Origin of the sequence: Brevundimonas sp. UBA5866, from assembly GCF_002432125.1 — a bacterium.
In the GTDB taxonomy this organism is placed as follows: Bacteria; Pseudomonadota; Alphaproteobacteria; order Caulobacterales; family Caulobacteraceae; genus Brevundimonas.
Map to the genome: position 1 here is coordinate 1 of NZ_DJFS01000026.1, position 55,737 is coordinate 55,737.

At 62.2% G+C, this 55,737-nt stretch carries 59 protein-coding genes and 2 pseudogenes (1 of these 61 only partly in view); 21 read left to right on the forward strand and 40 right to left on the reverse strand.

All coding sequences use genetic code 11. The features are described from left to right. From B3H86_RS02360 to thiE, 3 genes are all read right to left on the reverse strand, one after another. Positions 1-233: hypothetical protein (locus B3H86_RS02360; protein ID WP_292050963.1), on the reverse strand; the 233-nt coding region annotated here is incomplete at its 3' end. A gap of 45 nt (positions 234-278) precedes the next feature. After that, on the reverse strand, positions 279-2,006 hold the full coding sequence (locus B3H86_RS02365; protein ID WP_292050964.1) for an ATP-binding protein: 1,728 nt from the start codon (positions 2,004-2,006) through the stop codon (positions 279-281). A gap of 89 nt (positions 2,007-2,095) precedes the next feature. Further along, positions 2,096-2,755 carry a thiamine phosphate synthase gene (gene thiE, locus B3H86_RS02370; RefSeq protein WP_292050965.1) on the reverse strand — a complete coding sequence of 220 codons (660 nt, stop codon included), beginning with the start codon at positions 2,753-2,755 and terminating at the stop codon, positions 2,096-2,098. A 134-nt stretch (positions 2,756-2,889) separates the two neighbouring features. Between thiE and B3H86_RS02375 the strand changes: the two genes are divergently transcribed. The 5 genes from B3H86_RS02375 (at position 2,890) to B3H86_RS02395 (ending at position 5,947) form a co-directional block, all read left to right on the forward strand. Then, a complete protein-coding gene (locus B3H86_RS02375) occupies positions 2,890-3,075 on the forward strand; it encodes a (2Fe-2S)-binding protein (RefSeq protein WP_292051070.1) in 186 nt (61 codons plus the stop codon). A gap of 172 nt (positions 3,076-3,247) precedes the next feature. Next, positions 3,248-3,736 carry a bacterioferritin gene (gene bfr, locus B3H86_RS02380; RefSeq protein WP_292050966.1) on the forward strand — a complete coding sequence of 163 codons (489 nt, stop codon included), beginning with the start codon at positions 3,248-3,250 and terminating at the stop codon, positions 3,734-3,736. Between the two features lie 75 nt (positions 3,737-3,811). After that, positions 3,812-4,306: a TspO protein gene (locus B3H86_RS02385; RefSeq protein WP_292050967.1), complete on the forward strand. Its 495-nt coding sequence runs from the start codon at positions 3,812-3,814 to the stop codon at positions 4,304-4,306. Between the two features lie 133 nt (positions 4,307-4,439). Beyond that, complete coding sequence (gene efp / locus B3H86_RS02390; RefSeq protein WP_292050968.1) at positions 4,440-5,006, forward strand: elongation factor P; 567 nt, start codon at positions 4,440-4,442, stop codon at positions 5,004-5,006. Between the two features lie 134 nt (positions 5,007-5,140). Then, positions 5,141-5,947, forward strand: a complete 807-nt coding sequence (locus B3H86_RS02395; RefSeq protein WP_292050969.1) for an inositol monophosphatase family protein — start codon at positions 5,141-5,143, stop codon at positions 5,945-5,947. A gap of 76 nt (positions 5,948-6,023) precedes the next feature. Here B3H86_RS02395 and B3H86_RS02400 read toward each other — a convergent pair whose 3' ends face one another. Together B3H86_RS02400 and B3H86_RS02405 are read right to left on the reverse strand one after the other, a co-directional pair. Further along, positions 6,024-7,445 carry a M16 family metallopeptidase gene (locus B3H86_RS02400; protein WP_292050970.1) on the reverse strand — a complete coding sequence of 474 codons (1,422 nt, stop codon included), beginning with the start codon at positions 7,443-7,445 and terminating at the stop codon, positions 6,024-6,026. Beyond that, positions 7,445-8,863, reverse strand: a complete 1,419-nt coding sequence (locus tag B3H86_RS02405; RefSeq protein WP_292050971.1) for a M16 family metallopeptidase — start codon at positions 8,861-8,863, stop codon at positions 7,445-7,447. Before B3H86_RS02405 ends, B3H86_RS02400 begins: the two co-directional genes overlap by 1 nt. A gap of 210 nt (positions 8,864-9,073) precedes the next feature. On the opposite strand from B3H86_RS02405, the gene B3H86_RS02410 reads away from it, so the two are divergent. After that, complete coding sequence (locus B3H86_RS02410) at positions 9,074-10,072, forward strand: glycerophosphodiester phosphodiesterase family protein (RefSeq protein ID WP_292050972.1); 999 nt, start codon at positions 9,074-9,076, stop codon at positions 10,070-10,072. Here B3H86_RS02410 and B3H86_RS02415 read toward each other — a convergent pair. Further along, positions 10,054-11,898, reverse strand: a complete 1,845-nt coding sequence (locus tag B3H86_RS02415; protein WP_292050973.1) for an ABC transporter transmembrane domain-containing protein — start codon at positions 11,896-11,898, stop codon at positions 10,054-10,056. The genes B3H86_RS02410 and B3H86_RS02415 overlap by 19 nt on opposite strands. 134 nt (positions 11,899-12,032) lie before the next feature. Between B3H86_RS02415 and rpmE the strand changes: the two genes are divergently transcribed. Next, positions 12,033-12,257: a 50S ribosomal protein L31 gene (gene rpmE / locus B3H86_RS02420; RefSeq protein WP_292050974.1), complete on the forward strand. Its 225-nt coding sequence runs from the start codon at positions 12,033-12,035 to the stop codon at positions 12,255-12,257. Positions 12,258-12,405: 148 nt separating this feature from the next. Further along, entirely contained in the window at positions 12,406-13,959 is a 1,554-nt protein-coding gene (locus B3H86_RS02425; protein WP_292050975.1) for a L,D-transpeptidase family protein, read from the forward strand. 69 nt (positions 13,960-14,028) lie between these two features. Here B3H86_RS02425 and B3H86_RS02430 read toward each other — a convergent pair whose 3' ends face one another. Continuing rightward, entirely contained in the window at positions 14,029-14,538 is a 510-nt protein-coding gene (locus tag B3H86_RS02430) for a DUF1465 family protein (protein WP_312820835.1), read from the reverse strand. A 113-nt stretch (positions 14,539-14,651) separates the two neighbouring features. After that, positions 14,652-14,852: a DUF1192 domain-containing protein gene (locus tag B3H86_RS02435; RefSeq protein WP_292050976.1), complete on the reverse strand. Its 201-nt coding sequence runs from the start codon at positions 14,850-14,852 to the stop codon at positions 14,652-14,654. A 116-nt stretch (positions 14,853-14,968) separates the two neighbouring features. On the opposite strand from B3H86_RS02435, the gene B3H86_RS02440 reads away from it, so the two are divergent. After that, on the forward strand, positions 14,969-15,940 hold the full coding sequence (locus B3H86_RS02440; protein WP_292050977.1) for an NAD(P)H-quinone oxidoreductase: 972 nt from the start codon (positions 14,969-14,971) through the stop codon (positions 15,938-15,940). 56 nt (positions 15,941-15,996) lie between these two features. On the opposite strand, the gene B3H86_RS02445 is transcribed toward B3H86_RS02440, so the two are convergent. Beyond that, positions 15,997-16,629 (reverse strand): beta/gamma crystallin-related protein, encoded by a 633-nt coding sequence (locus tag B3H86_RS02445; protein ID WP_292050978.1) that lies wholly within the window; start codon positions 16,627-16,629, stop codon positions 15,997-15,999. Positions 16,630-16,841: 212 nt separating this feature from the next. On the opposite strand from B3H86_RS02445, the gene B3H86_RS02450 reads away from it, so the two are divergent. Further along, a complete protein-coding gene (locus B3H86_RS02450) occupies positions 16,842-17,507 on the forward strand; it encodes a DUF1013 domain-containing protein (RefSeq protein WP_292050979.1) in 666 nt (221 codons plus the stop codon). Between the two features lie 68 nt (positions 17,508-17,575). Here B3H86_RS02450 and B3H86_RS02455 read toward each other — a convergent pair whose 3' ends face one another. Continuing rightward, the gene (locus B3H86_RS02455) at positions 17,576-17,749 is read right to left on the reverse strand and encodes a YdcH family protein (RefSeq protein WP_292050980.1); all 174 of its coding nucleotides are present in this window, start codon (positions 17,747-17,749) and stop codon (positions 17,576-17,578) included. A 137-nt stretch (positions 17,750-17,886) separates the two neighbouring features. On the opposite strand from B3H86_RS02455, the gene B3H86_RS02460 reads away from it, so the two are divergent. Genes B3H86_RS02460 through B3H86_RS02470 form a run of 3 tightly spaced genes read left to right on the forward strand, consistent with a single transcriptional unit; the run spans position 17,887 to position 19,218 of the window. Beyond that, the gene (locus B3H86_RS02460; protein WP_292050981.1) at positions 17,887-18,492 is read left to right on the forward strand and encodes a UbiX family flavin prenyltransferase; all 606 of its coding nucleotides are present in this window, start codon (positions 17,887-17,889) and stop codon (positions 18,490-18,492) included. After that, positions 18,489-18,953 carry a TIGR02444 family protein gene (locus B3H86_RS02465; RefSeq protein WP_292050982.1) on the forward strand — a complete coding sequence of 155 codons (465 nt, stop codon included), beginning with the start codon at positions 18,489-18,491 and terminating at the stop codon, positions 18,951-18,953. Before B3H86_RS02460 ends, B3H86_RS02465 begins: the two co-directional genes overlap by 4 nt. A 40-nt stretch (positions 18,954-18,993) precedes the next feature. Then, a complete protein-coding gene (locus B3H86_RS02470) occupies positions 18,994-19,218 on the forward strand; it encodes a YdcH family protein (protein WP_292050983.1) in 225 nt (74 codons plus the stop codon). Positions 19,219-19,224: 6 nt separating this feature from the next. Here the strand turns inward: B3H86_RS02470 and B3H86_RS02475 are convergent, their stop codons facing one another. Then, complete coding sequence (locus B3H86_RS02475; RefSeq protein ID WP_292050984.1) at positions 19,225-19,698, reverse strand: Lrp/AsnC ligand binding domain-containing protein; 474 nt, start codon at positions 19,696-19,698, stop codon at positions 19,225-19,227. Positions 19,699-19,767: 69 nt separating this feature from the next. Then, complete coding sequence (locus B3H86_RS02480) at positions 19,768-20,319, reverse strand: GGDEF domain-containing protein (protein WP_292050985.1); 552 nt, start codon at positions 20,317-20,319, stop codon at positions 19,768-19,770. Positions 20,320-20,482: 163 nt separating this feature from the next. On the opposite strand from B3H86_RS02480, the gene purE reads away from it, so the two are divergent. Beyond that, positions 20,483-20,974, forward strand: a complete 492-nt coding sequence (gene purE, locus B3H86_RS02485; protein WP_292050986.1) for a 5-(carboxyamino)imidazole ribonucleotide mutase — start codon at positions 20,483-20,485, stop codon at positions 20,972-20,974. A 7-nt stretch (positions 20,975-20,981) separates the two neighbouring features. After that, positions 20,982-22,067, forward strand: a complete 1,086-nt coding sequence (locus B3H86_RS02490; RefSeq protein WP_292050987.1) for a 5-(carboxyamino)imidazole ribonucleotide synthase — start codon at positions 20,982-20,984, stop codon at positions 22,065-22,067. Between the two features lie 37 nt (positions 22,068-22,104). On the opposite strand, the gene B3H86_RS02495 is transcribed toward B3H86_RS02490, so the two are convergent. Continuing rightward, positions 22,105-22,806, reverse strand: coding sequence for a COQ9 family protein (locus tag B3H86_RS02495; RefSeq protein WP_292050988.1), 702 nt, complete (start codon positions 22,804-22,806; stop codon positions 22,105-22,107). A gap of 193 nt (positions 22,807-22,999) precedes the next feature. Between B3H86_RS02495 and rpsU the strand changes: the two genes are divergently transcribed. Then, the gene (rpsU, locus tag B3H86_RS02500) at positions 23,000-23,233 is read left to right on the forward strand and encodes a 30S ribosomal protein S21 (RefSeq protein WP_087139870.1); all 234 of its coding nucleotides are present in this window, start codon (positions 23,000-23,002) and stop codon (positions 23,231-23,233) included. A 157-nt stretch (positions 23,234-23,390) separates the two neighbouring features. On the opposite strand, the gene B3H86_RS02505 is transcribed toward rpsU, so the two are convergent. The 6 genes and pseudogenes from B3H86_RS02505 to B3H86_RS02525 all read right to left on the reverse strand — a co-directional run bounded on the left by B3H86_RS02505 (position 23,391) and on the right by B3H86_RS02525 (position 30,458). Then, entirely contained in the window at positions 23,391-24,836 is a 1,446-nt protein-coding gene (locus tag B3H86_RS02505) for an ABC transporter permease (protein ID WP_292050989.1), read from the reverse strand. Continuing rightward, on the reverse strand, positions 24,833-25,804 hold the full coding sequence (locus B3H86_RS02510) for an ABC transporter ATP-binding protein (protein WP_292050990.1): 972 nt from the start codon (positions 25,802-25,804) through the stop codon (positions 24,833-24,835). Before B3H86_RS02510 ends, B3H86_RS02505 begins: the two co-directional genes overlap by 4 nt. A 124-nt stretch (positions 25,805-25,928) precedes the next feature. Continuing rightward, complete coding sequence (locus tag B3H86_RS02515; RefSeq protein WP_292050991.1) at positions 25,929-27,731, reverse strand: autotransporter domain-containing protein; 1,803 nt, start codon at positions 27,729-27,731, stop codon at positions 25,929-25,931. Positions 27,732-27,857: 126 nt separating this feature from the next. Then, complete coding sequence (gene serA / locus B3H86_RS13880; RefSeq protein ID WP_349679840.1) at positions 27,858-29,087, reverse strand: phosphoglycerate dehydrogenase; 1,230 nt, start codon at positions 29,085-29,087, stop codon at positions 27,858-27,860. 135 nt (positions 29,088-29,222) lie between these two features. Next, positions 29,223-29,762: pseudogene (locus B3H86_RS13885) on the reverse strand (HAD family hydrolase); the annotation flags it as partial. Between the two features lie 96 nt (positions 29,763-29,858). Further along, a complete protein-coding gene (locus tag B3H86_RS02525; protein WP_292050993.1) occupies positions 29,859-30,458 on the reverse strand; it encodes a hypothetical protein in 600 nt (199 codons plus the stop codon). 152 nt (positions 30,459-30,610) lie between these two features. On the opposite strand from B3H86_RS02525, the gene B3H86_RS02530 reads away from it, so the two are divergent. After that, positions 30,611-31,558, forward strand: a complete 948-nt coding sequence (locus tag B3H86_RS02530) for an Hsp33 family molecular chaperone (RefSeq protein WP_292050994.1) — start codon at positions 30,611-30,613, stop codon at positions 31,556-31,558. 67 nt (positions 31,559-31,625) lie between these two features. Here the strand turns inward: B3H86_RS02530 and phoB are convergent, their stop codons facing one another. The 6 genes from phoB to B3H86_RS02560 form a co-directional block, all read right to left on the reverse strand. After that, positions 31,626-32,315 carry a phosphate regulon transcriptional regulator PhoB gene (gene phoB / locus B3H86_RS02535; RefSeq protein ID WP_292050995.1) on the reverse strand — a complete coding sequence of 230 codons (690 nt, stop codon included), beginning with the start codon at positions 32,313-32,315 and terminating at the stop codon, positions 31,626-31,628. A 40-nt stretch (positions 32,316-32,355) separates the two neighbouring features. Then, the gene (gene phoU, locus B3H86_RS02540; protein WP_292050996.1) at positions 32,356-33,105 is read right to left on the reverse strand and encodes a phosphate signaling complex protein PhoU; all 750 of its coding nucleotides are present in this window, start codon (positions 33,103-33,105) and stop codon (positions 32,356-32,358) included. A 7-nt stretch (positions 33,106-33,112) separates the two neighbouring features. Continuing rightward, entirely contained in the window at positions 33,113-33,916 is an 804-nt protein-coding gene (gene pstB, locus B3H86_RS02545) for a phosphate ABC transporter ATP-binding protein PstB (RefSeq protein ID WP_292051072.1), read from the reverse strand. Positions 33,917-33,975: 59 nt separating this feature from the next. Further along, a complete protein-coding gene (gene pstA, locus B3H86_RS02550; RefSeq protein ID WP_292050997.1) occupies positions 33,976-35,271 on the reverse strand; it encodes a phosphate ABC transporter permease PstA in 1,296 nt (431 codons plus the stop codon). Beyond that, entirely contained in the window at positions 35,264-36,694 is a 1,431-nt protein-coding gene (gene pstC, locus B3H86_RS02555) for a phosphate ABC transporter permease subunit PstC (protein WP_292050998.1), read from the reverse strand. The genes pstA and pstC overlap by 8 nt, the downstream gene beginning before the upstream one ends. 175 nt (positions 36,695-36,869) lie before the next feature. Beyond that, positions 36,870-38,294, reverse strand: a complete 1,425-nt coding sequence (locus tag B3H86_RS02560) for an ATP-binding protein (RefSeq protein WP_409450223.1) — start codon at positions 38,292-38,294, stop codon at positions 36,870-36,872. A 296-nt stretch (positions 38,295-38,590) separates the two neighbouring features. Between B3H86_RS02560 and B3H86_RS02565 the strand changes: the two genes are divergently transcribed. Continuing rightward, positions 38,591-40,732: an ATP-binding protein gene (locus tag B3H86_RS02565; protein ID WP_292051000.1), complete on the forward strand. Its 2,142-nt coding sequence runs from the start codon at positions 38,591-38,593 to the stop codon at positions 40,730-40,732. A gap of 44 nt (positions 40,733-40,776) precedes the next feature. Here the strand turns inward: B3H86_RS02565 and B3H86_RS02570 are convergent, their stop codons facing one another. Further along, entirely contained in the window at positions 40,777-40,986 is a 210-nt protein-coding gene (locus tag B3H86_RS02570; RefSeq protein ID WP_292051001.1) for a hypothetical protein, read from the reverse strand. 57 nt (positions 40,987-41,043) lie between these two features. Further along, positions 41,044-42,342: an isocitrate lyase gene (gene aceA, locus B3H86_RS02575; RefSeq protein ID WP_409450224.1), complete on the reverse strand. Its 1,299-nt coding sequence runs from the start codon at positions 42,340-42,342 to the stop codon at positions 41,044-41,046. A 134-nt stretch (positions 42,343-42,476) separates the two neighbouring features. On the opposite strand from aceA, the pseudogene B3H86_RS02580 reads away from it, so the two are divergent. Then, positions 42,477-43,930, forward strand: a pseudogene (locus B3H86_RS02580) (helix-turn-helix domain-containing protein). On the opposite strand, the gene B3H86_RS02585 reads toward B3H86_RS02580, so the two are convergent. Both B3H86_RS02585 and B3H86_RS02590 read right to left on the reverse strand, forming a co-directional pair. Next, positions 43,922-45,268 (reverse strand): hypothetical protein, encoded by a 1,347-nt coding sequence (locus B3H86_RS02585; protein WP_292051003.1) that lies wholly within the window; start codon positions 45,266-45,268, stop codon positions 43,922-43,924. The pseudogene B3H86_RS02580 and the gene B3H86_RS02585 sit on opposite strands and share 9 nt — an antisense overlap. Before the next feature lie 187 nt (positions 45,269-45,455). Then, positions 45,456-46,433 carry a helix-turn-helix transcriptional regulator gene (locus tag B3H86_RS02590; protein WP_292051004.1) on the reverse strand — a complete coding sequence of 326 codons (978 nt, stop codon included), beginning with the start codon at positions 46,431-46,433 and terminating at the stop codon, positions 45,456-45,458. 101 nt (positions 46,434-46,534) lie between these two features. Here B3H86_RS02590 and B3H86_RS02595 point away from each other — a divergent pair, with 101 nt between their 5' ends. Next, positions 46,535-46,816 carry a hypothetical protein gene (locus tag B3H86_RS02595; RefSeq protein ID WP_292051005.1) on the forward strand — a complete coding sequence of 94 codons (282 nt, stop codon included), beginning with the start codon at positions 46,535-46,537 and terminating at the stop codon, positions 46,814-46,816. 13 nt (positions 46,817-46,829) lie between these two features. Here B3H86_RS02595 and B3H86_RS02600 read toward each other — a convergent pair whose 3' ends face one another. The 11 genes from B3H86_RS02600 to B3H86_RS02650 all read right to left on the reverse strand — a co-directional run bounded on the left by B3H86_RS02600 (position 46,830) and on the right by B3H86_RS02650 (position 54,125). Then, entirely contained in the window at positions 46,830-47,207 is a 378-nt protein-coding gene (locus B3H86_RS02600) for a cupin domain-containing protein (protein WP_292051006.1), read from the reverse strand. 48 nt (positions 47,208-47,255) lie between these two features. Continuing rightward, complete coding sequence (locus tag B3H86_RS02605) at positions 47,256-47,711, reverse strand: hypothetical protein (RefSeq protein ID WP_292051007.1); 456 nt, start codon at positions 47,709-47,711, stop codon at positions 47,256-47,258. Between the two features lie 51 nt (positions 47,712-47,762). Then, the gene (locus tag B3H86_RS02610; protein WP_292051008.1) at positions 47,763-49,181 is read right to left on the reverse strand and encodes an NAD(P)(+) transhydrogenase (Re/Si-specific) subunit beta; all 1,419 of its coding nucleotides are present in this window, start codon (positions 49,179-49,181) and stop codon (positions 47,763-47,765) included. A gap of 25 nt (positions 49,182-49,206) precedes the next feature. Further along, the gene (locus B3H86_RS02615) at positions 49,207-49,572 is read right to left on the reverse strand and encodes a hypothetical protein (protein WP_292051009.1); all 366 of its coding nucleotides are present in this window, start codon (positions 49,570-49,572) and stop codon (positions 49,207-49,209) included. Positions 49,573-49,591: 19 nt separating this feature from the next. Further along, on the reverse strand, positions 49,592-49,870 hold the full coding sequence (locus B3H86_RS02620) for a hypothetical protein (RefSeq protein WP_292051010.1): 279 nt from the start codon (positions 49,868-49,870) through the stop codon (positions 49,592-49,594). Next, complete coding sequence (locus B3H86_RS02625) at positions 49,867-50,154, reverse strand: hypothetical protein (protein ID WP_292051011.1); 288 nt, start codon at positions 50,152-50,154, stop codon at positions 49,867-49,869. The genes B3H86_RS02620 and B3H86_RS02625 overlap by 4 nt, the downstream gene beginning before the upstream one ends. A gap of 2 nt (positions 50,155-50,156) precedes the next feature. Further along, the gene (locus tag B3H86_RS02630; RefSeq protein WP_292051012.1) at positions 50,157-50,477 is read right to left on the reverse strand and encodes a proton-translocating transhydrogenase family protein; all 321 of its coding nucleotides are present in this window, start codon (positions 50,475-50,477) and stop codon (positions 50,157-50,159) included. Next, positions 50,477-50,728, reverse strand: a complete 252-nt coding sequence (locus B3H86_RS02635) for a hypothetical protein (RefSeq protein WP_292051013.1) — start codon at positions 50,726-50,728, stop codon at positions 50,477-50,479. The genes B3H86_RS02630 and B3H86_RS02635 overlap by 1 nt, the downstream gene beginning before the upstream one ends. Beyond that, positions 50,725-51,858: a Re/Si-specific NAD(P)(+) transhydrogenase subunit alpha gene (locus B3H86_RS02640; RefSeq protein ID WP_292051014.1), complete on the reverse strand. Its 1,134-nt coding sequence runs from the start codon at positions 51,856-51,858 to the stop codon at positions 50,725-50,727. The genes B3H86_RS02635 and B3H86_RS02640 overlap by 4 nt, the downstream gene beginning before the upstream one ends. A 141-nt stretch (positions 51,859-51,999) precedes the next feature. Next, positions 52,000-52,251, reverse strand: a complete 252-nt coding sequence (locus B3H86_RS02645; protein ID WP_292051015.1) for an aa3-type cytochrome c oxidase subunit IV — start codon at positions 52,249-52,251, stop codon at positions 52,000-52,002. An 83-nt stretch (positions 52,252-52,334) separates the two neighbouring features. Further along, positions 52,335-54,125, reverse strand: coding sequence for a M3 family oligoendopeptidase (locus B3H86_RS02650; RefSeq protein ID WP_292051016.1), 1,791 nt, complete (start codon positions 54,123-54,125; stop codon positions 52,335-52,337). 111 nt (positions 54,126-54,236) lie between these two features. On the opposite strand from B3H86_RS02650, the gene B3H86_RS02655 reads away from it, so the two are divergent. Next, positions 54,237-55,737: the 5' portion of a DUF4153 domain-containing protein gene (locus B3H86_RS02655; protein WP_292051017.1), read on the forward strand. It continues 257 nt past the right edge of the window; only the first 1,501 of its 1,758 coding nucleotides appear in the window; the start codon lies at positions 54,237-54,239; its stop codon lies off the right edge, out of view.

Below are 55,737 nucleotides of genomic sequence, written 5' to 3' on the forward strand. Positions count from 1 at the left end.
CCATTTTGCGGCTGCGGCTGGGCCTGAGCCCCGCCGGGCGGTCGCGAGTTCAGCGATCGCGTCAGTTCCTGTGCCGTTGGTCCCGACGCTGTAGCCGGCCGTGCAACCTGCCCCTGACGTTGGGCCGGAGCCTGCACTTGCGCTCCTGCGGTTTGGGCATAGGCCATATGCGAGGCCAGCATGCCCCCCAGAACCACCGATGTCGCCAATGGCGCGTATTTCGACTGTCTCAAAACCTGTCCCCTACAAAGGCTCACTTCGGTCAGCCTCTTATCAAGTCAATAAGCCTCGGGCAGTTCCACCCAGAACGACGCCCCCTTGCCGGCCTCGGAATCCACGCCGATTTCGCCGCCCTGCAGTTCCACCAGACGCTTGGAAAGAGCCAGACCGATACCGTGCCCCTCGATCGAAGAACGCTCCAACCCCAGACGGTTGAACGGCTCGAAGAGCTGGGCCTTCTTTTCCGGTGTCAGGCCGGGACCACCGTCATCCACCGCCAGCCGGATACGCCCCTCGCAAACCCGTCGCGCCGAGAAGCGGACATAGCCGCCCGCATGTCCGTATTTCACAGCATTGCTGCCAAGGTTGGACAGCACTTGCGCCAATCGCTGGGAATCCGCCAGAACCTTCAGACCCGGCTCTATATCCTCGACTTCGACACGAAGGCCCCTGGCTTCCGGCATCAGGCTCAATGTCTTGCCCACATCCGCCAGCGCACCGGAGACGTCGGTTGGACGCGGCTCGATACGCACCGCGCCGGACTCGGCCTGCGAAACGTCCAGAAGATCGTGTGACAGGGCCTCGATCTGTCGCCCCGTACGGACCATCATCTCGGCCATATCCTTCTGGGCGGGGCTCACCTCGCCCAGGTGGCCCGAGGCCCACATCTCGGCGATACCGATGATCCCGCCGACAGGACTTTTTATCTCGTGCGCCACATTGGCCAGCAGACGGGATTTGGCGGCGGAGGCCATTTCTGCCTTCTGACGACCCAGTCGGGCGCGTTCAGCCAATCCGTCACGCTCGTCCAGCAGGGCCGCCACGATCAAGGCCGGACCATAACCGAGCAACACCATGATCTGGATCATGCCGAGGGCCTGATCGACCGGCGCACCGACAAAAGGACCATAGCCTGCCATCGTGCCCTTGATGGCGATCATCGACATGATGAGAAGGCCCAGCGCCGTGCCCGCGACCCGGAAACGCACCGCGATCAGGATCATGATCGGCAGCAGCGCAAAATTCAGATCAAGCTGCGGCGGGCCGAACACCATCACCCCGCCAAAAACCAGAACACCGAAGACGAGCACCGCCTCGATCACCCGCCGGACCGGATGGGCGAACAGCATCACCGAGCGCTGGAATGCCAGGCCCGTCGCCAGCACCACCAGCAAGCCGAGGCCACGCCCCAGCCACCACATGCGCACACCGCCCAGATAGCCGTCGCTAGCGCCATGCTTCAGCAGTATGCCGCACAGCAGAGCCGACGGCATGACAGCCAATGCCGCCGTCGCCAGCAGCTTCATCTGTCCGCCAACGCTGTGTACATCCAGCTTGGGGAAGATGTGCCGCAGAATGGCCACGCACAGCACAATCTCCAGCATGTTGAGCGCCACAAAAACAATGGCTCGATGCGGTGGGTTACCGAGGATCAACTCGCCCGCCATCAGCGACATGAAGACCAACGCCCCGAAGGCCCAGTCATAGCGCGCGCCGCGCCCCGCCTTCAGCCACGTCAGGACAGCAACGCCACTGGTGACCCACAAGGTCGAAATAATGCCCGGCCCTGCCGCCATGAAGCGTACAGAGATCACGACCAGCAGGCATAGCGCACCGACCGTAGCGACCAGTGCAAAGGGACGCTGGAAGAAGCTCAGATTGGCCGGTGCGTGGCGATCATAGAGACGCGTTATACCTACACCCGAGGCGAGGCGGGTCCGCGCCGCAGCCGCGTGTTCAGAAATAGATCTGCGGACCTTTTGCGTCTCCGCATTCCCCACGCCCATTGCTCCCCCTCGCGCCACCCCGGCACGCCACGCTTTCAGACAGCCGCACCCTAGGACCGGCGGACTTAATAGGGTCTGAAACTATGGGATCAAAAAGCCTGAGCCAAGGCTTGGCTAAAGGCCCTGACGGCGGCGGCCTCGCCATCGGGATGGTTCCAGACGCCACCGCTGACCGCAATGAAATCGGCCCCCGCTCGGGCCACCTCGGCTGCGGTTTCCACCGTAATGCCGCCGATGGCTACGCAGGGAGTCTCCATCGTTTCCTGCCAGATGGTCAGGATTTCCAGCTCGGGCCTGTGGGTGGTTTCCTTGGTTTCGGTGGGGAAGAAGGCCCCGAAGGCCACGTAATCCGCGCTCGCTTCCGATGCCTCCATCGCCAGATGGCGGCTGTCATGGCAGGTGGCACCGATCATGGCGTTTTCGCCCAGCATACGGCGGGCATCCGCAACCGAGGCATCCTCCTGGCCGACATGGACGCCGTCACATCCTGTCGCCCGCGCCAGATCAGGGCGATCGTTCAGCAGAACCGGCACGCCATGAGCATGACAGACCGGCTTCAGCCTGGCGACGGCGGCCCTGATCTGGTCATCGCTGGCGGGCTTTAGGCGTATCTGCACAGCCGCAACCTCTCCCGCACCCAGCGCGGCATCAAGGCGCAGCGCAAAGGCATCCAGATCGTCAATCGACGACGGCGTGATCAGATACAGCTGACAAGCAGGACGGGGCGGGACTTGCGGTTCACGGGCCATATACCCGCCCTGCCCTCAAGCGCGCGTGACGTCAACGGCATAGCACCAATGTCGCACGTAAATGCGAATGAGTTGCACAGATGGATTTTCGTGCTATGGAGAACCATTCTCAGCAACGATCAAGGGCAGAAGCCTTGTACGTCTGTAACTGTAACGGCATCCGCGCTCGCGACGTCCAATGTGCCATTGACGCGGGCGCCACGCGCCCCAAGGACATTTTCACCTCGCAGGGCTGCAAGCCCCAGTGCGCGAAATGCGTCTGCGAAATGCGTGAAATGATCCAGGAATCGCAGACCGCCTTCGCAATGGCTGCCGAATAGGACACCGCGGTATATGCGAGTGAAAAACGCTCGCATTATCAATGTGGTGAAAGTAATTCTCAAATAAACTTTTAGCCGTTTTCGGTGTTATTCTGTCTGCAGACCGGACAAGGATGGCACCACGGCAAATCGCTGCGCGGCCATTCCTTCCAACTGCTAAGAAGGCATGACCATGAAGGGCGATCCCGCAATCATCCGCACGCTGAACGCCGTGCTCACCAACGAACTGACGGCGGTCAACCAGTATTTCCTGCATGCCCGCATGTTCGAAAGCTGGGGCCTGACCCACCTCGGCGACATCATCTACAAAGAATCCATCGGCGAGATGAAGCACGCCGACATGCTGATCAAGCGGGTGCTGTTCCTCGATGCCCTGCCGAATCTGCAGGACCTGCACAAGCTCAAGGTCGGGGAAGACCCCATTGAGTGCCTTCAGGCCGACCTGAAGCTGGAAATGGACAGCCGCATCGCCACCCGCGACGCCCTGACCGCGTGCGAGGAAGCCCGCGATTACGTCAGCCGCGAAATCCTGCAGCAGATCCTGACCGACACCGAGCACCACATCGACTTCCTCGAGAACCAGCTGAAACTGGTCGAGCTGATGGGCGCGCAGAACTATCTGCAGTCGGCCATGAAGGAGATCGTCGGCGAAGGTCACTGACCTTTTTTGACGCTTCATGGCGAACAAGTGTTCGGGCGGCGGGGAACATCCTCGCCGCCCTTTCATTTGGGCTGCATGGAAGAGATTGAAGACCTGATCGACACCGCCCGCGACAAGGCGGACGAGTTTCTCAATATCGGCAGCCGCGACTGGGGCCATGTGGCCACGGGTGCGCTGCTGACCGCCGGTTTTGCCCTGGCCGTGACCGTGCTGGCACGCGAGATCGCACCGGAACAGACGCCGCGCACATTCTCGCGGCGGATGAGAAACGAGGTAAAGGCCGGTAACTGGCTGATGCCTGCCGTCTTTTCAGCCAACTCGCTTTCGGCGCTGCGGGTCTGGAACTCCCCCGCCCAAAAAGGACGTGTGACAGCAATGGGCCTGTGGGCGCTGGCCCAGACCGCCAATGCCTGGTGGCTGGCGGCGCGTCCGCAAAAACGCTGGAGCCAGATTGGCGCCGCCATGCTCTCTGCCGGTCTGGCCGCAGCCTTTGCCTATGAAGCGCGCCGTCTCAGAGGCGTGAGTGCCGATGTGGACCCTGTGTCTGCGGCAACGAACTTCGTTAAATAAAGGCGCAAAAGTGTGCGGTGTTTGACGCCGCACCATTGCCCTTTTTGCCTCTTTCCTCTACGGCTCGCCTCGATTTGGCGCGCCCCAGTCGGTCGGCGCCCGCCTGCCCATCAACGAGCCCGATCGGTTCCTCATGAAAATCAACGCCAATACCATCAAGCCGGGTATGGTCCTGCAGCACAACGGTGGTCTGTGGGTCGTCACCAAGGTCAACCACGTCAAGCCCGGCAAGGGCGGCGCTTTCGCCAACGTGGAAGCCAAGAACCTGGAAACCGGCAACAAGCTGGCCGAGCGCTTCCGTTCGGAAGACCGCGTCGAACGCGTGACCCTCGAACAGCGCGATTACTCGTACCTGTTCGACAACGGCGACACCCTCGTCTTCATGGACGACGAAACCTACGAACAAACCGAACTGGCCAAGACCTGGGTCGGTGAAGACCGCATCGCCTACCTCGCGGAAGGCATGAAGGTCATCATCGAGTCGCACGAAGGCCGTCCGATCGGTCTGGAACTGCCGGATCAGGTCGTTCTGGAAGTGGTCGAGACCGAGCCGACCGTGAAGGGTCAGACCGCTTCTTCGTCGTACAAGCCTGCAATGGCTTCGAACGGCGTCCGCGTCATGATCCCGCCGTTCATGTCGGCCGGTGAAAAGATCATCGTGGATACCGCGACCGGTGAATACGTCCGCCGCGCGGACTAAAATTCGCCGATTTCCTCCTGCAAAGGTGGAAAATAAGTTCAGGGGTGCGGATGGTCCGCACCCCTTTTGACTTCTCCGTCCATCCGGGGTGATTTCGCCCTTTTGTAAGGATGCACGGACCAGGAGATCGACCAATGGCTCTCGCTTCCGCACTTCTTCAGGTCATGATGGACGCCGTCCGCAAGACCGCCCGCCCGATGCTCCGCGACTTCGGTGAAGTCTCGCAGCTTCAGGTCTCTCGCAAGGGCCCTGCCGATTTCGTCACTGCTGCCGATGTGAAGGCAGAGGACACCCTCTTCGAACTGCTGATGAAGGCCCGTCCGGGTTACAGCTTCCTCGGCGAAGAGCGCGGTCTGGTGCAAGGCACCGACAAGACCCACATGTGGATCGTCGATCCGATCGACGGCACCACCAACTTCATGCACGCCATGCCGCACTTTGCGATCACGGTCGGCCTGCAACGCACCCACCCCGATGGCACTTCGGAAATCGTCGCCGCCGTGACCTATAATCCGGTCATGAACGAGATGTTCTGGGCCGAAAAGGGCAAGGGCTGCTATCTGAACGACACCCGCATCCGTCTGGCCGGCCGCAAGGATCTGGCGGAATCGCTGGTGGCCACCGGCCTGCCCTTCATCGGCAAGACCGGCCACGCCCAGGCGATCAAGGACATCCACGCCGTAGGTCAGCGCGTCGCCGGCATCCGCCGTCTGGGTGCCGCCTCGCTGGACTTCGCATGGGTGGCGGCTGGCCGCTACGATGCCTTCTTCGAGCGCAACCTCAAGCCGTGGGACGTCGCTGCCGGCATCCTGCTGGTGACCGAGGCTGGCGGTGTTGTCACCACCATCGAACTGGATGGTGACGCCAAGTCGGGCAATACGATTGTCGCGGGCAACCCCGAAATCCAAGCCAAGCTGCGCAAGGTTCTGCAAGCCGCCTAAGGCCGACAGGACCGCAAAAATCAGGGGCGCTTCCCGATATGGGAAGCGCCCCTTTTTGTCTTCGGCTCCCCTGACCTTAGGGCTGGAACACCTCGAAGGTCACACCCTGAAGCTCGGGCAGGGCTTCGAGCTGCGGACGGACCGTTTCAAGGTCGCCCACGACCACCAGCGTCATCTTGCTGAGATCCAGCCCCTGCGCCGCACGCTGGATGTCCTGTGCCGTCACGGCCATCGCCGCGGGGACAAAAGCATCCAGATAGCTGCGCGGCAGGCCGTTCCGGTCAGCCCAGATCACCTTGCCGATAGCGCCCGATGTGCTGCCCAGACCCAGAGTATAGATGCCGGCATTGTAGTTCTGGGTGCCGGTCGTTTCGGCTGCTGTCGGTGCTTCTGATTGCAAACGACGGATTTCGCTGAAGATTTCCTTCAGTGCATCGCCCGTATTGGCCGCCGTGACGTCAGCATCATAGACCCAGTGCGAGGTCCTTTTATCAATGTTCTCGATGCTGCTGCCCGGAGAATAGGCATAGCCCTTGTCCTCGCGGATGTTGGTCGTGATACGCGAGTTGAAGGCACCGCCCAGCAGGCTGTCCATCACCTCGTATTTGATCGCATCGGGTGAGCCCAGTACAGGCACATCGACCGCCAGGCGGAAGGTCGACTGCACCGCATTGGGGCGGTTAACCAGAACGACCCGACGCGCCACCGGGGCCGTCGCAGGAGCGACTGCGGGCTGGTTATTGCCTCTCCAGCTACCAAACGCCCGCTCCAACGCCGCCTTGGTAGCCGCGTTGTTGAAGGTGCCGCCTACATAGATCTGCACCCCATTGGGACCGATGTGATCGCCATAGAATGCCTTGGCATCCTCTGCGGTAAAGCTGCCTACGACCGCCGGGTCGGCATACACCACGCCATAGGGGTGGTTCGGATACAGGGTCGCGGCATAAGCCTCCGACAGCTGGCCCGAAGCTTGGCTCTTGCCGATGGCGATGCTGCGCAGCATGCCCTGACGGATACGCTCCACCGGTTCTTGCGGCAGGGTCGGCTGACGCACGATCGTGCTCAGCAGATCGATCGCATCGGTCACGCGCTCCGACAGAACCGTCGTCTGGAAGTTTGTACGATCGTTGCCCACGCCAGAGCTCATCGCCCCGCCCATATCGGCAAAGGCCTCGGACAGTTGGGCACCGGACAGATTTCCTGCCCCTTCGCGCATCAGCGAAACGGTGAAGTCCGACAGCCAGGCCTTGTCGCCATCGGCATTACTGCCCGTCGGAATACCGACATAGACTATGGCCTTTGGCACCACCTCATAAGGAATGAAGGTGACTTTGATGCCGTTCGAGAGCTGGAAATCCTCCATCTGTGGCATGGCCACGGCTTTTGGACGGCCAACGGCAGGCATGGGAACAACCTGGGCCAGCACGGGCGTGGCGACGACAGAGGCCAGCGCAACCGACAGACCCAGTGCGGCAGCAGAAGACTTGAGACGGTTCATCATTGCTCTGCACCCCCTTGTTGTGCGGCACCCGGTTCAAGGATCAGGAGGGTGCGGTTGCCGTCACGCAGATATTCCCTGGCGACTTGCTGGATCAGTTCGGGGGTGACGGCGGCGAAACCGGCCTCGACCTCGTTGAACTTGGCGGGATTGTCATCGAACAGGGCGTAGGACGACAGGATTTCGGCAATGCCAAAGCGGGTTGCGCTGTCGATGTTGCTGTACAGCGAGGAGCGGATCTTGGTCTTGGCGCGCTGCAGCTCCTCTGCGGTAACCGGATTGTTCTGCAGATCGGCCACCACCTCATCGACCGCTGCGGTGATCTCGGCTTCGATCTTTGACGGGTCGTGGGTCAGGTTCACGATGAACTGCATCGGGCCGTTGTAGGTGAACTGGTTGCCCAGCATATTGATGCTGCCGCTGACACCACTGGTCAGTGATTTCTCACGCACCAGTTTGTTGTACAGGCGGCTGTCCGTGCCCTGCGCCATGATCTGGTTGATCAGGCCCATCGCGTACCATTCCGGCGTATTGCGTGCCGGGACATGCCAGCCAGCGGCCCATGCCGGACGTGGAGCCAGAGCGTCCTTGTGGACCACACGGCGCGGCTCGGTCTGGCGCGGTTCGGAGATGTCCGGCATCACCACCGGGGCCGTGGCCGGAATGGCACCGAAATACTGCTCGATCCAGCGGCGGGTCTGGGCCTCATCAAAGTCGCCCCCTACGAACAGAACAGAGTTGTTCGGACCATAGAAACGATCGTGGAAGGTCTTGGCGTCCTCGACGGAGGCAGCCTGGATTTCTGCCAGCTCACCATAGAAATTGTGCGCGTTGTACCAGTTGGTATTCGCCGCCATCGGCATCCACAGCCACGGATAGCCGCCGTAGGGCTGGTTCAGCACATTGACGCGGACTTCGTTGGAAACGACTTCCTGCTGGTTCTTCAGCACTTCCTCATTGATCACCGGACGGGCCATACGGTCGGCCTCGCCCCAGATCATGGCTTCCAGCGCGCCCGACGGCACAACCTGATAATAGTTGGTGTAGTCAAAGCGGGTGGAGCCGTTCATCGCCCCGCCCGAGTTGGTGACCAGATTGATGAACGCCCCCTTGGGCGCATTCTGCGAGCCCTGGAACAGCAGGTGCTCGAACAGGTGGGCAAAGCCCGTGCGATTCTGCGGCTCGATACGGAAGCCGATGCCATAATGCACCGCCACCGTGACGGTCGGTACACGGGCATCCTTCAGCAGGATGACCTTCAGGCCGTTCGGAAGCTTGTAATAGACGGGGGCGACCTGGAAACCGGCATCGGCGGCAGCGGGCATCGCCGCCGGACTGCTGGCCAATGCGGCAGGAGACAGCGCCAGGCTGGCCAGTACGGCCGCTGCGCTGACCCCAAGAAGTTTGAGTCGTTTCATAAAGTCCTCCCGAACAGCTCGCGCTATTCAGTGTGATGGAGTTTCACAGCCAAGTCAGCGAAACCTGGCGGTCACATTACATAAACACGATTTTGACAAGATGTGATCTTACGTTTCCGTTAGAAATCAAAATATTGATATTTATTGCCTTTTAAAAGCAAAGCTCAATATTTGATTTTATCTTTGAGAACCCAGGGTCACAATTCCGCCATGACACAGCCTGCCGTCATCGCCCATCGCGGATGCAGTGGGGAGCGCCCCGAACATACGCGCAGCGCCTATGAGCGGGCGATCGATCAGGGGGCCGACTATATCGAGCCGGATCTGGTGATGAGCCGTGATGGCCATCTGGTGGTTCGCCACGAAAACGAGATCGGCGAGACCACCGACGTCGCCAACCATCCGCATTTCACAGACCGGCGCCGCAAACAGGTCATCGACGGACGCACAGTCCAAGGCTGGTTCACCGAAGACTTTACTCTGGAAGAGCTGAAGTCCCTGCGCGCCCGCGAGCGCCTGCCGGAGCTACGCCCGCAATCCGCGGGATTTGACGGTCAGGACACCATTCTGACCTTTGCCGAAGTGGTAGAGATCGCAAGGGCGGGTGCGGCACGCACAGGCCGGTCCATCGGCGTTGCCCCCGAGTTGAAGCACCCCTCGCACCTTGCCGCCGCGGGGTTGGATATCGAGGCCGCCTTCTTACGCGAAATACACCGTCTGGAACTGGCACAGGCCGGGCGCGAACTGATCGTGCAATGTTTCGAGGTCGGGCCATTGCAACGGCTTGCCGGCAGAACAAACGCCCTGCTGCTCCAGCTTATGGACACTGCAGGAGGCCCCATAGACCGCCCCGACATCACCTATGCCGATATGGCCACACCACAAGGGCTAGCGGACATTGCCCGTTACGCGGGGATGATCGGTGTCAACACGCGCATGGTGGTGCCGTGGGACAATGCCGGCCACAGCATGGCGCCGACCTCCCTCGTTACCGATGCCCATGCCGCAGGTCTGGAGGTGGTTCTCTGGACCTTGCGGGCCGAGAACCATTTCCTTCCCGCAGAGAGACGCCGGGGCGACACGGCTGCCGCCCACGGCGATCTGGATGGCTATATCCGGGCACTCTACGCCCTGGGCGTCGATGCCGTATTCAGCGACTTTCCCGCCATAGCCGTACAGGCGCGAGCCTCTCAGTCCGCCTGGAATTGAAGCTTGGCCAGACGGGCATACAGGCCGCCCTTGGCGATGAGCTGGGCATGGGTGCCCTCCTCCACCACCTGACCGCTGTCGATCACCACAATGCGGTCGGCCCGCAGGACGGTGGCCAGACGGTGGGCGATAACCAATGTGGTCCGCGCCTCCATTGCCTGATCCAGTGCCGCCTGCACCAGTCGCTCGTTCTCGGCATCCAGTGCACTGGTCGCTTCGTCCAGTAGCAGGATCGGCGCATCGCGCACCAACGCACGGGCAATCGCCAGACGTTGGCGCTGGCCACCGGACAGGCTCTTGGCTCGCTCGCCAAGCGGTGTTTCAAAACCCTGTGGCAGCGCCTCGATAAAGCCCAGCGCCTGCGCTTCGCGCGCCGCATTGCGGGCATCGTCCAGCGAAGCATCGGCACGACCGAAGCGGATGTTTTCCAGCGGCGAGCCCGAGAACAGCGGCGCTTCCTGCGAAACCCACGCATAGCGGCTGCGCACCTCGACAGGATCGGCATTGCGCACGTCCACGCCATCGACCGTCACCACGCCTGCCTGCGGATCATAGAAGCGCAGCAGCAGCCGGAAGACGGTAGACTTGCCCGCACCGGAAGGGCCCACCAGAGCCACCGTCTCGCCCGGGCGCACCGTCAGGCTGAAGCCCTTCAGCGCCGTCAGATCAGGCCGGCCCGGATAGGCAAAGTCCACACCCGACATGGAGATTTCGCCACGCGGCGGAGAAGGCAGGGCCAAAGGCACCTGCGGTGCGGCGATGGAAGCCTCGGCACGCATCAGCTCGTCGATACGCTCCATAGCCCCCGCGGCTTTCTGCACATCGCCCCAGCTTTCACCCAGAGCCCCCACCGCACCGGCGGCGAACACCGACAGAAGCACGAACTGCAACAGCGACCCAGGCGTCATATTGCCCGCCACCACGTCCTGAGCCCCCAGCCAAAGCACCAGTGACACACCGCCGAACATCACGGTGATGATCATCGCCGTCATGACCGCACGGGCGCGCATGCGCAGGAGCGAAGCCGCAAACGCGTCTTCTACCGCCTCGGCAAAACGGGCCGTCGCGCTCTTTTCGCGGCCAAAGGCCTGAACAGTTTCCAGGGCGTCCACGCTTTCACCGGCAAAGCCCACGGCACCGGCAAAACGGTCCTGGGAGCGGACGGTCAGCTTGCGCACCTGACGACCGAAGACAAACAGCGGCACAATCAGGACCGGAACGATCAACAGCACCAGACCCGTCAGCTTCGGGCTGACGAAGAACAGAAGAATGGTCGCCCCGATGAGCGTCAGGAAGTTACGCAGCGCATAGCTGACCGAAGTCGTCAGCAGGGTATCGACCAGCTGGATATCGGTCGTCAGTCGGGACAGCACCTCGCCCGTACGGATATGGGCAAAGAAAACCGGGTCCAGCGTCAGAATGCGCCCGAACAGGCCCTGACGCAGATCTGCGATCACACGCTCGCCGGTTTTGGTGACGAAATAGTACCTGAGCGCCGTAACCAGCCCCAGCACCACCGCATTCACCGCCAGCAGGCTGAACCAGAAATTCAGTTGCGCACCGCCCTGATCGAAACCACGGTCGATTGCACCACGCGCCGTCGCGGTCAGCGCCAGCGAGGCGACGGTCGAAAAGACAAGGAACAGCGCAGACAGGGCCGCATGCCCCTTGTGCCGCGCCAGATAGGGCAGCAGCCGACCCAGCGCGCGCACATTTTTGCTGCGCTCGCGTTTGCCTGAGGCTTCGGACATCTGTTCTGCAAGCTGTGCCCCTGCGCCAGGGCGGCCTTGGGCCTGATATTCTTGACGCGCATCGGTATGAGTCATGCGCTAGCTCTTGCCCCGTAAAGCCCCTCGGTGTAAACGCCCGACCTCGCTCCCACCGTCAGACGCGGTGGGATTCTCAAATTTAAGCGCAGTGACGGTCGGAATCGTCGTCGCGCAGAGACGGAATTAACACGATGAAAGCCGACACCCATCCGGATTACCACTTCATCACTGTCGTGATGACCGATGGCACCACCTATCAGACCCGTTCGACCTACGGCAAAGAAGGTGACACTCTGAACCTGGATATCGACCCGACCTCGCACCCGGCCTGGACCGGCGGCAACGCCCAGCTGATGGACCGTGGCGGTCGCGTGTCGCGCTTCAACGGCAAGTTCGGCGGCTTCCTCAAGAAGTAAGCCTTCCGTCTTCCGGACAAAATCGGGCGTCGTTCCTCGGAACGGCGCCCTTTTTGTTTGGCGGGAACATCGCTAATCACAAGGCGTTCATTTTCTTCCTCTAGTATAACGCTGGAGGGCAGTTAGAGTCGGCTGAAACGGAACAGATATGAATCGTCGGGAACTGGGCTTTGGCGTTGCTTCGGCATCCTTGGCCCTGAGTGCAGGTAACCACGCTTTCGCTCAAAGCGAAGGAGCATCGGCTCCTGTGCCGGAGCAGCTCCAAGCGCAGATCGGCCGCCTGCCGCAGGCCATTCAGGCTGATGTCCGCAAAGTCTATGAACAGACGGGCGGTCGTCCCATCTGGAACGAGCAGAACCTGCGCGCCCTTCAGGAAGTGGCCGGTCGCTCCGACCGCCACGCCATCCACGCGGGTGACTATTTCGACTTCGTCGGCCTGGCCGCAGATAAACAGTCGGCAGAGGTCAAGGCCACGGCTTCCGCCCTCTCCTACGCCAAAATCCTGGCCCACGGTCGCGTCAAACCAGAAGACGTCGAAGAACTGTGGGAGATGCAGAAAAACTCCGTCGATGTCGCCCAGGGTCTGGTCGATGCGGTTCGTGGCAACAAGCTGTCGGACTGGTTCGACGGCCTGCCCCCGCAGGACATCGGCTATACCAATCTTTCGGCCGGATACATCCGCTATCGCCGCATTGCCCGTGATGGCGGCTGGCCTGCCTTTGCCCAGGGCGCACAGATCGAGCCGGGCAGCAGCGATCCGCGCGTGCCCGCTCTGGTCAAACGCCTCGCGGCCGAAGGCGATATGAGCGCCGCCGCCGCCAATGCGCACGGCAGCTCGACCGTCTATAGCGAAGCCGTCCAGCGTGCCGTGCGCAGCTTCCAGGCCCGCCACGGTCTGGGCGTCGATGGCCGCGTCGGACCGGCGACCCAGCGCTCTCTGGGGGCCTCTGCCGAGGATCGCGCCCGTCAGATCGCCCTGAACCTGGAACGCCGTCGCTGGCTGAAGCGTGAACTGCAGTCCGAACGGATCGAGGTGAACACCGCCGCAGCCATCATGGTCTATTGGAAAGACAACCAGCCGGTTCACTCGAACCGCGTTGTTGTCGGCTCCCTTGAAAACCAGACGCCCAGCCTTGAACGCCCGTTCGCCTCGGTCGTGGCCAATCCGCCGTGGACTGTACCGATGGGCATTGCCCGCCGTGAGATCCTGCCAAAGGGGCCGGGCTATCTCGCCGCCAACGACATGTACATCAACGACAACGGCTGGGTCGTGCAACGCGCCGGTCCGAAGTCGTCGCTGGGCTATGTGAAGTTCGAACTGCGCGACAGCTACGCCATCTTCCTGCACGACACCCCGAACAAGGGGGCCTTCAACCTGTCGATGCGCCAGCGCAGCCACGGCTGTGTCCGCGTTCACAATGCGGTTGAGTTCGCCCGACTGCTGCTGTCGCCGGATCCGACCAAACTGGCCGCCTTTGATACCGCACAGGCCGATCGCTCCACGACCCGCGTACAGACGGGCCGCCCCATCGGCGTGCGACTGCTGTACTGGACGGCCTTTGTGGACGGTCAGGGTCGCGTTGCCTTCCGTGAGGATTCCTATCGCCGCGACGCCAAGCTGGCGCGGGCTATGGGCATCGACGTCAACCTGCCTACGGTTGTCAGCGAAGCGCCAAAGGACAAGGACGACGATTGGATCTAAGGCTTTGCCCGACCGGACAAACGAAAAGGCGGCGGATACTTCCGCCGCCTTTCTGTTTTTCCGATCCGGTCAACCGAAGGCTGCGCGCAGCCGCTCCATCTGGTCCAGCACGCCGTTGACCGGCGTCTCTTCCTCGATCGTGACGTACATCTTCTGGTCCAGATAATAGACCCGGTCATATAGGCGCTCTGCCCGCAGGATCGCCTCGACCAAGGCGATAGGCAGATCGGCAGGCAGCGGCTCGGACACAGGCGAGCGTTCAGCCAGGCGGTAGCGCGGCTCGAACGCCACCGTGGCATCAATATTGCGCTCGTTGATGGCCCGCTGCACCAGCAACCAGGATGCGATCTGCATCAGTCGCGTCGTCAGCTTCATGCTCTCGCTGGCGTACACCAGACTGGCCGAGCGTGACAGCAGGCGCGATTCCATACGACCGTCACCGTCCAGATAGGCCGCCGTTTCTTCGACAAGCTCTATTCCCTCGCGGAACAACCGCTGGAAAAGCTCCGAGCCGGTAAATTTTAGCGCCTCGGCCGAACGGTCGACCTCGGCCCATTGCTGATCATTGATCAGGTTCACGTCTGCCCACCCCTGATGACGAAACCGGACGCTTGTTTAGCGTACTGCTACGCTTGATGACAGCACTGTTATTCCAATCGTCCACCGACTTGAAAGCCGGCACAACCAGCGGGTTAGAATTTGAACAGGGCATCGGCAGCACTGCGCTGCGAGGACTTAGCCTCGATGGCCGCCTTTACACGCACTATTTCGCCTTCCAGCGTTTCGATACGGGCCTTCAGGTCCGCCACCGAATATCCGTCCAGATCTTCGCGCACCAAGCCATGCAGATTGTCGCCAAGACTTTGACGCGGCTCTAGATCTTCAAAAGACATTTCTGCCTCCCTCGACCGGATGGAACACTGGAATATCGGATACGGATATGGCCGACATTCTCCTGACTGGGTAGAAGACGCCTTAATCCGTGTTTTTGCAAGTTCAGGAGGCGACAGTGCGCGTCATAGAAATCGCCGGAGGCAAGGGCCCGGCCTCCTCACTCACCCTGGCCGAACGTCCTGTGCCTCAGGTCGGGCCGGGTGAAATCCTGATCCGTGTCAGGGCCTGTGGCGTCAATCGTCCCGATATCGTCCAGCGCGAGGGTCGCTATCCGCCACCCCCGGGCGCATCGGACATACTGGGCTTGGAAGTCGCCGGTGAAGTCGAAGCGATTGGCGAAGGGGTGACGCGCTGGACAAAGGGTGACCGCGTCTGCGCCCTGCTGGGCGGAGGTGGCTATGCGGAGTACGCCGTCGTGGATGCCGACATCGCCCTGCCCATCCCTGCCGGTCTTGATTTCGAGCAGGCCGCAGCCCTGCCCGAGACCGCATTCACCGTCTTCACCAATGTTTTCGAGGGCGGTGCCCTGAAGGCGGGCGAGACACTGCTTGTCCACGGTGCCACCAGCGGTATCGGCGTCATGGCCATCCAGATGGCCAAGGCCGCAGGCGCCCGCGTTATCGCGACCAGCCGCACCAAGGCCAAGGCCGACGCGGCCCGCACACTGGGCGCAGACATCAGTCTGGACGCTTCATCCCAGGATCTGTCGGCCGAGATCAAGGCTGCCGGCGGGGCCGATGTGGTTCTTGATATGGTTGGCGCGGCCTATGCCGATCTGAACCTGAAGGCCCTGAACAACTTTGGCCGATGGGTCATCATCGCCAGCCTGACAGGGACAAAAGCCGAATTGGATCTCCAGCGCATCATGCTGAAGCGTTTGGTGATCACAGGCTCGACCCTGCGCAGCCGCCCGAATGCCGAAAAGGCGCGTCTGGCCGGAGAAATCGAAAAGACGGTTTGGCCGTGGGTCGAGTCCGGAAGGATCGTGCCTCAGATCCATGCCCGCTTCCCGCTGGCAGAAGCAGGCCGCGCACACGAGGCGCTGGAGGGCGGCGATCACATCGGCAAGATTGTGCTGATCCCATAAAAAAAGCGGGAACAGGGCTGCCCCCCTGTTCCCGCCTTCACAGGCATCACAGCGTATTAGCGCGGACGATAGTCGCCACGGCCCGGATTGCGGCGCTCGACCGGGCGCAGGGACGAAATGGTGTCGTTCATGCGCAGACGGTTGAGATCCGAGATATCCGACGAGATCACCTCGCAGCGACCACGGAAATCAGCATCGGCACAGACCATCCAGTCACCGCTGTTACGCGGAATGCGGATCGAGCTGATGGCATCGTTCATGCCCTGCGTACGCAGGTTGCTGACCGCACCGGTGAAGGTCATTTGCTGGCCACGGTAGTTGGCATCGCGATAGACGGTGATGCTGCTGCGGCCATAGCGGTCATCACGGCGGTCATCGCGGTCATAGCGGTCATTGCGTTCAAAGGTGCCGCGGTTGTTGCCGCAGACCAGCAGGCCGTTGGAGTTGGCAATGTCATAGTTGCCGCAGCGCTCGATATTCAGCGTCGAGCGACGCAGTTCACCGCGCTCGTCACGGCACTGTGCCGTGAGAATGCCTTGCGAGACACGGATGCCTTCGCACGAGCGGACATAGCTACCGCGCGCCTGGCCCTGCGGACCACGGTTCTGCGCTTCTGCTGCGGACGGGGCCAGTGCAAGACCGCCCACCAGAACGGCCAGGCCTGAAAAGGCGCTCAGCATGGCTTTCATGACGTTTCCTTCTTGGTTCTCAGCGCGCCTGTTGCGCTGTTGGTGATGTATTGCACCGTTCTTTGTGAATGGAAGCTGTACGTCACAGGCAGACGACGTTTTCTTTTCAACGAAATGAGCCTATAGTCGGTTCATCGCGCCCGGCCGAAAAGGTCGGGCGCCGTCGTATCCAACGCCCGGTTTCCGGGCCTGAACCACCGGGATAAATGCCCATGACCGAGATCCTGATGCCCAAGGCCACTGCGGTCTGGCTGGTGGAAAACACCTCGCTGACGTTCGAGCAGATCGCCGATTTCTGCGGCCTGCACCCGCTGGAAGTGCGCGGCATCGCCGATGGCGACGTGGCCCGCGACATCCGCGGTGCCGACCCGATCGTCAACGGCCAGCTGACCCGCGAAGAACTGGAAAAGGCGCAGGCCGACACCAACTACCGCATGAAGGCTGTTGTTTCGCGCCACGCCGAGCTGCTGAAGCCGGCCAAGAAAGCTCCGAAATACACCCCGGTCTCGCGCCGTCAGGACCGTCCGGACGCCATCATGTGGTTTGTGCGCAACCACCCCGAAGTGGCCGACGCCCAAATCGCCAAACTGCTGGGCACCACCAAGGCCACCATCGAATCGGTGCGCAACCGTACCCACTGGAACTCGCCCAACATCACCCCGCGTGATCCGGTGACCCTGGGTCTGGTCGGCCAGCTGCAGCTGGACGAAGTCATCCGCAAGGCCGCCGACAAGAAGGCCAAGGAAGACGCCCAGAACGGTGTGCTCCAGCCAGTCGTGACCGAAGAAGAAGCTCCGGTCGAAATCGAAGAAGAAGAAACCGATCGTTTCGCTGCGGGCGAACCGACGGCGGAATCGGTATTCGGCTCGCGCGACTGATCTTCGCGCCGATCAAGAAAAAGGGCCCCGAAGCATTGCTCCGGGGCCTTTTTATTATCCAGTCTGCATCAGTGCGGTGGGCCCTGAAGCGAACTGATCTCTTCCTTAAGCCTCAGCTTTTGCTGTTTGAGTTCCCGCAATCGTGTGGCATCGGCGGCCGGCCGTCGGATTTCCTGCTGGATGACTTCATCCAGATTCCGGTGCCGGTTGCCCAACTCGCGAATACGCGCCTCAATGGTCATGGCTTGCGCCTCCATAGCTAAGGGACCAGTACAGTGAACGCAGGGATTTCGAAGTTTGGGAGTCACATTCCGGTGAACTCTGTCGCTTCCGTCCTTGCCTCACAGCCGGTACCGTCGAGTCCGAAAGGGTCAATCTTATGAACTCTACCGTTACGCCCACCACGCCCCGTCGCCTGATCGTCGGGATTTCCGGTGCATCGGGCGTGGTTTACGGCGTGCGGGCTCTGGATGCCCTGCGTGATCTGGGCATTGAAAGCCATCTGGTCATCTCCCGCGCTGCCATACTGACCCTTTCACAGGAAACTGATCTGGCGCTGGATGATGTGACCGCCAGGGCCAGTGTCGTGCACCGCGTAAACGATGTGGGTGCCACCATTGCCTCCGGATCGTTCCGGACAATGGGCATGCTGATCGCGCCGTGTTCGGTACGCACAATGGGCGAGATAGCCACGGGCGTGACCTCGTCCCTTCTGACCCGTGCCGCCGATGTGGTGCTGAAAGAACGCCGCCCGCTGGTGCTGATGGTGCGCGAAACGCCGCTGCACCTTGGCCATCTGCGCACCATGACCAGTCTGGCCGAGATGGGGGCAATCATCGCCCCGCCCCTGCCGGCCCACTACACACGCCCGCAGTCGGTCGAGGAAATCGTTGACCAGTCTGTCGGTCGCGCACTGGACCTGTTCGGTCTGGAATGGTCCCCCGTCAAACGCTGGGGTGGACTGAAGGGAACGGCATCAGAATGAGTCTGTGGGACTGGGCGGTCAAAGCCTATGGCCGCGAGGGTGTATCCGAAGCCTGCATCCAGCTTCAGGACTATTTCGATCAAAACGTCTGCCTGCTGTTGTGGGCAGGGTGGTGCGCCGAAACCGGACGCCGCCCCGATGAGGAGGAGGTCGAGGCGGCCTGCGATATCGCCCGGGCGTGGCAGGACACCACGATCGCACCGCTGCGTTCGGTTCGCCGCACACTGAAAAAACCTGTCCCCGATCTGGATGCCGCCGCACGCGAGGCTGTGCGCAACAGGGTGAAGGCAGTGGAGCTGGAGGCCGAGAAATATCTCCTGGCCCAGCTGGAGGCGCTCATACCGGTGCCCAACGGCGCGGCACGGCCCGTATTGGATGCAATGGTGCAGTGCGCGCGCCAGTGGGACAAAACTGTCCCCCGCCCCGCCCTGACCACACTGGCCCAGCGCCTTTCCGCCTAGGCTTACCTCGGTTATAAGCCCGCACCCGCGGGGGACACAGATGAACGATCACGATCCGATCCTGACCGAAGAAGAGAAGGCCCTTCACAAGAAGCTGGCCCTTCTGGAACAGGAACATGCCGATCTGGACGCCTCGATCGAGGCGCTGGTACTGATGCCTTCACCGGATCAGCTGATGATCGCTCGCCTGAAGCGCAAGAAGCTGGTGCTCAAGGAAGAGATCGTCAAAATCCGCGATCAGATCCTGCCCGATATCATCGCCTGATAGGGCTTACAGCGGCAGGACGGATGTGTCCTTGACCTCTTCCATCACCGCATAGGTGCGGGTTTCACGCACACCGGGCATGACCACCAGAGTGTCGGCCAAGAATGCGCGATAGGCCGCCATGTCCTTCATCCGCACCTTGACCAGATAGTCAAAGCCGCCGGCCACCATATGGCACTCCAGCACTTCGGGCGAGCGACGGATGCGGGCCGCGAACTGATCGAAAATGTCCGAGGTGGTGCGATCCAGCAGAACCTCGATGAAGATCAGCAATTCGCGCTCGGCATATTTCGGATCGATCAGGGCCGTATAGCCCAGAATCACGCCCTTCTCGCGCAGGCGGCGAACACGCTCGAAGCACGACGATGCCGACATATTGCAGGCGGCCGCCAAGTCCTGATTGGTGATGCGCCCGTCCTGCTGCAAGACACGCAGGATGCGGCGGTCGGCATCATCCAGCTTATATTCGGCTGCACTCATATCAGGTCCCCGGCACTGCTGTTTCCGACTTAGAGCCAGAGCAGCCGGCTGACAACTGCGACCTGAAGGTCAGTTTTTAGCGGTGCCTGCCCCCTTGCGCAGCCACATGGCGGCATCGGCCTCGGCCACCCACGTCTCGGGATCGGCCTGCTCGCCCAGCGTCCGCACCCCGATGGAGCCGGACAGGCTGTAGCTCTGCCCCTGCCAGTTGAACGGCGTGGTCCGCAGGCTATGCATCAACTCGTCGGCCTTATGGCGCGCGGCCTCCTCATCGGCATTCATCATGACGATGCAGAACTCGTCACCGCCCATGCGGCCCACGGTATCCGACTCGCGCATTTCATGGAGCAGGAGATTTGCCACGGTGATCAGTGCCGCATCCCCCGCCGGATGGCCGCTTCTGTCATTGATCTGTTTGAAGTCATCCAGATCCAGATACAGCAAGGTGGCGTCCTGCCCGTGCCGGCGGCAATAAGCCATGATCCGTGTGAGATTATCCAGGAAGCCGCGCCGGTTTAATGTCGGGGTCAGAACATCATGGTCCGCCAGTGCCTCGGCCCTTTCGGCCCGTGCCCGCAATATCTCGACTTCATTACACAACTGTTCGATCTGAGCCAGCAAGGCTGAGCGATCTCCTGCCAACAGTTCCACCAAAATCGAGGCTCCGGCCTTTGAAAACCTATCGGATGGGTACGCGTTTTAACCATACAAGATTAACGGTCTTGGTTGCGGTGGCAACGGACCTGCTATAAGCGGCCACTTTCTGCATGGGGAGCTTTATTGCATGACCGCCTCCACCCCGCCCGTCGCCATCATCATGGGCAGCCGCTCGGACTGGCCGACGATGAAACTGGCCGCCGACAAGCTGGATCAGCTGGGTGTCGCATGGGAGGCCAAGGTCGTCAGCGCCCACCGCACGCCCCAGCGCCTCTATGACTTTGCCACGACGGCAAAAACCAAGGGCTTCAAGGTCATCATCGCCGGTGCCGGTGGTGCAGCCCACCTGCCGGGCATGGCCGCGTCGATGACCGATCTGCCGGTATTGGGCGTTCCTGTGAAATCCAAGGCCCTGAAGGGTCTCGATTCCCTGCTTTCCATCGTTCAGATGCCCGGCGGCGTTCCGGTCGCCACCCTCGCCATCGGTGAGGCCGGTGCCACCAACGCCGGTATTCTGGCCGCACAGATATTGGCGCTGTCGGACGAAGCCTTGGCGATGCGCCTTGCCGCCTTCCGCGCCGCCCAGACCGAATCCGTACTCGAAACCGTCGAGGACTAAGCCTTAGATGACCGCCCCGATTGCTGCCCTGCCCCCCGGTTCCACCATTGGCATCCTTGGCGGCGGCCAATTGGGGCGCATGCTGGCCGAGGCGGCATCGACGCTGGGCTTCGATGTCGCGATTCTGGAACCGCAGGCCGACTGCCCCGCCTCGCGCGTGGCCGCGCACCACATTCAAGCCGCCTACGATGACGTCGACGGCCTGAAGAAGCTGGCCAAGATCAGCGACGTGGTCACCACCGAGTTCGAGAACGTCCCCGCCTCGGTCGTCGCGGTGCTGGAGGCCGAGGGCGTGCGCGTGGCCCCCAATGGCCGCGCACTGGCCACGGCGCAGGACCGCGTGGACGAGAAGACCTTCCTGAACAGCGTGGGTGCCACGACGGTCGATTTCGCCAAGGTCGATGACCTGAACGACCTGACCGCCGCGATTGAAAAACTGGGCCTGCCCGCCCTGCTGAAGACCCGTCGCGAAGGCTATGACGGCAAGGGTCAGGTCTGGATCAAGGACGCCGCAGACGCCGAATCCGCTTTGGCCGCCATCGGCCACAAGCCCGCGATTCTGGAAGCGCGCGCCGCCTTCACGCAGGAACTGTCGGTGATCGCCGCGCGCGGCGTGGACGGTACGGTCGCCGTCTATCCGCTGGGCCGGAACACCCACGAAAACGGCATCCTGCGCACCACCATCGCGCCTGTGGAAGTGGACGATGCAACCCAGGCCCGCGCCGTCGAGATCGCCACGGCGATTCTGAACGGACTGGAATATGTGGGCGTGATCGGGGTCGAGCTGTTCGATCTGGGCGGTTCGCTGCTGGTCAACGAGATCGCCCCGCGCGTCCACAATACCGGCCACTGGACGCAGGACGGATGTGCCTGTGACCAGTTCGAACAACAGATCCGCGCCGTCGCCGGATGGCCCCTCGGCTCGACCGAGGCCCATGCCCGTATCGAGATGACCAATCTGCTGGGCCATGAGATCGACGGCTGGCACGCTATGGCGTCCGATCCCGACACCCACCTGCATTTCTATGGCAAGCGCGAGGCCCGCGCAGGCCGCAAGATGGCCCACATCAACAAGGTTCTGACGCGCCTCTGACCACAAAAAAGGCCGCCCCATCGGGCGGCCTTTTCATTCAGGCGACCTTGTCGCCGTATCGCAGGCGACCGAGGAAGTCGGTGATCTTGCGCATCGGCGCGTCGAAATCCTTTCCGGCCTTCCACTTTTCGAACTGCATCACATTCTCGATGCGGCGGGCGCAGAAGCTGTCGGCGGCCTCCCTGCCCTCGAACAGGCGGATGGTCAGGGCCGGGGCCAGAATCCCGCTCAGAATCGTCCGCTTCGAATAGTGGTTCTGGTCGGTCGAGGTATCCCCAGCCCAGCGCCACAGCTTATCGGCGGTATCCCACGTCAGGCTGATTCCCAGATCGGCGTTAAACGGAAGCGCGAGAAAACCCGCGCATTTTTTCGATGCCGCCGCATCCGCTGCCGCAGCTTCGAGACGGGCAGACAGCGCCGCCGCGATTCGTTCCCGAATCTTGAGGGTCGCAGCAGGTGTCGCTTCCAGCGTTTTCAGGGCCACCGCGTCGTGGCGACGAGACAGCAGGGCAGCCAGATCACGCGCACCGTGCGGGAACAGAAGCTCTTGATCTCCAAGGGAAAGTCCCTCTGCCTCACAGGCCGCACGCACCAATCGGGCGTTCCAGCCCAATCGTTCTGCACGCGTAATGGCGGCATCCAGAACGGCCTGTTCGGTGCGAATAGCCCAGTCATCAGGGATCTTGGCCGCCTGTTCGGCACCGTTCGGGGTCCGTGTGGTGTGCGAAGTATCCGTCATCCCTCTACAATACCCGCATAATGATTGGGTTTCGACCCATCACGATTGATGCCGTCTGTCTGGACAGAGGCCGAAAGATCATGTATCCCGCCGCCTTCATCCAAAGGGGTCTGTCTCTTTGGACCAGATTTTTGTTTTGTCTGCCCGTCTTCCCTTCATCAGGACGCGGCGGGCGGCCAAAGGAGAGAGAACCCTGGTTCAGATTTTCGTCCGCGACAACAATGTCGATCAGGCCCTGAAGGCCCTGAAAAAGAAAATGCAACGTGAAGGCAGCTTCCGCGAAATGAAGCGCCACGTGCACTTTGAAAAGCCGTCGGAAAAGCGCGCCCGTCAAAAGGCCGAAGCTGTCCGTCGCGCTCGTAAGCTGGCCCGCAAGCGTGCACAACGCGAAGGCCTGCTGCCGGCACCGAAGGGTCGCGGCCGCTAATACAGCGACGCCCTTTCAACAAGGCTTCCTGAAAACCCGCCCCGCGATTGCGCAGGGCGGGTTTTCTTTTACCCGTATTCCAGATGGGCGGCAGGCATGAAAAAGGCGGGCCGGAAGCCCGCCTTTCTGCCGTTTTGGACCAAAGTCCAGTAGCGGCCTACTGCGTGCGCATGGCCCCCAGGAAGGACTTCCACGACAGCTTGGCATCGGACATGGCACCGGCGCGGAACGCACGCCCCGACAGCCACATCATCAGCGCTGCAAACAGGAACATAACGACCAGACTGCCCACGACCTCGACCATAGGCGGCTGGCTGGGCGCACGGGCCGACATGATGAAGGGCGTGAACGGCGGAATGAAGCTGAACACCTTCAGCAGCATCGCATCCGGAGAACGCATCGCCATCTGCACAAACAGCAGCGGGACGATCATCGCCATCATGACCGGCCCCATCAGGGTCTGCGCATCGCGCGGCGTTTCGCAGAAGGCACCGATGGCGGCAAACAGCACCGCGTACATCAGATAGCCCCCCACCAGATAGAGCAGCAGATACAGCCACAAACCGTTCGCCAGCATGACGGAACCGATATCGCGCGCCACATCCGGCAGGGCGATCGTCAGGCCAACGGCACTGATCAGACCCCATCCCCCCATAACCGTCAGGGTCAGGACCGCCACGCCCAGCACCTTGCCCACCAAAAGCTCGGTCGGCGTCACCGAGGACAGCAGAACTTCGAGGATTTTGTTGGATTTCTCCTCCATCACCCCGTTCATCAGCATGCTGGCCCCCGTCAGGATCAACGACCACATCAGGAAGCCGCAGATCACCCCGATAAACGCCGGCAGACGGTCGCGCAGACTGACCTCACCGCCCGATGCCGCGCGCGGCGACAGGAAGGTCACCTCCGGACGGAATTCCTCTACGGCCCGGATCAGATCGGTATCCACACCGTTGGCGGTGAACACACGGTTTTGGTTCACCTCGCTCAGCGCCTCACGGATTTTGGATTCCATATCCACATCGGATGCGCGACGCGACCAGATACGGGCGGACGGAACTCCGCCCTTCTCGTCCAGGATCACCACCGTCGAGAGCTTGCGCCCTTCGATCAGTTCGTCACTCTCCAGCCATTTACGCGCCAGAGCGTCACGCGCCGCGGGCGTCGATGCCGCCGCCAGATCGGCGGGAGCCTTGACCTCCAGGGTTTGTTGACGCGGAGGTTTGAAGCTGGCGGCCGCGCGCGGGGCAACCTTTTGAAGCTGGGCATAGCCCGCTTCATAGCCACCGGACACAACCGCGGCACGGACGCTGTCGCGGCCCTGCAGACCGCCCTCACCGACCGCGGCGATAGACAGGGCGGCATTGGTCGCACGGGCATGGTCGGCCTCAAGGACCCTGCGTACGCTGTCGGCCAGCGACGAAGACGGCGCAGACTCGTCCAGCAGTACATACTGCTGCACAGGCTCGGCCCGTTTCAGCATCGATGGCATAAAGCCGCCCAGTACCGCGAAGAACGGCAGGCTGAGCAAAGACAGCCAAAAGCCTACGGTCTTCACATAGGCCATGATTTCGCGCTGGGCGATCAAAAGGGCGCGGTTCATCGGCCTGCCTCCTTCACTGCACCTTCAAGCCCCTGTTGTCTCTGATCGTCATCCGGATTGTCACCGGTCAGTGCGATGAAGGCATCATGCAGAGACGGCTCCTTGAGCTGGAAGCGTCGCAGGTCGAGATTGGACATGAATGCAGTGCGCAGGGTCTGCTGCACATCGGCATTGGCCGCCAGCCGCACGCGGATGTTGCGCAGTTCCCCGTCGTATTCGAGTTGGTCGATACCCGCCACACCCGGCAGGGCCGCGATGGCGGTAGGGTCAACCGCCCCCTCGACTTCCAGATAGCGCGGCGACGTGGCCCTCGCCTCGTCTACCGTGCCTTCAAAGGCTTTCCGGCCACGGGCCAGCAACACAACCTTGTCGCACAGTCGCTCGGCATGCTGCATGACGTGGGTCGAGAACAGCACCGTGGCACCGTTTTCCGCCAGCGAGCGGATCATGGCCTCCAGACCTTGCTGGTTCATCGGGTCCAGACCCGAGAAGGGTTCGTCCAGGATCACGAATTCCGGATGATGCACCACGGATGCGATCAATTGGACCTTCTGGGCCATGCCCTTGGAGAGGTCCTTCATCTTTTTCTTCTGGGCTTCGCCGAGGCCCATTTTTTCCAACATATCGATGGCGCGCTTACGCCCCTCGCCTGTCGGCAAGCCTTTGAGTGAGCCCAGATAGGAAATGGCCTCGACAGGCGTCATTTTCTTATAGAGGCCGCGCTCCTCGGGCAGGAAACCGATACGGTCGCGAACCTTGCGCCCATCGTCCGCCCCCAGGATTTCGATCTGTCCGGAACTGACGCCCTGCAAACCCAGGATCATTCGGATCGTCGAGGTTTTACCCGCACCATTCGGTCCCAAAAAACCGCAGATCAAGCCGCGTTCAACCTCGAAACTCAGTGACTGTACGGCTTGAAAACCGCCGTAGTTCTTACTGACGTCGGACAGTCTGAGGACGGTCGACATACTTCCTCCCAATGCCAAATGGCCATTGCCTAGCAGTCACGGAAATCCCTCCCGTGTGCAAGAGTGCAATGGCCGCAGGGACATGCGGGAGGCGACGGGCACCTCCCGTATTAAAGTCAGCAACTTAGAATGCGTAGGAAAGCCGCACGCCGCCGAGGTGACTGTTGAAGTCACTGCCGAAGCGGCCGTTGTAGCCCACGCCGACGCTGAGGTTTTCACCGATACGTCCCGACAAACCGACCGACACAATGCCCTGTGAGCCGTATGGCAGGTCCACGGACTGGGCCAGGACCTTTGCCGTATTGCCCTGAATGCCGGTGCGCATGTCTTCGCTGCTGTCGCTCAAGCTATCGCGCCAACCGCCTTCGATGAAGAACTGCACGCGTTCGGTGCCGTGCTCGAGACGAAGGGCGACCTCTCCGGTAATGGCTTCCAGTCTGCGGCTCTGATAGGCGTAGTCCGCCACAGGTCCGGCCTCGAAGAAGCTGTCCACCGAGGTGTTCACCCAGGCCACGGCCACACGGGGCGAGATCCCCATCCGGCCCTGTTCGAACCACATCCCGCCCTGTGCGCGCGCACCATAGGATTTGCCGCGCGTGCTGGAGTTGTGAACCAGAGGAGCCAGTGCGGTCATGCGCTGGACATTGTTGTAATCGTCCTGCGCCGCCCCGGCTGCCACGTTGACGAAGGCTCGCTCCGAGCGCCACCCGCCGTAGACATCGAGGCTGAAGTTATCGATGTCGGCCTTGACGATGCCCGCATCCAGCTCTGACTGGCGGATGCCACCGGCCAGACCGAAGCGCAGGGTCTCATTGCCCGTTTCCAGCGCCAGACGTGCACCGTAGCCGTCCGTTTTGGTTTCCTCGATTGCGCCGCGCGCATCCGTCTTGGCCGTGCTGGCCAGTGCGGACAGGCTCAGACGCGTGCCCTCGCCCCATGCATCGCGGGTGGACAGTTCACGGGTGGCAGAGTCCAGATCGTCCTCGCGGTGACGCCACGACGTCTCGCCCAGCACAGCCATGCGTGAGCCCGCCGTGCCGTAATAGATGTAGTCATTCACCATGCTGGCGATGATGGAGTGGCCCTTGGTCGTCGGGTGAACGCCGTCGAAATAGAAATATTCGCCGGGGTTCGAACAGACGGTCACACCGTTGAAACAGGCCTGTGTGGCGTTGCGGATGCCGAACGCCTCGGGATTGGCGCTCAGGGCATCGCCGGCGGTGAACAGGTCCACCTGGATGATGTTCGCGCCGGGATTGGACGAGGCGACCGAAGCCAGATTGTTGTAAAGTGCCGTGTTGAAGGTGGTGACCGCAAAGTCAGCCAGCGGTGCGGCGGCAGTGCCGCGGAACTGCGGCGTGACGCTGAGGCGCGGCAGGTTGGTAACGACAATCGTCCCCGCTCCGGCCTGGGCGACCGCCCCGACCAGTCCAGAAATATCGCTGGCCGCCGAGCGCGAGGTCACAGCGATGGTGCCGGTCGGATTGGCCGAGGCCCCCGCTACGGGCAGGCCCTGGAAGATGTTGTTGGCCCCGCCCAGAACACTGACCAGATCACCGGCACCGAAACGGCCACCGCGCGACACATAGCTGGCCAGTTGCAGTTGCATGCCCAACGGCGCGGCCTGACTGTCGGTGCGGGCACCGCCAAAGGCCAGGTTGATGCTGCCGGTGACAGGGCCGTTGAAGTTGGCCGCCGTAAAGCCCAGTTGCTCGGCGAAGGTACGGCCATCCGAAAAGCGTCCCTGCCAATACGGTGGCGAGGCCGGCTGCGCACCGTTGGTTGCCCCGTACAGGTTGCCATTGTCGGAGAGACTGTCCCCGAACACGACCAAACGGTCATAGGTCTGTGCCGAAGCCGACCCCGCAATGGCGACAAGCGCCACAGCCAGAGCCGTCGATGCGGCCCCCGTCATCAATGCCTTCATAAGCTATCCTCCCGTCAGCCATCGGAACGTGACTGTTAACAAGGGAGGATGCGCCCGTTTGACGCGATTACAATACGCCGTTCGGCCAAAATCACCGTGATCGGCGATTTCGGGCCGCAACGGGCATTAGTGCAACATGCGGAATTTGACCGTGCCGGGGATGTGTCTGAGCTTCTTCACCGCCTCGAGGTCATAGCCACGGTCCACGTCGATGATGACATAGCCGGTGCGCTCGTCGGTCTTGAGATGCTGACCGAGGATGTTCAATCCGGCTTCGGAAAGGCCTTTGTTCAGCTCGGCCAGAACACCCGGCTGGTTCTTGTGGATGTGCAGCAGGCGGTGGGCGCGCGTCACCTCGGCCAGTTGAACATTCGGCAGGTTGACGCAGAAGGTCGTGTCCCCGCGGTTCAGGTAGTTCAACAGGCGCTCGGCGGCGAACTCTGCGATGGCTTCCTGCGCCTCTTCGGTCGAGCCGCCGACGTGCGGGGTCAGGATGACCTTGCTCAAGCCAATCAGCGGGCTTTCGAACGGATCGGCGTTGGTGCGCGGTTCCTCCGGGAAGACGTCCACGGCCGCACCGCCCAGCTTGCCCGACTTCATGGCCTCGGCCAGAGCATCGACATCGACGATATGACCACGTGCGAGGTTCAGGAACAGGGCGCCGTCCTTCATTCTGGCGAACTGTTCGCGGCCAAAGATGTTGGTGTTTTCCTTGCGGCCATCGACGTGCAGCGTGACGACATCGGCCTCGGCCAACAGGTCGTCCAGCTTGCGGACGCGGCGGGCGTTACCCAGCGCCAGACGCTCGTTCAGATCATAGAACAGCACGCGCATGCCAAGGTTTTCGGCCAGCACCGACAGCTGGCTGCCGATGGCACCATAGCCGATGATGCCCAGCGTCTTGCCGCGCACTTCGCGTGAGCCGGTCGCCGATTTGTTCCACACGCCCTGATGCATCTGGCGCGACTTGTCGGCCACGTCGCGCATCATCACGACCATCAGACCCAGCGCCAGTTCCACAACCGAGCGGGTGTTGGAATAAGGGGCGTTGAACACCGCCACGCCCTTGTCGGCACAGGCATCCAGATCGATCTGGTTGGTGCCGATGCAGAAGGCCGCCACCGCCATCAGGCGGTCGGCATGTTCCAGAACCCGCTTGGTCACCGTGGTCTTGGAGCGGATGCCCAGAACGTGGACACCCTTGATCGCGGCGATTAGGTCATCCTCGTCCAGAGCGCCCTTCATCGTTTCGACCGTATAACCGGCCTCTTCCAGACGCTCGACGGCGGCGGGGTGGATGTTTTCCAGCAACAGCATCTTTATGCGGTTGCGCGGATACGACCAACGCCCCGGCACGCCCTCGGCATACAGGACTTCGTCCAGCGAGGAGACGACGGCATCCGCCACCCCGACAACCTTCTCGCGGCGGACCACTTCGGTAAAGGCGTAGAAACGGTCGGCAGCACCGGCCAGTTTGACCTCGGCATCGTTCCAGCCATCACCGACGATGACGACGGGACCTTCCAGATCCAGCGATTTGATGACGGTCGGCTTGCCGTTTTCGCGGGCCAGGGGGGTGGCTTCATTGACGCCGGTGACGCGGCCGTCCGCATCGTAAACCAGCTCATTGGCCAGCACATGGTCCGGTGCCAGCCCCAAACGCTGTGCCAGCGGGGCGATGATCTCGGTAAAACCGCCCGACAGGATGTAGATGCGCTCGGCATTGCGCTCGAAGAAATCGACGTTGCGGCGGATGGAGGTCGAGGCCTCGTCCAGAATACGGTCGGCCAGAGCCTCGACATGCTCGCGGCGCAGGCCCAGCAGGGCCAGGCGTTGTTGCAGCGCATCGCCAAAACCCAGCTCGCCACTCATGGCCTTGTCGGTGAGTTCGGCGATCCTGGCCTTTCGCTCTTCAACATCCGGCGCAGAAGCCAGCGAAAGCTCCGCCAGAGCTTCCAAAGTCTCGATCCGGACCAGAGTCGAATCGAAATCGAACACGAATACGGGCGAAGCAGCATTGGGCGAGGTCATGCGCCGCAACTAGCCCACCTTCGCAGTTGCAGCAATAAAAAGGGGGGCCGAAGCCCCCCGCGACGCATGAATTTTCCAAAACGTCGCTTTTTGCCCTCACTCGCCGTTGAGCTTGCGATTCTCGAAGGCGATGGCACCGATGGCGGCGGCGATCAGGCCCACCGTCAGCAGGGCCGCACCCTCGCGGGCGTGGTCGCTGGCAAAGTCACGGGCCGTTTCCGCAGCCTGACGGGCCGAGCCCATGACCTTTTTACGCTTGTGACGGCGACGGCGGTCATGGCGCCAGGTGTCAAAGCGGTCGCGCGCCTCGTCGGCAAAATCCAGCGCACGATCCTTGGCGCGGCTGCCGAAGTCACGGGCACGGTCGCCGATGTCGTGGCCCAGGTCATAGGCACGGTCCCGTGTGGTGTCGGCGACATCCTGTGCATCGTCGCGCACACGGCGGCCAAAGGTGCCGAGTCGATCCGCCAGGCCCAGTTCCTCGGCCCACTGGCGCGGGCTCAGACGGTCCTTGATCACTTCATAGCGGCGCGGGCCCGTACGCTGGCGCAGGAACAGGGTTGCGAAACCCACACCCGCCAGCACGGCAATTGTACCGCCGACAATACCGGGATGCTTGCGAACTTCCGCGACCAGATCATCGACCAGATTGCTATCCTCGAACATGTCTACCTTCTGCTGTGCAATGGGGGTCAATGAACATCAGCGGTTGCTGAGCCCAAGAGTTCCCGTTTTTCATAGGCTGCCTGCCCTGCAAATGCAGGCACAATGGCCGTACCCCTTACAAAACGCCCCCCGCGTCCCTATGTTGCGCGGCTTCAAGACTTTCAGTGTTTTCAGGAACCAAAGTGACCGACGTTACCGCCCCTATCAATGCCCTGCATGATGATCTGGCCGCGGCTTTCCAGATCGACGGCTGGCCGGTGCGCGGCCGTCTGGTTCGGATGGGCAAGGCTATCGACACCATTCTGTCGTCGCACGACTATCCAGCCCCTGTCGCCAACCTGCTCGGCGAAGCCTGCGCGCTGGCCGCTCTGGTCGGCTCGGCGCTGAAGTTTGAAGGCCGCCTGCTGGTTCAGGCCCAAGGCGACGGCCCCGTGCGCTATGTGCTGGCCGATTACGGCACGGACGGCACCATGCGCGGCTTATGCCGCTATGACGAAGGTGAACTGGCCGCCGCTTGCGAAAAGAACGCCCGCCCCGGTGCCGAAGAGCTGCTGGGCAAGGGCATCTTCATCATGACGCTGGACCGCGGTCCGGACTTCGAGCGTACGCAGGGCATGACCCCCATCGAGGGTGACAGCCTGTCGTCGTGCGCCGAGCACTATTTCGTGCAGTCCGAACAGATCCCGACCAAGGTGAACCTCGCTGTGGGCCAGATCACCACCGACGAAGGCACCCAATGGCGTGCCGGTGGCGCACTGATCCAGGTCATCGCCGGGGACGAAGCCCGCGGTTCGACCGAGGAAGTGTGGGAGCGCACCCGCGCCCTGTTCGCGACCCTGACCGACGACGAGCTGGTCGATCCGACCATCACGCCCGAGACCCTGCTCTATCGCCTGTTCCACGAGGACGGCGTGCGTCTGGAAGGCCCGACCCCGCTGGTCGCCCACTGCCGCTGCTCGCGCGAGCGTATCGTCACCGTGCTTCAGTCCTTCTCGGAAGAAGACCGTAACGACATGCTGGAAGACGACGGCAAGATCCACGCGAACTGCGAATACTGCTCGACCGACTACATCATCGACCCGAGCGAAGTGGTGGCCGCCGACGCGGACGCCGCCGCCAGCCGCCACTAAGGCTGTCGCATAAACAAAAAGGGCGCTGCGGCTTCGGCCACAGCGCCCTTTTCTTATGTCTGCTCGGTCAGTTGTTCAGATCGAGCGAGTAGCCCGCCGAACGGACGGTACGGATCGGGTTGACCGTGCCGTCCACGTTCAGCGCCTTGCGCAGGCGGCCGACGTGGACATCCACGGTGCGGGCCTCGACATAGACGTCCGAGCCCCAGACGGCGTCCAGAAGCTGTTCGCGGCTGAACACGCGGCCGGGGTGTTTCAGGAAGTGGTCCAGCAGGCGGAACTCTGTCGGGCCGAGGTGGACCTCCTTGCCCGCGCGGCTGACGCGGTGGGCCACACGGTCCATAACAATGTCGGCGTGGTTCACACGGTCATCGGCCAGACCGGGGCGCAGACGGCGCAGAACGGCCCGCATGCGCGCCGTCAGCTCGGTCATCGAGAACGGTTTGGTCATATAGTCGTCCGCGCCGGTATCGAGGCCGCGAACGCGATCCGTCTCCTCGCCCCTTGCCGTCAGCATGATGATCGGCAGGTTGCGCGTCTCGGCCTTGGCGCGGATGCGGCGGCACAGTTCGATGCCCGACAGCTTGGGCAGCATCCAGTCCAGAAGCACCAGATCGGGCTGGCGCTCCTCGATCAACAACCAGCCCTCCTCGCCGTCTCCGGCGACAGCGACCTCATAGCCTTCCTTCTCCAGATTGTACTGAAGAAGGGTGGACAGGGCGTCCTCGTCTTCCAACACCAGTATGTAGGGCTGCATGGCTGGCTCTCCGGTTCTGAGACGTCAGTTCAACGGTCTATCAGTCGTCGGCGTTCGGATCGGTCGACACCGAGACGGTCGGGGTCGGCGAAGCCTCCTCCCCCGGCGCGGGCACGGCGCGAGGGCGCTCGCCCGTCATGTCCTCGCCCGTAATCTCGTAATAGACGGCCTCGGCGATATTGGTCGCATGGTCCCCGATGCGTTCAAGGTTCTTGGCCATGAACAGCAGGTGGGTACAGGCCGTGATGGTGCGCGGGTCGCCCATCATATAGGTCAGCAGCTCGCGGAAGAGAGCATTGTAGTGCTCGTCCACCTCGTCGTCGGTCTGCCACACACTCATGGCGCGCTCGACTTCCGAGGCCGTATAGGCGTCCAGCACGTCGCGCAGGCGGTTCGACACGAGGCGGCCCATGCGCTCGATCGAGCGGGTCAACACCTGCATCGGCTCGCCCTCGGCGAGGATCAGGGCGCGCTTGCCGATATTCTTGGCGAGGTCACCCGTGCGCTCCAGGTCAGAGGCCAGCTTGATCGCGCCCAGCGTGCGGCGCAGGTCGCTGGCCACCGGCTGGCGAAGGGCGATCAGACGGATCGCCTTCTTTTCGATGTCATAGTGCAGCGTGTCGAGCTTGGCGTCCCGCTCGATCACGGCACGGGCCAGCGCCACGTCGCGGCGGGCGACGGATTCGATGGCATCGGCCACCTGTGCCTCGGCCAGACCGCCCATGCGGACAACCTCTGCCGTCAGCTGGTTCAGTTCGTCGCCATAGGCTTTGACGGTGTGCTGGTTCATCTGGATATCAGCCAAATCGTCCGGTGATGTAGTCGAGGGTGCGACGTTCACGCGGATTGGTGAAGATGTCTTCGGTGTCGCCGGTTTCCACGATGTTGCCCATGTGGAAGAAGGCGGTGCGCTGGGATACGCGGGCGGCCTGCGCCATCGAGTGGGTGACGATGACGATGCAGTAACGCTCGCGCAGTTCGTCGATCAGCTCTTCGATCTTGGCAGTGGCAATCGGGTCCAGCGCCGAGCACGGCTCGTCCATCAGGATGACTTCCGGCTCGACCGCAATGGCGCGGGCGATGACCAGACGCTGCTGCTGGCCACCCGACAGGCCGGTCCCCGGCGCGTGCAGGCGGTCGGCCACCTCGTCCCACAGACCGGCACGCTTCAGCGCCGACTGGACGATGTCTTCCAGTTCCGACTTGGACGATGCGAGGCCGTGGATTTTCGGACCGTAGGCGACGTTTTCGAAGATCGACTTCGGGAAAGGGTTCGGTTTCTGGAACACCATGCCGACCTGTGCGCGAAGCAGTACGGGGTCGATCTTCTTGTCGTTGATGTTGACGCCGTCCATCTCGATACGACCCTCGACGCGCGCGCCCGGAACCGTGTCGTTCATCCGGTTCAGCGTCCGCAGGAAGGTGGACTTGCCACAGCCCGACGGGCCGATCAGGGCAGTCACCGCCTTGTCGGGGATATCGAGGCTGACACCGTGCAGGGCCTGCTTCTCGCCGTAGAAGACCTTGATCTCCTTGGCCGCGATCTTGATCGGTCCCAGCGGAGCGCGGGCGGAATCGCCCACAGCCGGAGCCGACGACATGGAAGCAGTACCGGCCGACAGGCCTTCAGGTGCTCGGGTGATCTTGGAGTTCATAGACATTACCACCGACGTTCGAAGCGACGACGCACAATGATGGCGGCGGCGTTCATGACGATCATGAAGGCGAGAAGGACAAGGATGGCGGCTGCGGTCCGTTCATGGAACGCGCGCTCCGAGGCATTCTCCCAGATAAAGATAAGCGAAGGCAGTGCACCGGCCGGTGCATCGATGGCCGCCGAAATACCCGGTACGAAGCTGATCATACCGATGAGCAGCAGCGGGGCCGTCTCGCCAAGCGCGTGGGCCATCGAAATGATCGCACCCGTCATCACACCCGGCATGGCCAGCGGCAGGACGTGCTGGAACACGGTCTGGGTACGGCTGGCCCCCATCGCAAGGGCAGCCTCGCGGATCGACGGCGGCACGGCCTTCAGAGCCGAGCGCGTGGCGATGATGATGGTCGGCAGCGCCATGAGCGCCAGAACCAGACCACCGACCAGCGGGCTGGCGCGCGGCAGGTGCAGGAAGTTGATGAACAGCGCCAGACCCAGCAGGCCGTAAACAATCGACGGCACGGCGGCGAGGTTGTTGATGTTCACCTCGATGATGGCGGTCAGCTTGTTACGCGGCGCGTATTCCTCCAGCCATACGGCGGCGAACACACCGACCGGAATGGCGATCAGGGCCGTGACCAAAAGCATCAGTGCCGATCCCACCACAGCCCCCAGCAGACCGGCCAGTTCCGGCTGGGTGGAGTCACCATTGGTGAACAGGGCGCTGTTGAAGTGCGCGCGGACCAGACCGTCGGCCTTCATCTTGTCCAGCCAATCCATCTGCTGGTCGGTGACGCGGCGGTATTCCTCGGGCGTGTCGCGGGCGATCTTGCCCTTCAGATACATCTCCGCATCGTCCGACAGCGGCGTTGTGATCGGCAGGGTCTGACCGATCAGGGCAGGCTGGGCGCGGATACGCTCACCGGCGATGAATTTGATCTCCGAAGACAGCAGGGCCCGCATCTGACGCGACAGATTGCCCTGCGCGTCGTCGGCCATGCCCAGACGGGCCAGTTGCTGGTCGGCGACGATCTGCTCGAAATTGGTGCCTTGCGGATAGGCGCGGTCGATACGCGCCGGATCCATATAGACCGGCAGGGTCACGCTGTGGGCGTAGAAGGCCGTATAGCCCTGCATCACGATACTGCTGAGCAGGATCACGAGGAACAGCAGCGCAGCGCCGATCGCGGCACGCCCCGCCCACTTGAAGCGCGTCTCGCGGGCGTAGCGGGCTTTCAGGCGGGCCTGCAGCTTCTGCGTGCGGGCACTGACAGCGCCCGAGGGGGTAACGGCGTCAGTCATACTGTTCACGATAGGCTTGCACGATACGCATGGCGACGACGTTCAGCGCGAGCGTGACGACGAACAGCGTCAGGCCCAGGCCAAAGGCAGCCAGCGTTTTCGGGCTGTTGAACTCCTGGTCACCCGTCAGAAGGGTGACAATCTGTACGGTAACGGTCGTGACCGTTTCCAGCGGATTGAGCGTCAGCTTGGCGGCCAGACCGGCAGCCATCGTCACGATCATCGTCTCGCCGATCGCCCGCGATACGGCCAGCAGAAGCGCGCCCGCAATACCGGGCAGAGCCGCCGGCAGCAGGACCTTCTTGACCGTCTCGGACTTGGTCGCACCCATTGCATAGGAACCGTCACGCAGGGATTGCGGCACGGCATTCATGATGTCGTCCGACAGCGAGGACACGAACGGGATCAGCATGATGCCCATCACCGCGCCGGCAACCAGCGCCATCTGGTTCTGCACCAGCAGCAGGTACTGACCCAGACCATCCAGCGGACCGCCCGCCAACCAGGCGCCGATGGTGTTGAAGAAGACGCGCAGCGCCGGACCGACAGTCAGGGCCGCGAAGAAGCCGTAGACCACAGTCGGCACACCGGCCAGAACCTCAAGCAGCGGCTTGACCACGGCGCGGGTGGTCTTGGAGGCGTATTCCGAAAGGTAGATAGCCGAGAACAGGCCGACCGGCGCAGCGACTGCCATAGCGATCAGCATGATCAGGAAGGTACCGGCGAACAGCGGCACGGCGCCGAAAGCCCCCGAAGAGCCGACCTGATCGGCGCGGATAGCGATCTGCGGGCTCCACTGGGTACCAAAAAGGAACTCCAGCGGCGACACCATGCTGAAGAAGCGCAGGGAGTCGTAAACCAGCGAGAAGATGATGCCGACAGTCGTCAGGACCGCCACGGTGGCGCAGGCGAACAGCACACCGACGACCCAGCCCTCGACCGCGTTGCGGGCGCGCAGCTCGGGACGGATGCGCAGGAAGACAAACAGAGCGCCCAGGATGGCAGCAATCACGCCAGCCGTCATGCCACCCCAGTTCAGGAGCGAATGGATCTGATTGGCGCGGCGGCCTTCGGCCGGCAGCAGTTCCGCATAGGGAGCCGCCCAGATCTGCAGGGCCGCACTGCCCTGCCCGACACGGCGGGCATCGGCGATAAAGGCCTCACGACGGAAGGGCTCAAGCTGGCTTACAGCTTCCGGAGCTCCGGCAGCGATCAACTGGCGCTCTATAGGTGCGGAAAACACCGACGCCAGGACCAGCACGGCCAGAGACGGGGCCAGCACGCCGATAACCGCATACAGGCCATGCTGGCCCGGACGCGAGTGCGGTTTGACGCCTTGGCTACGACGCACAGCCAGTTTGCGACCGCCCCAGAAGGACAGCCCTGCAAACACGGCCATGAAAATCAGAAAAATCCAGGTCATTCAGATCCGAGGGGCACACCTGCGCCCCCCGATCGGAGGGCTTTCAAAACCGGGCTGAAACTGCCCGCGAAAGGCAAGCGGATTAAGACGGATGCATGACAGTTCTGTTACAGCCTACGGTCGTACGCAGACATGCCGCACTAACAGCAAGGATTATATTATAACCCGTTGTAAACTATAGGATTTCTTCCAAAGTTTCCGCAGCGGTACGCAGTCTTTGCGGTGCAATCGGGAACGCGGCAGCGAATAAAGCGCCCGATCCAAGTACACTTTCCACAGAAAGTGCTCCGCGATGGCGGATGACAATGTGACGCACAATGGCCAATCCTAGACCTGTACCCTGACGCTCGCCGCTCTTCTGGCCCTCGATACGGTAGAATCGCTCTGTCAGTCTGGGCAGGTATTCACGCGCCATACCCGGCCCGTGGTCGCGCACCGTCACGACGACATAACGCGCGCCCTGCTCGCGATCCGGGGTAACCAGTGATAGACGGGTGCTGTCGGACATCCGCGAGACCATCGTCTCGTCCAGACTGCGGTCGCGCTCGATGGTCACTTCAATACTGCTGCCAGCCGACGAGTATTTCAGGGCATTGTCGACCAGATTCTGCACCACCTGAACGATCTCGTCGCGCTCGCCGATCACATCGGCACCGCCGATGCCCAGATCAGCGACAACACGGACCTCACGCTCACGCGAGATGATGCTGACAGCATCGATGACATCCGATGTCGCCCGCGCCAGATCGACCCGACCGTCGGGGGCGATATGCTCGTTCAGCTCGATACGTGACAGCGACAGCAAATCCGCGACCAGACGGCTCATACGGTCCGCCTGCGTCGCCATGATATCCAGAAAACGGTCGCGCGCCTTGGGATCATCCTTGGCATGACCGCGCAGGGTCTCGATAAAACCTGTCAGCGAGGCGAGCGGCGTGCGCAGTTCGTGGCTGGCATTGGCCAGAAAGTCCACGCGCATACGCTCGATCCGGCGCAGATCTGTCTCGTCCTTCAGCGTCATCAGAACCAGGGGTTCACGCCTGCCGTGTCCATCACGCGCGGGAAGCGGATGGACCTGCGCCCGCCAGTGACGCTCCTGTGCGCCGCCGCTGATATAGTCCACACGGCACGCTTCATTGAGGAACAGTGCCTCGTCCACCGCCTCCAGAACGCCCGGCTCGCGGATGATCGAGACAAGCAGTCCGCCATTGCCGCTGATCGGAAATAGCTCACGCGCTGCGGCATTGGCCAAAAGGATGCGGCGGCCCGCGATATCGTCGGCCTCGCCGCCCGCAATAATCATCATGGGATCAAAGCTGGCTTCGAATACATCCGCCATAAGACCGCCATCGCCCGCATTCTCGACAGGCAGTTCGCTGGTCATCGGCAAGGTATCCGCAACCGGCGAAGGCTGCCGGTTGATGACCCACGTCGTAAAGGCCACCGCTATGGCGCCCAGTATCAACCAAGGCGCCAGGGCAGGCTGCATGATGGCCAGGACCAGCATGATAACGACTGCCATCCCTCCGCTCGCACCGGCGGTCCACAAGCGCGATGACGCCATAGGCGCAACAGGTGAAGGCTGGGACTCGTAAGGCATCGTGATCCGTAATGCGGCAGGTTCAGACGGCTAGCTTAGACAATAAAAGACGACTCGTCCGGTGCATTTAACCGTGTCGTGCGACAGGCAGGCGACGATCACGCATTCCTGTAACGCCATGATGAAACTTCACTATTCATAAGCAGCGAATGCAGATATCGTTGTTCTTCGAATGTGTGGAGATTGCTGGCATGCTGTCGATTCCCTTATGGGAGATGACATTGCCTGATACCCGCATTGCGGTGTCAGGCCTCTATGCAATTGCCTTGTATGCTTTTGCTGCAGGTGTAGTGCGTTTGGCGCAGCCGCTGCCGTCGGTATGGCGACAAACCCTGACAGTGCTGGCTCTGGCCATCATGTCGCACGGGATTTGGTGGCTGCCCCACCTTTATCATCCCGCATCCATGGCGCGACCCATAGGACCGTTTCTGGGCTCATTGAGCCAGTTGGCTGCTGTCGGCTTCTTCGATCTGGCATACCGTCTGGACCTGGCTTCCGGGCGTCAGCCCTACGCGCACCACAAACGGTTCCTCACCTACCTCAGCGCGACCACGGGGCTGGTTTTCACCCTGGCACTGGGCCATCTGTCACTGGGCTGGCCCGTATCGCTCAGGCTCGATCCCGTGGCCTTCGGATTGATAATATTGGTCCCGATTTTAGTGTCTGCGATTGCAGCCTATCCGATCAATCCGTCATGGCCGCTCAAGATTGTATTGGGCTCTGCAGTGATGGGTCTTTCGACCGCCTCGATCAATGCCGGGACCGATCTACTGGGATTCGCGACGCGCCCTACACACTGGAGCGTTCTGCCACAGACCGCGATAACGCTGGCCATCGCCTGCACACTTATTCCCTGCATCATTCTGGCCAGTATTTCTGTCTGGAAATCACAACTGAGGTTCGTCGCCAATCTCAGGTGCGCCATCGAAGCCCTGCCCGTCGGCCTTGCCCTTTATGATGAGGAAGATCGGCTATTGGTATGGAATGAGGCCCTGCTGGGTATAGGGGGCGACACCAAACCCATGCTGAGCGTGGGCATGACCTATCGCGAAGCCCTGGCCGCGGGCCTCAAGGCCTCGCTGTTTCCGCCCGGAGCCAACCAGGATGATGAATGGCTGAACGAACATGCCATAAATCACACCCCCGGCGACTGGATCATGCAGTCACAGGATGGATCGCGCTGGATGCGATTGCAGAACCGACGCATCGAGAACCGCGGGCTTGTCACGATCGCATCCGACTTCACCGAGCAGAAAAGGCATGAGGCGGAACTGGCCGAAGCTCTAGAGCAGGCCCGCACCGCAAACATCGCCAAGAGCCGCTTTCTGGCCAATATGAGCCATGAAATCCGAACCCCGCTGAACGGGATGATCGCTGTGACAGACGCCTTGTCGCGTACCGAACTGAATGACAAACAGGCGGAAATGGTGTCGCTGGTCCGCTCTTCCGGAGACACCCTGCAGGTATTGCTAAGCGACATACTGGATCTGGCGCGGATCGAGTCCGGCCAGATGAAGATCACCAATGCGCCCTTCGATCTGGTCCGCCTGATCGACGACACCCAAAGCCTCTATGCCAATGCCGCACACGAGAAAGGCGTACAGTTCGCCTGTCACATCATGCCGGAAGCCCGCAGCTGGGTGATAGGCGATGAGGTACGGACACGGCAGATACTCAACAACCTGCTGTCCAATGCCGTAAAGTTCACGAGTGAAGGCCACATCACGCTGACGGTGTGCCGGCGCGAGGACATGGTCCAGATACGCGTCGATGACACCGGGATCGGCTTCGAAACCACCAATCTCCAAAATCTGTTCGGGCGGTTTGCACAGGCCGATGACCAGATCACCCGTCGTTACGGCGGGTCGGGCCTTGGCCTGTCGATCTGTGCTGAACTGGCGGATATGATGGGAGGAACGGTTAGCGGTACAAGCCAGCCCGGTCTGAGCTCTAGCTTTACGGCCTCCCTGCCCCTACCGCGGATCACCACACCCAATCCGGACGTCGGCAGCGCATCAGCGCGCAACACGGCACCATGCAGAACAGGCGATGTGCTGCGCGTTCTTCTGGCCGATGACAACGCAACCAACCGGCGGGTGGTGCAGCTGATACTGGATGCGAAGAATTTCGATCTGGTCGAGGTCGAAAACGGGCAGGAAGCGTTCGATGCCGTTGCAAACAGCCATTTCGATCTGGTCCTGATGGACATGCAGATGCCGGTCATGGACGGGCTGACTGCCACGCGTCGTATCCGCGAGCATGAAAAGGCCAATGGCCTGCCCCGCATTCCCCTGATCATGCTGACGGCCAACGCCATGCCCGAACACGTTACAGCCTCGCTGGAAGCGGGCGCGGACGCCCATCTGGCCAAGCCCTTCAACGTCAGCCAGATGCTGGAACTGTCGTACAATCTCACCCAGAAAAATCAGCCCGCCTGATCTCTCAGGCGGGCTGAACAGCACATCGGCTATGAGCGGCGGATTTACTCGTAGCCGTGCGCGGCCTCGTTGATCACCTGACTGGGCATGGCAGAGAAATCCACGCTCAGCGGGGCGCTGGCCTTGGCCTGAAAGGTCTTGATGACGTGCTCCAGACGGCGGCGCACTTCCTGCGTCGTGTCTGCACCCGCATCAAGTTCAAGCGGCGCGAGGCAGTAGTCGATGATCGCGCGTGGGCTGGTGTAGGTGGTCATCAAAGTCTCTCCTTCTCAGGAAGTGTGGAGCCGGACGGTGCCGGCTCCGCGGGGGATTTAGGCGGCGTGGAATTGGGCCGTTTCGGTCGAGTCCTTCAGGGCCGTGGTCGAGGACTGGCCTTGCGAGATGACGGTGGCGACATCGTCGAAATAGCCGGTGCCGACTTCGCGCTGGTGGCGGGTGGCGGTGTAGCCCGAAGCCTCGTTTGCGAATTCGCGCTGTTGCAGCTCCGAATAGGCCGCCATGCCACGGTCGCGGTAGCCCGAAGCCAGTTCGAACATGCCGTTGTTCAGGCTGTGGAAACCGGCCAGCGTCACGAACTGGAACTTGTAGCCCATGGCCCCCAGCTCACGCTGGAACTTGGCGATGGTCTCGTCGTCCAGCTTGGCCTTCCAGTTGAATGACGGTGAGCAGTTATAGGCCATCAGCTTGCCCGGATACTTCTTCTGGATCGCCTCGGCGAACTTCTTGGCGTCATCCAGATCGGGGTGCGAGGTTTCCCACCACAGCAGGTCCGCATACTTGGCATAGGACAGGCCACGGGCGATGCAGTGATCAAGGCCAGTGCCTTCCTTCAGGCGGAAGAAGCCTTCCGGCGTGCGGTTCTCGCGGTCGATGAACGGGTGGTCGCGCTCGTCGATGTCCGAGGTGATCAGCTGGGCCGATTCCGCATCGGTACGGGCCACCGTCAGGGTCGGCGTACCGCAAACGTCAGCCGCCAGACGGGCCGCGATCAGGTTGCGCTCGTGGGCCTGGGTCGGGATCAGAACCTTGCCGCCCAGGTGGCCGCACTTCTTCTCCGAAGCCAGCTGGTCTTCGAAGTGGACGCCCGAAGCGCCGGCTTCGATGAAGGCCTTCATGATTTCAAAGCTGTTCAGCGGGCCACCGAAACCGGCCTCGGCGTCGGCGACGATCGGGGCGAACCAGTCGCGCTTGGCACCGCCCTCGGCATGCTCGATCTGGTCGGCGCGTTGCAGGGTGCGGTTGATGCGGCGGCACAGTTCCGGCGCGGCGTTGGCCGGATACAGCGACTGGTCCGGATACATGGCGCTGGCGGTGTTGGCGTCGGCGGCAACCTGCCAGCCCGACAGATAGATGGCCTTCAGGCCCGCACGGACCATCTGCATGGCTTGGTTGCCGGTCACGGCACCCAGGGCGTTGATGTAGGGCTCCGAATGCAGCAGTTCCCACAGGCGGTTGGCACCGCGCTCGGCGAGGGTGTGGATGATCGGCACGGAGCCGCGCAGACGCAGGACGTCTTCCGGCGTGTAGGGGCGCTCGATGCCGTCAAAGCGGCCCTTGGTGGCGGGAACCAGATCAGCGAAGGTGGTCATGTGCGTTCTCGTCTCTGCGATGGTGCGGCCAACGCCGCGTCACAGGTCAAAGAACACGGGCCAGTCACAAAAGACACAGCATCAGGCCCGATATTGAAGTCACTTAGTCACAATATGACTTGACAAGATCAGTCACATTATGACCTAACTGCGATATGCAGGATAATGCCGACCGCAAACTGTTCCTTGGGGCGCGCCTGAAACGACTGCGCCGCGACCTTGGCCTGACACAGACCGCCATGGCCGAGGACCTGTCGGTCTCGCCCTCCTATCTGAACCATATCGAGCGCAACCAGCGCCCCGTTTCGGCGCAACTGCTACTGAAGCTGGCCGAAACCTATGATGTCGATCTGCGGACGCTGAACCGCGCGGGCGAGATCGACGAGGCGCGTCTGGGCGAAATCCTTGCCGATCCGGTGTTCAAGGGCGTTTCGGCACCGCGCCACGAACTGATGCAGGTGATCGAGGAAGCGCCCGCCGTGGCCGACGCCCTGCTGCGCCTCTATCAGGCCTTTGACGATCAGCGCGCCCGCGCCCGCGCCGCCTCGGAACACGGCGAAGGTCTGGATGACGCCGCCCCCGCCGACTGGGTTCGTGAATACATCCAGTCGCGGGGCAATCACTTCCCCGATCTTGACCAGATGGGCGAGGCACTGGGCCAGACCCTCAATAGCGAACGACCGCCCCACGCCGAGGGGTTCGAGGCCGCCGCCCGCCATCGTCTGGCAGTCACCCACGGCCTGACGGTCCGCACCGTGCCGTCCGAGGTGATGGTGGAATGGACGCGCCGCTTTGACCTGCACCGCCGCCGCCTGTTGCTGAGCGAGAACCTCGGCCCGTCGTCACGGGCCTTTGCCGTGGCCTATCAACTGGCCCTTTCCGAACACGGGGCAGAGCTGAATTCGATGGCCGACATGGCCCATGCGCCGGACCAGCCGACACGGAATCTTCTGAAGGTCGCCCTCACCAACGCCCTGGCTGCGGCCATCCTGATGCCCTATGCCGCCTTCCACCGCGCGTCGGAGGATACGCGCTATGATCTCAACCGTTTGGCGGCCCGCTTCGGTGTCTCCTACGAACAGGTCGCGCACCGACTGACCACCCTTTCGCGCCCGTCGGCCCGTGGCGTGCCCTTCTTCCTGATGCGCGTGGATCAGGCAGGCAATATCTCCAAACGCTATGCCACAGGCGCATTTCCGTTTTCACGTTTTGGCGGGGCCTGTCCGCGGTGGCGGCTGCACAGTNNCACAGCGCCTTTCGCACCCCCGGCCAGATCATCACCCAGATCATCGAGACACCCGCGCAGGACGGTAAGCCAGGCGGTCGCTGGTTCACCATCGCCCGCACGGTCGAGCGTCAGGGCCGCGACGGTTTTGGCGAGGCACAGGACCTGGCCATCGGCCTCGGCTGCGAGCTGCAGCACGCGCACCGCCTGATCTATGCCCAGGGGCTGGACCTCCAGAACCCCGAGGTCACGCCCATCGGCCCCGCCTGTCGCCTGTGCCACCGCCACCCCTGCGCCGAGCGGGCCGCCGCCCCCATCGACCGCCCGCTGGCCGTCGATGACTGGGCCAAGTCGCTCAGCCCCTACCCGTTCGCCTCAGCGTAAAATCACGCGACCGCTAGAGAGGGTCACGCCGACATCCGCCAGAATGGCCGCCACGACGGGAGCCGGATCAGCGGCCCCTTCGGTCAGAAGCAGACGCATCCGATCGGCCACTTCTGGGCTGCCGCCCGCATCGATAAACTGGGTGAACCAGTCGATCTCGTCGACCACGCCATCGCGGTTGCGACGCAGGGTTTCGCGCACAAAGTCCACATAGTCGCCGCCCGTCCGGCGCTTTTGCGCGGCCTCTGCCGCCAGGGCAAAGACGGCCCCGCAGGCATAATAGGCGCGGTGCTCGCCGCGATCGCCCGCCGTATTCACCGGCTGACGCGCCAGGCGGATACAGTCATCCACCTCGCGCTGCAGCTCGGCCTTGGCATCATAGGCCGGATCGCGGGCCTTCAGCGCGCGCACGGCCAGCAGGTCCGCCCCACCTTCGGTTATCCAGGCCTCGCGGGCATACTCATACCGGACCGTCTGGCCCAGCCAGAAATGCGCCGCCTCATGGGCAATGAACCACAGGGCGCGCTCGCGCACCTCATCGTCAGGCTCGACAATGCCGCGGCCCTCGAAATTCATCACGATCAGGCCGGGCAGAACACTGCCCCCCATACTGCTCATCCGCTCCGCAGGGCCGTTCCATGCCGCCATCAGCACCGGCTTTTCCGCCCCTGCCGAGGCGGGGCCCAGCCGCTGTCGATACCCGCGCCCCGTTGCGGGCGCAGCCTCGGACAGGGTGTCAGCCATCCATTTGGGCAGAGCCGGATCAATCACCGCCGTCAGCCCGTCATCGCGCGTCACATCGGCATCGCCCAGCAGAACATAGGACCGCTCGAACTGGGTGATCAGCATGGGCCTGCGCTCGCCCTGATAAAGCACGGGACCGGATTGGTCGCGCCACGTCACCTTGGTGGGCCCGACATCCAGTTCGACGGCATTCAGATCGGAAGACAGGGCAGCCAGTTCCTCGAGGCTGTCCACCGGAAACACGGAGGCCTGACGGGTCGGCAGGGCCACGGCCCCGTTGCTGAACACCAAAGTCGGATATTCGGCTTCGAGATCAACGCCTTTGGGCGTGATCTCGATATCGATCGCACGCGGCACTGGCCCGCCCGCCTCATTGACCAGCGCATCATATGCCCCCGCCCGCACCAGCCTGACGCCCGGTGTCAGAACCCGCCACTGGGTCGGCCGCCACGGCTGTCGTACCTCGCTCATCAGGGCCGAGTCATAAAACGCCCAGACTTCCGCATCCCGATCCATCTCGTAGCGCAGATGGATGGTCTGGCCCTGACGGGTGATCTCCGCACGGGGCGCAGGGGGGCCGCCACGCTCCAGCATCGGACCGCTTGCGCAGGAGCCCAACAGCGTCGCCGCAAGACCTAGGGAAACAATAAGTCCAGTGCGTTGAAACAAGGGCAGGCTCCACAATCAGATCAGAGGACGGACTTCACGGTCAGGATCGCCCGCCAGAAGTCCCGGGTCACCTTAAAACCACGCAAGACTCGGCCCTGTTCCGTCGCATTGCCTATCCCAGCGACGATCGGGCCTTTTCCAGCTCCTCGGCCATGACCTTTTTCAGCCGCTCGGGCTGGAGAATGACCGCCGCCCCGCTCCAGCTGAACAGGTGCCATGCCAGCTCGCGCATGCCCGAGGCACGGAACCGCACAATGACCGAACCATCCTCCTGGTCCTCGATCGTCTGGGTGGGGTGCCAGCGCCAGCCGCGCGCTTCTTGAGCGGACTCCGGCGCAATGCGCAGGACCACATTCTCGATCTGGTCCTGATAGATGCCGAACGACTGGCTGGCGAAAGCGGGCAGGTCGAACTCGACTGGCGGGCGGGCGATACCCTCCCCGACCGAGACGCTGCTCATGCGGTCAAGGCGGAAGGTCTGGATGCGGTCATTGGCGGGATCATAGGCCACCAGATAGTTGGCGCGCCCGAACATCAGGCCGCAGGGCGTAACCGTACGGCTGCGGGCCTCGGCCCCCGGTCGGGAATATATGAAGTTCAAAGGGCTCTCGGCCAGAATGGCCCCGCGGATGGTGGTCAGCACACGCTCGTCCGCACCGGGGCGCGGTCCCGCCTGGACAGCGATCGTCTCGGCACGGACCAGCGCTTCTAGATCCGGTGCCATGCGGTTCAGAGTGGCCGAACGCATAGCGGCCTTGATCTTGCGCTCCAGGCTTTCCAGCGCCGTGGCACGTGCAGCGTCTTCGGCCGCGTGAAGCGCCGCAGCCGCCTTGGTCAGTTCGAGCATTTCGGTTGCGGTCGGGGTCTGGATAAACCCCGAAAGCCCGCCCTGGATACGCCAGCGCTTGGTCGGCGGGTCAGAGATTTCCTCGACCTGCGGAAACAGCATCAGCACCGCATCGCGCATACGCTCTGCCGTGCGCCGCCCCACGCCCAACAGACCAGCCATTTCGTTCAGCGTCAGACCTTCTGCGCTGCCCGCCATTCTGATGGCCAGATCGATAACCATCGCTGCCTTGTCGTGGCGCATTGGAAGTTCTCCACAATCATACGTCCGGAATTGACGCAATACTGTTTCATAAAGCTCCGGTCAGCAAGAGGCAGACGCCTCCCCAACGGAGATTTTCACAGATGGCCTTTTCGTTCGCCCGCACCGCCCGCGCCCATTCGGACCGCAATGCCCAGAATCCTTACGCCGTCGCGCCGATGCTGCGACCGTTCGAGCGCAAGACATACGCCGACCGCTATCTGATCGTGCCATGCGAGACCGAGACCGATCTGGCCGTCATCTGGGACCGTCAGGAAGAACAGGTCGTGGACGTGATCTGCGCCCCGATGGGTCGTTATTCCGAAGAAGACGCCATGTGGGACGAGTTCCGCAGCACGTCGGAGCTGTCGGCCCTGGCCGCCTGATTGCCGTAAGGGTTTAGTGGACGAGCGGATCCGGCTTTGCGATCCGCCCCGCCAGCGTCCACGGCCCTTGCGGTATCAACCGCACCCACGCCCCTGCCGGGGCGCTGAGCCAGTGACCTTCGCCCGACAGCGAAGTCTCGCGGTGGACAGGACCGCCGGTGGCGATTTCCAGCACCAGCGGCGAGCCCATATAGGCCGTCCACATCTCCTCGGCCTCCATCGGCACCCACTGCGGATCGTCATTGGACAACAGCAGACGATAGGAGGCGATCTTTTCCGCATCGGCTTCCTGATGCGGCAGGACGCGGAAATAGCCGCCATCCGGATGCGGCGTCAGGCCGAGGTTCATGGCTACCTCTTCTGCCGTGAAATCGTCGTCCGTATCGCTCATCGCCGTTCCCTGCGGGAATTCCAAAGCGTGGCTATAAGGTGATCCGGCCTAGTGTGCCAGTCGCGCACGCTCCTGTGGCGTAACCCCACGCCATTGACCGTTCTCGAAAATATATTCCCCCGCCCATCGCCACGGAGCAGCGGACAGGGCGGACCGGCTGCGACCGAAGGCACGCACGGTATAGACCTCGCCCGCCCTCAAAGGCACCGCCGCGCCTTGCGCGACGAAGCCCGATGGCACCTCGGCATAGGCGATCTGGCTGACGTTCCGGCATCCACCCCTGCGCGCCTCGACAGACCACAGGGTTTCCGAAGTCTCTCCTGCTTCGCGTGTGACCGTGAACGCCTCGACACAGGCCCTTTCAGGCCGATCCGCACGAACCCCGAAGGTCGCCACCGGACGGTCCCCGGTCCCGCCGATGTGGACCGGCACCATCGCGGAGCAGGACAACAGCCCACCGATGGCAAAAGCATAGAGGATCAACGGGCGCGTCAGGCGGGACAACCGTAAGGACATATCCGTTCAACGTAACGGACGGCGGTTGGCTCCTGCCATTCAGAGCGCCTTGACGATGCCCTCGACCATCTTCTTGGCGTCTGCGAACAGCATCATGGTGTTGTCGCGGAAAAACAGCTCGTTCTCCACCCCCGCATAGCCCGCCGCCATGCCGCGCTTGATGAACAGCACGGTGCCGGCCTTATCGACATCCAGAATGGGCATGCCGAAGATCGGGCTTTGCGGATCGGTCTTGGCCGCAGGGTTGGTCACGTCATTGGCACCAATGACAAAGGCCACGTCGGCGGACGAGAATTCAGAGTTGATGTCCTCCAGCTCGAACACCTCATCGTACGGCACATTGGCTTCGGCCAGCAGGACGTTCATGTGGCCGGGCATACGGCCCGCGACGGGATGGATGGCGTATTTCACCTCGACACCCTCTTCCTTCAGCTTGTCGGCCATTTCGCGCAGGGCATGCTGGGCCTGCGCCACCGCCATGCCATAGCCGGGCACGATGATGACCTTGGAAGCGTTCTTCATGATGAAGGCCGCATCCTCGGCGCTGCCCTGTTTGACGGGGCGTGTCTCGACCTTCGCGCCGTCGGCACCGCTGGCCGCCTCGGCCCCGAAGCCGCCGAGGATGACGCTGATGAAGCTGCGGTTCATGCCCTTGCACATGATGTAGCTGAGGATCGCGCCCGACGAGCCGACCAGCGCCCCCGTGATGATCAGGGCGATATTCTCCAGCGTGAAGCCCAGCGCCGCCGCCGCCCAGCCGGAATAGGAGTTGAGCATGGACACCACCACCGGCATGTCCGCGCCGCCGATGGGGATGATCAATGTCACGCCGAGGATCAGGCTGAGCGCGAACACGGCCCAGAACGCCCACACAGCCGTACCGCCCGTCCCGATCAATATGCCGATCAGGAAGACCAAGCCCGCCGCCAGACCGAGGTTGATCAGGTGCCGCGCGGGCAAAAGGATGGGCGCGCCGCTCATATTGCCGTTCAGCTTGGCAAAGGCGATGACCGATCCGGTAAAGGTGATGGCCCCGATGGCCACGCCGAGGCTGAGCTCCACCAGCGACAGCGTCTTGATCCCGCCCGTCACCGTCTGGATGCCGAAAGCGTCGGGCGCATAGACCGCCCCCACCGCCACCAGACAGGCGGCCAGACCGACGAGCGAGTGAAATGCCGCCACAAGTTGCGGCATGGCCGTCATGGGCACGCGATTGGCGATGATCGCCCCTGCCCCGCCGCCGATTATGACACCGCCCGCGATCAGGCCCAGCGTCAGTGGATCGAGCGCCCCCGTACTGGCGAGCAGCGCCAGTGTGACCCCGACCGCCAGTGCCATGCCCGCCATGCCCAGCATATTGCCACGGCGGCTCGACTCCGGACTGGACAGGCCACGGAGGGAGAGAATGAACAGCACCCCGGCCACCAGATAGGCCAGTGCTGCGATGGATGCCTTCATACTCTCCCCCTTTAAGTCTCCGGACTTAGAATACGTTGATGATGGCCGGTGCGCCGGTGGTCCCCTTGCGGGTCACCTGACCGTTCTTGATGACCGCGACGCCGATGTTGCCCTCGCCCGTCAGGCGGGTCAGGGTGCAGCTGCCGTTATCGGTCGGCAGATAACCCGACTGGGTACCCTTGCCCTCGCGCACCATGCGGTTCTGATAGACACCGCGGATCGTCACCGGACGGAAGCGGCATTCCAGACGCCACGTCGCATTCTTGTCAGCGGCCACGCCCCACGGCAGGCCACCGTCAAGATCGCCCGCCACTTCGGCAGGCTGTGCATAGGCGATCGAACCCGCGATCAGCGTGATACCGGCGGCAATGATCGAAACAGCGGTCTTCATTACAACTCACTCAAGTCAGTCAGGATTTGATGTAGCTCTGGGTGCGGATCAGCCGCCAGACCGCAGAGCCTATGAACAGTGGTCCCAGGAACACCAAAATCCAATCCACAAAATTCAATTCCTTGTCCCTGAGGGCATACAGGGCAAGCGTAGAGGTAAATACGATAACGACGCCGGAGTCATAATATCGGATCCGGATGATCGGATCTTTCTCTCGGGTCCACGACCACACCCACAGACCGACCCCGTACAGGGTAAAGCACCAGGCCATCAGGATAGAGAAATCGGTAGGGGTCATGGCTGTTTGCGCGCCCGCTTCCAGCCACGCAGCGCCAGAATGAACATGATGGCCCCGCCCAGTGCAAAACCGAGGGCCGATGTGCGATCACCGGCGGTGTAGTTGGTCCAGCCCAGCAGGCCAAAAAGCAGGCCCACTGCCGCAGGATATCCCACCGCCAGAACGGTCTCGACAACCCGCCTCAGCTTCGGCGGCATCCTGCCACTGAAGAGCAGAAGAACCAGAAGCAGAGCGATGGCGACAGCCATAAGAACTGTCACCCACTCCGAAAATCCAAAAGCCATACTCAACGCTTATCCTTTTTGCGGTACATGGCCAGCATCCTGCGCGTGACCATGAAGCCGCCGAAAATATTCACACTGGCCAAGGTCACAGCGGCAATCCCGGCACCCTTGGCGATCCATGCATTCGCGCCGCCCGCCGCACCACCGCTGAACGCCGCCGCAGCCATCAGGCCACCGACGATAATTACCGAGGAAATGGCATTGGTCACAGCCATCAGGGGCGTGTGCAGGGCGGGCGTCACGCTCCACACCACATAATAGCCAACGAATATGGCCAGCACGAAGATTGCCAAGCGAAACACTGTGGGATCGACGTATTCCATCAGGCGTCTCCTTGCTGGGCCGAAGTGGAAATTCTCTTTTCGAGTTCAACCAATCGGCGGTTCAACTTGATCACGTGGTCAAACAGTAGGCCAAACACTGTGAAAGCTAACGGGACGAGAACACTACCGTCGTTCAATGTCTCATTTAGCGCGCGATAAATGCACAACGCGCCGTAGATAAGCGCAAACAGAAGCGAGAGATTCCGGAACCAGATCAGTTCGCGGCGTTCCGTTGACTGACTGGCAATCATGACTTCACTCCGTCATGCACAACTTCACCCTTGTGGGTCACAGCAGCCGCTTTGAGGATTTCATCCTCCAGATCGACCGACAGATCGCCGTCCTTGACCAATAGCCCAACAAAGGCGGCAAGGTTGCGGGCGTAAAGCGCACTGGCGTCTGCGGCGATGCGCCCCGCCAGATTGCTCCAGCCGACGATCTTTACGCCATTGGCCGTGGTGACGACCTCGTCCGGTTTGGAGCCTTCGACATTGCCGCCCGCCTCGACCGCCAGATCGACGATGACCGAACCCGCCTTCATCGAGGCGACGTGCGCCGCTGTGATCAGGCGCGGAGCCGGACGGCCCGGGATAAGCGCCGTGGTGATCACCACATCCTGTTTGACGATGTGGCTGGCGGTCAGTTCGGCCTGTTTGGCCTGATATTCCGCGGACATCTGTTTGGCATAGCCGCCCGCGGTTTCGGCGGCTTTGAACTCCTCGTCCTCGACGGCGACAAACTTCGCCCCGAGGCTCTCGACCTGCTCCTTGGCGGCGGGGCGCACGTCGGTGGCCGTGACCACCGCACCCAGACGACGTGCCGTGGCGATGGCCTGCAGCCCGGCAACGCCCGCCCCCATGACGAACACCTTGGCCGCCGCCACCGTGCCCGCCGCCGTCATCATCATGGGAAAGCCACGACCATAGGTATATGCCGCTTCGATCACGGCGCGATAGCCCGCCAGATTGGCCTGTGATGACAGGACATCCATCACCTGTGCGCGGGTGATGCGCGGCACGAATTCCATAGCAAAGGCCGTGGCCCCCTGACCTTTCAGGGCCTCGATGGTCGCTTTCTCGCGATAGGCGTCCAGCATGCCTATGACGATCGCGCCGGATTTCAGGGCGCTGGTTTCCGACGCCGTCGGCCCGCGCACCTTGAGCAGCACATCGGCACCCGCCAGAACAGCCGCCAGATCGGCCGAGACCTTGGCCCCCGCCGCCTCGTATTCGGAATCATTGAACGACGAACCGGCCCCTGTTCCGGCCTCGACCGTAACGGTCGCTCCCAGAGCCAACAGCTTCTTGACCGTTTCGGGCGTTACGGCGCAGCGCGTTTCCCCCTCGCGGCGCTCACGGGTTACGGCAATGGCAACAGCCAAGATGCGTCTCCTGATCTCCCCTAGGAAAATCAGTGTTAGATAAGATTATCACCCGATCAAGGCCGTTCCCGAGAAACGGCAATAAAAAAGCCCGCCGAAGATCGGCGGGCTTTAACTCCGGCAAAAAGATTGCCGTAAGACTTAGTGGGCAGCTTCCTTTTTGCCGCGCAGGGCAAAGATGCCGACAGCGGTCACGACAGCGGCCGAAATGAAGGCGGGGATGAAGCCGGCACCGACGGCGAACCATACCACCAGCAGCACCAGCAGGGCCGACACGCCCAGCGAGCACCATTTGGTCATGGCGATGAACAGCTCGAACATGTGGTTCTGCGCCGAGATTTCCATCTCGCCTTTGACGTGGTCGTGGGCGGTTTCAGCGTGCGAGTCAGCCATGAGACTTCCGAAAAAAGAGCCGATATTTGAGCCGTCTTATAGCGGCACCGTCGCACCGCTCAAGCCCGCTCGTCGAACAAGCGTCAGATTAGGGCCTCGAATTGGTCCACCAGATGCTCCAATCGCTTGGTGCCGATGGTCCAGAAGGCCGGGTCGCGCGGGTTCAAGCCGAACGGCTCCAGCGCCTCGACATAGGTTTTCGACCCGCCATTGGCCAACAGCTCGCGGTACAGCGGCGTAAAGGCTTCTGGGTCTTTCGCCCGCGTTTCCATCAGCGCCGCGACCAGCAGGTCACCAAAGGCATAGGCGTACACATAGAAGGGCGAATGGACGAAGTGGCTGACATAGGCCCACCAGTTCTCATAGCCCGTCAGGTCCACCGCCGGACCGAGGCTGGCGCTCAGCTCTTCGGTCCAAATCTGGTTTATCCGCTCAACGGAGACTTCGCCCTTGGCGCGTTCGTCGTGGAAACGGGTTTCAAAGCGGTGGAAGGCGATCTGGCGCACCACCGTGTTCAGCCCGTCCTCGATCCGGCCCGCCAGCAGGGCGCGGCGGTCCTCATCGGTCGCTTCGGCCAGCAGACGGTCGAAGGTCAGGCCCTCGGCAAAGATGGAGGCGGTCTCGGCCAGCGTCAGCGGCGTGTCGGCCAACAGACCGCCCTGCCCCGCCGCCAGCGTCTGGTGGACGCCGTGGCCCAATTCGTGCGCCAGCGTCAGCACGTCGCGGCGCTCGCCCATCCAGTTCAGGAAGACATAGGGGTGGGTACCCGCCGTAACGGGGTGCGAATAGGCGCCCGACTGTTTACCCGCACGCGGACGCGCATCGATCCACGGACGCTCGAAGAACCAGTTAGCGCGTTCGGCGAAGTCACCGCCCAGATCGGCAAAGCTGCTGAGCACCAGTTCCTTACCGCCCTGCCAGTCATAGGTCTTCGATCCAGCCTGACCGATTGGGGCGTTGCGGTCCCAGTGGTTCAGTTTGTCCTTGCCCATCAGCTTGGCCTTGAGGGCGTAATAACGGTGGGCGATGCGCGGATAGGCTTCGGCCACGGCCTCGGCCATGGCATCGACCGATTCACCGTGGACTTCATTGGCCAGATGGCGGCTGTCGGCGGGGCGTTTGAAGCCGCGCTTGCGATCCTCCAGCGCCTTTTCGGCGGCGATGGTGTTCAGTACCATGCCCATGGTGCGGGTGATGCCGTTGAACGCCTCGGTCATAGCCTTGCCCGCCGCAGCGCGCTTGGCCTCGTCCTTGTCGGTCAGGCGGTTCAAGCCTTCGGACAGGGTCAGCTTCTCGCCGTCCACATCCGCCCGCAGCGCCGCCAGCGTCTCGTCGAACAGGCGCGACCACTGGGCCTGTAGCGGCCCACGCTCGGCGATGAAGGTTTCCAGCTCTTCGGACAGTTCGTGCGGCTTCATGGCGCGCAGGCGGCGCAGCCACGGTGCCCAGCGACGGGCCGGCTCATGCGCTTCGAGAGCGGCCTTCACGGCCTCGTCGTCGAGTTGGTTGATTTCCAGCGTCACCCAGACGGTCGGGGTGGCGATGGCGGTGATCTTTTCGCGCACATCGGCTTCGAAGCTCTGGGCCTGTGCGTTCTCGCGGTCGGTCGAGGCACCGAGGAAGGCAAAGGCCCCCAGACCACCGAGGATCTCGCTGGCCTCCTCATAGGTGCGGATCACCTCGTCCAGCGCCTGTCCCAGTGCGGCACCCGACAGGCCGCCCAGCTTGCCCTGATGGGCATTGAGCCTGTCCACCAGCGCTCGGGCGCGATCCAGATCGGACTGGATGCGGGCATCCTCACGCGAGGCATACAGGTCGGACAGGTCCCACAGCGGGGCGTCGGCGAATTCGGTCGGTTTGACGGACGCGTTCATGGTCTTGGTTGTGGGGAGGCTGGAGCCTGCTGGCAAGAGGGTGGCGCGCGGCAAAGTTGCCATATCCCCGTTCAATGCCATGCTGCCCATGAGAATCAGCGGAGAGGCAATATGGTCCAGTGGCTCACATCCGACAGCCTGCGCGCTCCACACATCGAAGGCCGCCAGCGTTTCTATGTCCGCCTGATCATTGGACTTGTTCAGGGGGGATCGGCCTACGGCCTCTATCGCCTGAACGAGTTCGGTAAGTTCGACTCCTCTCTCCTGCTGGTCTGGGCGCTGCTGACCGCCTATGCCCCGCCTGTCTGGCTCGCAGCCATCGGCCAGATATCGATGCGAAGCACCCTGATCTGGTGCGGGATCGTAACCGCGGTCATTGCGGCGCTGGGTCTTACGAACGGCGCGCAGGGTGGTCAGGAAACCACTTTCGCGGTGGCTGTAGTCTGCCTGCCCGTCGCACTGTTCTGTGCGCACCATCTGGCCGTTCCCGCCATCAACCACCGCAGCCTGATCGCCCCCTATGAGAGCTATTACGAGGCGGCCTGGAAGGCAGGCATCCAGCTCGTACTGGCGCTCATGTTCCTTGGCGTCTTCTGGGCCATCCTGTGGCTGGGCGCGATGCTGTTCAATGCTATCGGCATCAACGCCATCGAGCGCTTCATCACCAAGCCCTACTTCGTGCTGGTTGCCACGCCTGTGTTCTTTGCCATCGGCGTGGAACTGAGCGATGTGCGCGATGGCCTGACGCAAGGCATCCGCACGGTGGCCCTGACGTTGTTGTCATGGCTGTTGCCGATCGCAGTGCTGATTGCGGGAGCGTTTCTGGTCACCCTGCCCATCGCGGGCATGTCCGAACTGCAAAGCTCGCTCAGCCCCTCCGGACTGATGCTGACGGCCAGTGCCGGCCTTATCCTGCTCGTTAATACGGTCTATCAGGATGGCGCGGACCATCTGTCGCCCACGCGTTTCCTGCGCATGACGATGCATGTCGGCGCGGTGCTACTGGTGCCGATGACCGCCTTCGCCCTGTGGGGGGTATCTGTGCGTATCGGACAGTATGGCCTGACCCTGCCCCGTATCATTGCCCTGACAGGAGCGATCATCGGCCTGCTCTATGCGCTGGGCTATGCGACCGGCCTGCTGGTCAAGGGGCGTCGGGGCGGTTGGCTGCCTGTATTCGAGATGACCAACGTGGTTGTCGGTATCCTGACCACGCTGACGCTGGTGGCTTATTCCACGCCCTGGCTCAATCCCGTAAAGCTGGCGATGGACAGCCAGATAGCCCGCATTGAAGGCGGCACATTGGGTGCGGACGAAATCCCCTACAACTATCTGTCCCGACAAGCCGGTGAACGCGGCCGCTCCGTCCTAGGCGAGCTTCAGAAATCAGATGATCCTGTCATTCGAGAACGCGCGACAAATGCGCTGAATGGCGAATATATCAGCGAGACCTCGACCGGTATCAACCTGACGCTTCTTCCCGAAGGCACCATTTTGCCCGGCAGTGAAAACAGCCGTCTGATGCTGGAAGAAGCCATCAAGAGAGAACTGGGCACATATCAATGCAGCAAGAACTGCGATGCGCGACTGTATGATCTTGACGCAGATGGCC

Bases quoted from the DNA above. Each gene is read 5' to 3' on its own strand.
- B3H86_RS02365 (WP_292050964.1), bottom strand. From the start codon at position 2,006: ATGGGCGTGGGGAATGCGGAGACGCAAAAGGTCCGCAGATCTATTTCT.
- thiE (WP_292050965.1), bottom strand. From the start codon at position 2,755: ATGGCCCGTGAACCGCAAGTCCCGCCCCGTCCTGCTTGTCAGCTGTAT.
- bfr (WP_292050966.1), top strand. From the start codon at position 3,248: ATGAAGGGCGATCCCGCAATCATCCGCACGCTGAACGCCGTGCTCACC.
- B3H86_RS02385 (WP_292050967.1), top strand. From the start codon at position 3,812: ATGGAAGAGATTGAAGACCTGATCGACACCGCCCGCGACAAGGCGGAC.
- efp (WP_292050968.1), top strand. From the start codon at position 4,440: ATGAAAATCAACGCCAATACCATCAAGCCGGGTATGGTCCTGCAGCAC.
- B3H86_RS02395 (WP_292050969.1), top strand. From the start codon at position 5,141: ATGGCTCTCGCTTCCGCACTTCTTCAGGTCATGATGGACGCCGTCCGC.
- B3H86_RS02400 (WP_292050970.1), bottom strand. From the start codon at position 7,445: ATGAACCGTCTCAAGTCTTCTGCTGCCGCACTGGGTCTGTCGGTTGCG.
- B3H86_RS02405 (WP_292050971.1), bottom strand. From the start codon at position 8,863: ATGAAACGACTCAAACTTCTTGGGGTCAGCGCAGCGGCCGTACTGGCC.
- B3H86_RS02410 (WP_292050972.1), top strand. From the start codon at position 9,074: ATGACACAGCCTGCCGTCATCGCCCATCGCGGATGCAGTGGGGAGCGC.
- B3H86_RS02415 (WP_292050973.1), bottom strand. From the start codon at position 11,898: ATGACTCATACCGATGCGCGTCAAGAATATCAGGCCCAAGGCCGCCCT.
- rpmE (WP_292050974.1), top strand. From the start codon at position 12,033: ATGAAAGCCGACACCCATCCGGATTACCACTTCATCACTGTCGTGATG.
- B3H86_RS02425 (WP_292050975.1), top strand. From the start codon at position 12,406: ATGAATCGTCGGGAACTGGGCTTTGGCGTTGCTTCGGCATCCTTGGCC.
- B3H86_RS02435 (WP_292050976.1), bottom strand. From the start codon at position 14,852: ATGTCTTTTGAAGATCTAGAGCCGCGTCAAAGTCTTGGCGACAATCTG.
- B3H86_RS02445 (WP_292050978.1), bottom strand. From the start codon at position 16,629: ATGAAAGCCATGCTGAGCGCCTTTTCAGGCCTGGCCGTTCTGGTGGGC.
- B3H86_RS02450 (WP_292050979.1), top strand. From the start codon at position 16,842: ATGACCGAGATCCTGATGCCCAAGGCCACTGCGGTCTGGCTGGTGGAA.
- B3H86_RS02455 (WP_292050980.1), bottom strand. From the start codon at position 17,749: ATGACCATTGAGGCGCGTATTCGCGAGTTGGGCAACCGGCACCGGAAT.
- B3H86_RS02460 (WP_292050981.1), top strand. From the start codon at position 17,887: ATGAACTCTACCGTTACGCCCACCACGCCCCGTCGCCTGATCGTCGGG.
- B3H86_RS02465 (WP_292050982.1), top strand. From the start codon at position 18,489: ATGAGTCTGTGGGACTGGGCGGTCAAAGCCTATGGCCGCGAGGGTGTA.
- B3H86_RS02470 (WP_292050983.1), top strand. From the start codon at position 18,994: ATGAACGATCACGATCCGATCCTGACCGAAGAAGAGAAGGCCCTTCAC.
- B3H86_RS02475 (WP_292050984.1), bottom strand. From the start codon at position 19,698: ATGAGTGCAGCCGAATATAAGCTGGATGATGCCGACCGCCGCATCCTG.
- purE (WP_292050986.1), top strand. From the start codon at position 20,483: ATGACCGCCTCCACCCCGCCCGTCGCCATCATCATGGGCAGCCGCTCG.
- B3H86_RS02490 (WP_292050987.1), top strand. From the start codon at position 20,982: ATGACCGCCCCGATTGCTGCCCTGCCCCCCGGTTCCACCATTGGCATC.
- B3H86_RS02495 (WP_292050988.1), bottom strand. From the start codon at position 22,806: ATGACGGATACTTCGCACACCACACGGACCCCGAACGGTGCCGAACAG.
- B3H86_RS02505 (WP_292050989.1), bottom strand. From the start codon at position 24,836: ATGAACCGCGCCCTTTTGATCGCCCAGCGCGAAATCATGGCCTATGTG.
- B3H86_RS02510 (WP_292050990.1), bottom strand. From the start codon at position 25,804: ATGTCGACCGTCCTCAGACTGTCCGACGTCAGTAAGAACTACGGCGGT.
- B3H86_RS02515 (WP_292050991.1), bottom strand. From the start codon at position 27,731: ATGAAGGCATTGATGACGGGGGCCGCATCGACGGCTCTGGCTGTGGCG.
- phoB (WP_292050995.1), bottom strand. From the start codon at position 32,315: ATGCAGCCCTACATACTGGTGTTGGAAGACGAGGACGCCCTGTCCACC.
- phoU (WP_292050996.1), bottom strand. From the start codon at position 33,105: ATGAACCAGCACACCGTCAAAGCCTATGGCGACGAACTGAACCAGCTG.
- pstB (WP_292051072.1), bottom strand. From the start codon at position 33,916: ATGTCGTCGGCTCCGGCTGTGGGCGATTCCGCCCGCGCTCCGCTGGGA.
- pstA (WP_292050997.1), bottom strand. From the start codon at position 35,271: ATGACTGACGCCGTTACCCCCTCGGGCGCTGTCAGTGCCCGCACGCAG.
- pstC (WP_292050998.1), bottom strand. From the start codon at position 36,694: ATGACCTGGATTTTTCTGATTTTCATGGCCGTGTTTGCAGGGCTGTCC.
- B3H86_RS02560 (WP_409450223.1), bottom strand. From the start codon at position 38,294: ATGCCTTACGAGTCCCAGCCTTCACCTGTTGCGCCTATGGCGTCATCG.
- B3H86_RS02570 (WP_292051001.1), bottom strand. From the start codon at position 40,986: ATGACCACCTACACCAGCCCACGCGCGATCATCGACTACTGCCTCGCG.
- B3H86_RS02585 (WP_292051003.1), bottom strand. From the start codon at position 45,268: ATGCTGGAGCGTGGCGGCCCCCCTGCGCCCCGTGCGGAGATCACCCGT.
- B3H86_RS02590 (WP_292051004.1), bottom strand. From the start codon at position 46,433: ATGCGCCACGACAAGGCAGCGATGGTTATCGATCTGGCCATCAGAATG.
- B3H86_RS02595 (WP_292051005.1), top strand. From the start codon at position 46,535: ATGGCCTTTTCGTTCGCCCGCACCGCCCGCGCCCATTCGGACCGCAAT.
- B3H86_RS02600 (WP_292051006.1), bottom strand. From the start codon at position 47,207: ATGAGCGATACGGACGACGATTTCACGGCAGAAGAGGTAGCCATGAAC.
- B3H86_RS02610 (WP_292051008.1), bottom strand. From the start codon at position 49,181: ATGAAGGCATCCATCGCAGCACTGGCCTATCTGGTGGCCGGGGTGCTG.
- B3H86_RS02615 (WP_292051009.1), bottom strand. From the start codon at position 49,572: ATGAAGACCGCTGTTTCGATCATTGCCGCCGGTATCACGCTGATCGCG.
- B3H86_RS02620 (WP_292051010.1), bottom strand. From the start codon at position 49,870: ATGACCCCTACCGATTTCTCTATCCTGATGGCCTGGTGCTTTACCCTG.
- B3H86_RS02625 (WP_292051011.1), bottom strand. From the start codon at position 50,154: ATGGCTTTTGGATTTTCGGAGTGGGTGACAGTTCTTATGGCTGTCGCC.
- B3H86_RS02630 (WP_292051012.1), bottom strand. From the start codon at position 50,477: ATGGAATACGTCGATCCCACAGTGTTTCGCTTGGCAATCTTCGTGCTG.
- B3H86_RS02635 (WP_292051013.1), bottom strand. From the start codon at position 50,728: ATGATTGCCAGTCAGTCAACGGAACGCCGCGAACTGATCTGGTTCCGG.
- B3H86_RS02645 (WP_292051015.1), bottom strand. From the start codon at position 52,251: ATGGCTGACTCGCACGCTGAAACCGCCCACGACCACGTCAAAGGCGAG.
- B3H86_RS02650 (WP_292051016.1), bottom strand. From the start codon at position 54,125: ATGAACGCGTCCGTCAAACCGACCGAATTCGCCGACGCCCCGCTGTGG.